A 57,671-nucleotide genomic window follows, 5' to 3' on the forward strand; every position below is an offset into this window, starting at 1 on the left:
ATGCCGTTTTCTCCCGACTCCCGTCTGAATATTCTTGTGCATTTGCTTAAAAATGTGACCTTACCCGCAACTTCAATAGGTGCTTTCGCTCTTTGGGCATTTGCATAATGTGTCGGGGTAAGCCGCTGAGTATGCTGTTCTGACAACGATAAAACAGGCAAGGCAGGGGATCATGTCAGCGTATCATCTCGATGCAAAGCTGGCGCAACAGATTGTTGCCCGAACAATGCAAATCATTGATAGTAATGTGAATGTCATGGATGGACGGGGAAGAATAATTGGCAGCGGAGACGATCAGCGTCTTGGGGAATTGCACGAAGGTGCTCTGTTGTCCATTTCGCAGGAACGTATTGTTGATATTGATGAAGGTGTTGCACGGCATTTGCACGGTGTGCGTCCGGGAATAAACCTGCCGCTGCGCATTGATGGCCAGATTGTCGGCGTGATTGGCCTGACGGGCAATCCGTCGCAGTTACGCCAGTACGGCGAGCTGGTCTGCATGACCGCCGAAATGATGCTTGAGCAGGCGCGTTTACTGCATATGCTCGCGCAGGACAGCCGTTTGCGCGAAGAACTGGTGCTGAACCTGATCCGCGTAGACGAACTTTCCCCGGCATTAATGGAATGGGCGCAGCGTCTGGGCATTGACCTGAACCGCCCGCGCGTGGCGGCGGTGGTCGAAGTAGACAGCGGTCAGCTTGGCGTGGATTCCGCGATGGCGGAGCTGCAACAGCTGCAAACCTTACTGACCACGCCGGAGCGAGATAACCTGATCGCGATTGTTTCGCTCACCGAAATGGTGGTGCTGAAACCGGCGCTGAACAGTTACGATCGCTGGGATCCCGATGGTCACCGGCAGCGAATCGATCATCTGCTTTCGCGCATGACCGAAACCGGTCGTCTGCGTGTCCGGATTTCCCTCGGTAACTTCTTCAGCGGCCCAGGCAGTATTGCCCGCTCGTATCGCACTGCTCGAACCACCATGACCGTCGGCAAACAGCGCATGCCCGAACAGCGCTGTTATTTCTATCAGGATCTGATTTTGCCGGTGCTGCTGGACAGCCTTCGTGGCGGCTGGCAGGCCGATGAACTGGTGCGGCCGCTGGCGCGTCTGAAAGCCACCGACGGCAACGGATTACTCCGGCGTACATTAGCAGCATGGTTCCATAATAATGTGCAACCGACCGCAACGTCCAAAGCGCTTTATATTCACCGTAATACGCTGGAATATCGTTTAAACCGTATTTCGGAATTAACCGGGCTGGATCTGGGAAATTTTGACGATCGTCTGTTGTTGTATGTCGCACTTCAATTAGATAACGATCAGGTTTAATTAATCTTCCCGTCCTGAAAGTATTTCTGTACCGGATATTTTCAGGACGAAATCGCCGTATTTAATTTAACGTGACGCCAATCACAAGCCTTTCTCTTTTCGTGAACTGACTCGCAGAGTACTGGGCATTCGCCTCAAGATAAATGCAAAGCGCTTTCCATGCTTGTCACTTTGCCTAATGAGTTGGTATCCGGTTGTTCTTATACTGGCATTCTTCCTTCCTCTCTGAACCCTACAGTTCTGTGGCTGGCTGGAATGTCTTATACCTTCGGGTATTTGCATCACTCTCAATTCCGGAGAACATCATGGAAACAATCGTTTCATCAGCCAGTGCCGTGAAAAAAAGAACAAATGCGCGCTACTGGATAGTGGTGATGTTATTTATCGTCACATCATTTAATTACGGCGACCGCGCGACGTTATCTATTGCCGGGTCGGCAATGGCGAAAGATATCGGTCTCGATTCTGTTGGGATGGGGTATATATTTTCGGCATTTTCCTGGGCCTACGTTATCGGACAAATACCCGGTGGCTGGTTACTGGATAAATTCGGTTCCAAAAAAGTTTACTTCTACAGTATTTTCATCTGGTCATTATTCACATTGCTGCAAGGGTTTGTCGATATATTCAGTGGCTTCGGCATCGTAGTTTCCCTCTTTGTATTACGTTTCCTCGTCGGGCTGGCTGAAGCGCCTTCTTTCCCGGGCAACAGCAGGATTGTTGCTGCATGGTTCCCGGCACAGGAACGTGGCACCGCAGTCTCAATTTTTAACTCCGCACAGTATTTCGCTACCGTAATTTTTGCCCCGATTATGGGCTGGCTGACACAGGCCGTGGGCTGGTCACACGTCTTCTTCTTTATGGGCGGGCTGGGGATCATCCTGAGCTTCATCTGGCTGAAAGTGATCCACGATCCAAAAGATCATCCGGGCGTCAATCAGGCCGAACTCGACTACATGGAAGCCGGTGGCGCGCTGATCAACATGGATCAGAAAACCACCAAAAAGGCGAAAGTCAAAGGCGAGAAAGCTTCACAGCTCAAACAGTTAATGAAATCGCGCATGATGATCGGCATCTATATCGGCCAGTACTGCATCAATGCGCTAACCTACTTCTTCATCACCTGGTTCCCGGTTTATCTGGTTCAGGCTCGCGGCATGTCCATTCTAAAAGCGGGCATGGTGGCGTCGGTTCCGGCCATTTGTGGCTTCCTCGGCGGCGTGCTGGGCGGGATTATTTCCGACTGGCTGATGCGCAGAACCAACAACCTGACGCTGTCACGCAAAGCGCCGATCGTTATCGGTATGCTGCTGTCAATGTCGATGATTGCCTGTAACTACGTCGATACCGAATGGATGGTCGTCGGGATTATGGCGTTCGCCTTCTTCGGCAAAGGGCTGGGTGCATTGGGCTGGGCGGTCATGGCTGACACCGCGCCGAAAGAAATCAGCGGGCTGAGCGGCGGGCTGTTCAACATGTTCGGTAACGTTTCCGGCATCATCACCCCGATTGCAGTCGGCTACATTATCGGTACCACCGGTTCCTTTAATGGCGCACTGATTTTCGTCGGGATCCACGCTCTGCTCGCCGTTATCAGCTATGTCTTTATCGTCGGCAAAATTGAACGCATCCAGTTACAACCTTTCGGATCCGCAAGTGCAGGAAAAGGAGTATCACGATGAGTACGCAATCTTCCCCGGTCATTACCGACATGCAGGTCATTCCTGTGGCCGGGCACGACAGCATGCTGATGAATATCGGTGGTGCGCACGGTGCTTACTTCACCCGCAACATCGTGATTCTGACCGACAGCGCCGGGAATACCGGCGTGGGCGAAGCGCCGGGTGGCGAAGTAATTTACAACACGCTGGTTGAAGCCATCGCGCAGGTCAAAGGCCAGGAAGTAGCGCGGATGAACCGGCTGGTGCATCAGATTCACGTGGGTAATCAGTCGTCGGATTTTGATTCGTTTGGTAAAGGCGCGTGGACGTTCGAGTTGCGAGTGAACGCGGTCGCGGCGCTGGAAGCCGCGCTGCTGGATCTGATGGGTAAATTCCTCGGCGTGCCGGTGTGCGAGCTGCTCGGGCCGGGCAAACAGCGCGACGAAGTGACCGTGCTCGGTTATCTCTTCTATATCGGTGACCGGCAGAAAACAGATTTACCGTATCAGGAAGGGGCGCGCGGCATTCACGACTGGTATCACCTGCGTCATCAGAAAGCGATGAACAGCGACGCCGTGTTGCAGCTGGCGGAGGCCGCACAGGATCGATACGGCTTTAAAGATTTCAAACTTAAGGGCGGCGTGTTGCCGGGTGAGCAGGAAATCGACGCGGTAAAAGCGCTGGCAAAACGTTTCCCGGATGCGCGGATCACCGTTGATCCTAACGGCGCGTGGCTGCTCGATGAAGCGATAGATTTGTGTAAAAACCTGCACGGGATCCTCAGCTATGCCGAAGATCCGTGCGGCGCGGAGCAGGGCTTTTCTGGCCGTGAAGTGATGGCTGAGTTCCGCCGTGCCACCGGTTTGCCGGTCGCCACCAACATGATTGCCACCAACTGGCGCGAGATGCAGCACGCCGTGATGTTGCAGTCCGTCGATATTCCGCTGGCTGATCCGCATTTCTGGACCATGCATGGCGCGGTACGCGTGGCGCAACTGTGCGATGAGTGGGGCCTGACCTGGGGCTGCCATTCCAACAACCATTTCGATATTTCTCTGGCGATGTTCACCCACGTTGGCGCGGCTGTGCCGGGTAAACCGACGGCGATTGATACGCACTGGATCTGGCAGGAAGGCAATCAGCGCCTGACCAAAGAGCCGCTGCAAATCGTGAACGGGAAAATCAAAGTGCCTGAGAAACCGGGCTTAGGGATTGAGATCGACATGGATCAGATCCACCGCGCCCACGAACTGCACAGAAAACTGCCGACCGGCGCACGCAACGATGCGGCGGCGATGCAGTACCTGATCCCCGGCTGGAAATTTGATCGCAAGCGCCCGGCGATGGGCCGCTGATTACGGAATCCGAATTCACTAAGGAGTTAGCATGACCTCTTCATCTACACCAAAAATTGTTTCCATGCAGGTGATCCCGGTGGCCGGGCACGACAGCATGTTGCTTAACCTCAGCGGAGCGCATGCGCCGTTTTTCACCCGTAACATCCTGCTCCTCAAAGACAGCAGCGGGAATACCGGCGTGGGCGAAGTCCCGGGCGGCGAGAAAATCCGTCAGACGCTGGATGATTCCGCGTTGCTGGTGATCGGCAAAACGCTGGGCGAATACAAAAATGTCATGACCGCCGTGCGCGAAAAATTTGCCGACCGCGATGCCTCTGGCCGCGGGCTGCAAACTTTCGATTTACGTACCACGATCCACGTCGTCACCGCGATTGAAGCGGCGATGCTGGATCTGCTCGGTAAACATCTGGGCGTTACCGTCGCGTCTCTGCTCGGCGACGGTCAGCAGCGCGATGAAGTCGAAATGCTCGGTTATCTGTTCTACGTCGGCGACCGCAACAAAACGTCGCTCGGCTATCAGAGCCAGCCCGGCGACAACTGCGACTGGTATCGTCTGCGCCACGAAGAAGCCCTGACGCCTGCCGCCGTGGTACGTCTGGCCGAAGCCGCGTATGAAAAATACGGCTTCAATGATTTCAAACTGAAAGGCGGCGTGCTGGCAGGCAGTGAAGAAGCCGAAGCTGTGACCGCATTGGCGCAACGCTTCCCGCAGGCGCGGATCACGCTGGATCCGAACGGCGCGTGGTCGCTGAATGAGGCCATCGCGCTCGGCAAACAACTGCGTGGCGTGCTGGCTTATGCGGAAGATCCGTGCGGTGCAGAGCAGGGCTTCTCGGGGCGTGAAGTTATGGCGGAATTCCGTCAGGCGACCGGCTTACCGACTGCGACCAATATGATCGCCACCGACTGGCGTCAGATGGGTCATACCATCCAGCTGAAATCCGTGGATATTCCGCTGGCGGATCCACATTTCTGGACCATGCAGGGTTCGGTGCGCGTGGCGCAGATGTGTCACGAATGGGGCCTGACGTGGGGTTCTCACTCCAATAACCACTTTGATATCTCGCTGGCGATGTTCACACAGGTTGCCGCCGCCGCGCCGGGCAAAATCACCGCCATCGATACGCACTGGATCTGGCAGGAAGGCAATCAGCGACTGACTAAAGAACCGCTGCAAATCAAAGGCGGTAAAGTGCGCGTGCCGGAACAACCGGGGCTGGGCGTTGAGCTGGATATGGATCAGGTGATGAAAGCTCATGAACTCTACAAAGGGATGGGGCTGGGCGCGCGCGATGACGCGCAGGGCATGCAGTTCCTGGTGCCGGACTGGAAGTTTGATCCGAAGAAACCCTGTCTGGTTCGGTAGCCGTCTGATTCAAAAAAATTGGTGCAGTAATGACCACAGCCCTGACGTTGCCGTCAGGGCTTTTTTGTTTTCTTACTTCAGAAATTTCACGGCAATCAGCTTTTTTTCCCCGCCATCTCGAAGCGTGGCGACACCATTCCGTACAGCGTCCAGCCCAGGAATGTGGCGATCGCGCCCCACATCATGGCTTCTTCACCCGAACTGTACAGCGCGTAGAAGCTGTATAGCGCACCGATTCCTGCAATCACATTGGCGATTTTAGCCTTGCCTTCAGGCACTTTAGCCACCTTCTGAATAATCACCAGCGCCGCCATCGATAGAATATACGGAATGATATTGGTTACGACGGCCAGATTCACCAGCGTATCAAACTGCTTGCTCAGCGACGGGCTGATGGTCATCAGCGACAGCGCACTTTGGAAAATGACGATAGTCAGCATCCCTTTTACCGGCGCATCGGCTTTATTGAGTTTTGAGAAAATTTTCGGGAAGAAGCCGCTGTCCGCCGAAGATTTAAAGACCTGCGCGATAGTAAATTGCCAGCCCAGCAGTGAACCGACGCAGGACATGATCATCAGCGCCATAATGATTTTTCCGACTGTTGGATTAAACATATGCGAGAACGCCAGCCCGAAAGGCGCGGTGGAATTCGCCAGATCCATATTCGGCACAATCCCGGCGATCACGTTGGTCGAAACCACATAAATCACCGCCGCGCCCAGCGTGCCGCCGAGTACGGCAATCGGGACATTGCGCTCCGGATTTTCCACGACATCAGTATTTGCACACGCGGATTCCAGACCCAGAAATGCCCACAACGTCATTGAGATAGAGGCACCGATGGCTTTGAACGTCGGTTCTGCATGCGGATTCCACGCGGCCATGTACGCCTCGCCGCTGAACCAGTACCAGCCAATGACCGAGATGCCGACCACCGGAATGATCACGCCCCAGACAGTCACTGAACTGATTTGACCGGTGATGCGCGCGCCGCCAAAATTGGCGACCGTTGCCAGCCAGAGAACGGCAATGGTCGCGATGCAAATCCCCAGCGGAGGCAGTGCCACGCCAAACAATTCGGTGCCATAGCCGACGGCGGAAATCGCAATCGCAATATTGGCAATCAGCAGCGAAACGCCGTAGGTGTAATTCGCCATAAAATTGCCGGATTTGCCGAAAGCATATTCCGCATAGCCGCCCATCCCGCCTGATTTACGACTGAACATCCCGCATTTTGCGAACGCAAAAGCCAACGCCATGGAACCGACCGCCGTGACCAGCCAGGACACAATGGATATTGTGCCGACTTCGGCCAGTTTAGTCGGCAGCATAATAATGCCTGACCCCATCATATTAACGGCCGTGAGAATGGTTAACTGAACCACCCCCATTTTATTATTGGATTTACTCATGATTTTAACTCTCTTTTATTATTCATTTTCGCGAGGCGGAAATAATCCGCAGCGTCTGACTGAGTTTATTTTCTAATCACGTACCCGTAGGCCCGGTTCCAGCCATCAGGATCTGACTGAATATAAACGCCCTGTAATTCAGGGGCGAAACCGGGTAATAAATTGATACCTTCTTCCAGTGCGAGGAAATAACGCTGCGCGGCACCACCCCATATTTCACCCGGCACGACACACAGCACACCCGGGGGATAAGGCAGTGCACCTTCGGCGGCAATCCGGCCTTCGGCTTTCACCAGCGGAATTAATTCCACGTTGCCCCGCACAAACTGCGTATTTGCATCCTGCGGATTCATCATCACCCGCGGGAAATTCACTTTGCGGAACATCGCTTTCTGCAACGTTTTGACGTCATAACTGACATACAGGTCGTGCATTTCCTGACACAGCTGGCGCAGCGTGTAATCACGGTAGCGTTGCTGGTGATTCTGATACACGTTCGGCAGGACATCGCAGAGCAGAGAATCCTGCTCGATGTGTTTCTCAAAGCGCGCAATCAGCGCCACCAGATGCTGCATTTTTGCCATATCTTCGGCAGGCGTCAGCAGAAACAGAATGGAATTCAGATCGCATTTCTCCGGCACGATGCCGTTTTCACGCAGATAATTCGCCAGTATGGTGGCCGGGATCCCGAAATCTGTGTATTCACCGGTTTCGGTATCAATCCCCTGCGTGGTCAGCAGCAGTTTGCAGGGATCGACAAAATATTGCGATTCGCCGTACCCTTCAAAGCCGTGCCATTTCTGCTCTGGGGCGAAATTAAAGAAGCGCAGATCTTCCGCCATTTCAGCGGTATTGAAGGATTGCCACGGTTTGCCGTCGACAACCGGCGGCACAAACGGCGTGATCAGCTGGCAGGTGGCCAGCAGCATTTTGCGGGCTTCGATCCCGACGCGGACACACTCTTTCCACAGGCGCTGACCGCTTTTCCCCTCATGCATTTTGGCGTTGACGTCGAGTGCGGCAAACAGCGGATAGAACGGGCTGGTGGAGGCGTGCAGCATAAAGGCATTGTTGAACCGTTTGTGGTTGCAATAACGGTCCTGACCTTTGATATGTTTATCTTTTTTATGGATTTGTGAAGTCTGGGAAAACCCTGCCTGCTGTTTATGGACCGACTGCGTGACGATAATGCCGGGGTCATTTTCAGTGAGTTCCAGCAGCAGTGGCGAGCACTCTTTCATCATCGGAATAAATTGCTCGTAACCGACCCACGCGGAGTCAAACAGGATGTAATCGCACAGATGACCGATTTTATCGACCACCTGGCGGGCGTTATAAATCGTGCCGTCGTAAGTCCCTAATTGAATGATCGCTAAACGGAAAGGGCGTGCCAGTGTGGCGCGTTCCGGCGAAACTTCGCGGATTTGCTGGCGCAGGGCACGTTCCTCAAAACAGGACGCATCAATGCCACCAATCAGCCCAAACGGATTACGCGCCGTTTGCAGATAAACCGGTGTGGCACCGGCCTGAATTAGCGCGCCATGATGGTTGGATTTGTGGTTATTGCGATCAAACAACACCAGATCGCCGCGGGTCAGCAGGGCATTGGTCACAACTTTATTGGAAGCCGACGTGCCGTTGAGTACGAAGTATGTCTTATCGGCATTGAACACGCGGGCGGCATGCTTTTGCGCCTCGCAGGGTGCGCCTTCGTGGATCAGCAAATCGCCCAGTTTGACGTCGGCGTTACACATGTCTGAACGAAACAGCGTTTCGCCAAAGAAATCGAAAAACTGTCTTCCTGCCGGATGCTTACGAAAGAATTCACCGCCCTGATGGCCCGGACAGGCGAAAGAAGCATTGCCCATTTCGACGTACTGCGTGAGCGTGTTAAAGAATGGCGGCAGCAATTCGCTTTCATATTTAACCGCTGCGGCTTCCAGTTGTTTACCATAAAACTGAGTGTTCTTTCCGCAGAGTTCAAATACGCCGTGCAGTGCGGGCAATATGTCATTATCCAGCTCTTCCTCACAGGCGATCGCGACGAACAGAGGAATATTCAGCCCGATATCACTCAGATGCGCCACCATGCCCTGCCGGACGTCTTCCACCGAAAGCACGGCGGCGGCAATATCGGTAAAATCGGTGTGATGGATATCCACAATTTCCCGCGTGGTGTCAAAACAGGTTTGTGTCGTGGTATTCGCCGCTATTTTTAGTGTTTTCATTTTTTCTCATTTTTCAGGCGAAATTATCCCGCAACAAATTCATTCATTTGCTGAAAATAATTTCCGCCAAAATAAAGGTGTGCGAATTCGCTGTAACAAAATTTGTCTGTTACAGAGAGTTATATTTATTTTGCGAAATATAGGAGGTCATTATTCGTTATTGCATTGCAGTCTTAAAATGTCTTTCATTAGGAAAGGCAAAAGTATGCCGTCGCCGTGTAGAGCGCAATTGAAATATTCTGGGCATAAGACGTTCTGCAATACGGAATAAGAACGTAGCGCGAAGGGTTATCGGAAGTTAAAAAATGCGAAGCTAAAACAACTGCGGTGAGCCATCATCATCAGATGCGTGGTTCGTCGTATATGTGCCATTTTTCGATTGTTATTTTCCATTTCTATCGACCTTGTTGGTTGAAATAGCGCGGCCATTCTAACGCCCACCATAAGCACTGTTGTGACCGGTATCGCATAAATTCTGCATAACAGAAATAATTATTCATTTTTTATGCATTTAGTGAGGCTGAAAATGCATAAAAACGGCACAAAAGCGCAATGCAAGATGTTAATGAACCCTTTAGCTGGTTTGCTATTTCTGGCGATAAATCGTGCGTAACCCCACGAGGTTTGTGACCGCGACAGGCAAAATAGCGGCAAGGTGTTGATGAAGTGTTATCAGACTGGTTCAGAACGGACACCGCAGAATGCATGCGTATGCATCTAACATCAGTGATTATGCATAATAGAAACGTGCGGAATAATTATCTGGAGTTGTGAAGTCCGGCAGTAGGACATAAACCCCTGTGAAACTTGACGGGGGTTTATGCTGGCATTGGTGTTAGCCCCGCGCGTGCGCCGCCGCTGCATCGATCAGTTCGTCGGACGGACGTTTGCCGGTGTACAGCACGAACTGTTCGACGGCCTGAAGTGCGGCGACTTCTGCGCCAGTGATGACTTTTTTGCCGTGCTCACGGCCGTAGCGGATAAGCGGAGTTTCGACCGGCAGGGCGACGACATCGAAAACGATGCGGGCGCGGTCGATGACGTCTGGCGCAAAGGCCAGAGAATCGGCTTCCGGGCCACCGGCCATACCGATTGGCGTGACGTTGACGACCATATCGACGGCTAAATCACCGACGTCGGCTCTCCATTCGTAGCCGTATTCTTCCGCCAGCGCGCGGCCATTGGCTTCATTGCGCGCAATGATATAACCGGTTTTGAAACCGGCATCCCGGATGGCGGCGACCACCGCTTTGCCCATTCCGCCGCTGCCGCGCAGCGCGAATACCGCATCACGCGGGACTTTATGGCTGTCGAGCAGTTTGGCGACAGCAATATAGTCGGTGTTGTAGGCGCGCAGGAAACCGCCATCATTGACGATCGTATTCACAGACTGAATGGCTGTGGCGGAAGGATCCAGTTCATCGAGGAACGGAATGCAGGCTTCCTTGAAAGGCATGGAAACCGCGCAGCCGCGAATACCCAGTGCGCGGACGCCTTTGACGGCAGCCTCGATATCCTGAGTGGTGAACGCCTTGTAGACGAAGTTCAGGTCTAACGCCTGATAAAGGTAGTTATGAAAACGGGTACCGAAATTTCCCGGACGACCGGAAAGGGACATGCAAAGCTGCGTGTCTTTGTTGATTTCCCGACTCATGATGCTCTCCTGATAGGGTAGGTTTGGCTTTGGTAAACCTTAGCTGAAACGATACAACCCTACAATCGTCCCGTTCCCTGGTAAGCCGTTCCCGTTTCCGCTTAATTTCCGTTATCGTATTGAATAATCGTGAAACCTTCTTCCGGCTGAGGTTCAGCAAAATATCGGGAGATCAGCTCAAACTGCGCATCGGTCACCGCAAAATCATGTGTGCCGGATTGATTGCGGATGTGCAGCCGGGAACGACACACATCGTCGGTGACGTTCAGAAAATGCAGGCGATGATCCGCGCCCGATTCACGGATGATGCTCATCATCCACTGGCGGTTGGCGACGGTATTCGCCGGGAAATCCAGCACCACGCAGACACCGGCGCTGAGCAACGAAATTACATGCGGTGCGATGGCGCTGCGCAGGTTTGCCGAGCATCGGACGTAATCCTCGATGGTGCGCATTTCCTCTTTAAACAGTGCGGATAACCAGCGATCTTCGCTGACCACCACCGTGACCGGCTGCTTTGCCAGTTCGCACGCCAGGGTGGATTTCCCGGAGGCAATTTTTCCGCACAAGATATGCAGCATTGCCTGATTTACAGTGTTCATTGTCTGCTTCTCCGGTTCGATATTTTTGCTATTCAGCTCGTTCAGCCGGTTAAAATAACATGTTGATCTCAGAATAAGGTGCTGCATTTTCCATCATCGGCGTCATCGCATTCTCCTGCAAAAAACCGCTGACCAGCCGTGCGTTCTGTGCCCACAAGGTTTGCGGCAGCCAGGAACCCGCGCTGAGGCGACGCACGCCCGCACGCGCCAGCTCTTCCACCGGCGCAAGCCCCGGCCAGACCGCAACATTGAGCAGCAGCGGGGTGCTTCCGGCGATGTCGCGCATTTCTTTCAGGTCGGCTAATCCGAGCACAAAAAGCCCGTCTGCGCCTGCGCGGTGATAGTTCTGCGCCCGCGCCATCACTTCGGCGGCACGGAATTCAGCGGACACCAGATTGCGGGCATAAACGTCGGTCCGCACATTGATGTACAACTCCATTCCGCGCCGGATGCACGCGTTGCGGATGGCCTCCACTTTGGCGCACAGGAGATCGGGATTGCCTGCGCCATCCTCGATATTGATGCCGGTGACGCCGACGTCGATAAGCCGCGAAACGTTAATGCCGACCTGAGTCGGGGAGTCGCTGTAACCGCCTTCGATATCCGCAGAAAGCGGAACTGAAATCACCCGGGCGATAGACGCCGCGCGCGCCACATACTCATCCACCGGCAGCGCATTGCCGTCGCGATACCCCAAAGACCAGGCGACGCCCGCGCTGGTGGTGGCAATGGCCGCCGCGCCGAGGTGCGCTATCTGTCGTGCGCTGCCTGCGTCCCAGGCGTTGGGTAATTTCAGCGGTTTATCCTGCAAATGCAGGGCATGAAAAGCGGAGAGAGAAGGCGTTTTCATAGAATATTCCTCGAAAAAGAATCATTCTAATCATGCTTAATTTTCTTGATAATAGCCGGAAATAACATTCATTGATTCTCTGAGAGCAATAATGAACGCGCCGTCGCTGCACTTAGTGCAAACCTTTGTTGCTGTGGTTGAACACAATAGCTTTGCCCGCGCCGCTGATTCGCTGGGGATCACGCCGTCGTCCGTCAGCCGCTTTATTAAAGCGCTGGAACAGCAACTGGGCACCCAGCTGCTGAACCGGACCACGCGGGCGATGTCGCTGACTGAATCCGGGAAACGCTATTTTTCCGAGTGTCATCAGGCGTTGCTGCAACTGCGAAACGCTGCCGAAACCGTGCGCGATGAACAGAAACTGCCGTATGGCGAACTGGTGGTCAGCGCGCCGGTGGCGTTTGGTCACACGCATATCGTGCCGTACCTGAGCACGTTTCTGGCGGCGCATCCGCGGGTGCAGCTGGATTTGCGCCTGACCGATGACTACGCTGATCTTGTTGCTGACGGCATCATGCTGGCATTTCGTATTGGCCGCATGAAGGATTCCTCGCTGATTGCCCACAAAATGCTGGAAAACCGGCGGATCCTGGTGGCCGCCCCGGCTTATCTGGCAAAACGCGGTGTGCCGCAGGCGCTGGAAGATCTCAATGGGCATGAATGTATCGTCTCTTCGGCCAGTCAGGACGGCCTGCTGTGGCGTCTGTTTTCGGGTGCAGAAGAACGCACGCTGGCACCGAAAGGATCGGTGAAAGTGGATAACGCGGATGCGGCGCGGCGGCTTTGTACCGACGCACACGGCATCGCTTTTCATTCGGCGGTGACGATGGCGGCAGCGATTGCTGCAGGGGATCTGGTGCAGGTTTTGCCGCAATGGACGGGGCGGGAAACCGGCGTCTATTGCGTGCGGCCTAACCGGCGTATCGGTCCGGCGGCGACGGTATTTCTTGAGTTTCTGGCTTCGCGCTGGCGTTGAAAATGACGGACTGATGCTCAAAAGGCGACATCCGTTATACTCAATGCATACGCAAACGCGGAGGCTGACATGAATTTAGATCTTTTTGATCATCCCGATTTTCACCCGCACTGGCGCGAAGATCTTTCCCCCGGCGCGGTGGTGCTGCGTGGCGCAGCGCGGGAAAACGACACGGCGCTGCTGGCAGAGATCGACCGGATCGCCGGGCAGGTGCCTTTTCAGTATCGCGCGACGCCAGGCGGTTATGCGATGTCCGTGGCGATGACAAACTGCGGTGATGTTGGCTGGGTGACGGACAAAGCCGGTTACCGGTATCAGACCACGTCGCCGGAAAGCCATCAGCAATGGCCGGCGATGCCTGAACTGTTTCGCGATATCGCGGTGAAAGCCGCAGAGCAGGCCGGTTTTCCCGGTTTTAATCCGGACGCCTGCCTGATTAACCGGTATCAGCCGGGCGCCAAAATGAGCCTGCATCAGGATAAAGACGAGCATGACTTCGGGCAGCCGATTGTCTCGATTTCTCTTGGATTACCGGCGGTGTTTCAGTTCGGCGGGCTGGAACGCAGCGACAAAACGCAGCGCATCACACTGACCCACGGCGATATCGTGGTGTGGGGCGGCCCGTCGCGGTTGCGTTATCACGGCGTTTTGCCGCTGAAAGCGGGCGAACATCCGCTCACAGGTTCGTACCGGTTTAACCTGACTTTCCGTAAAGCGGTATAACACGGCAGGCCGGGCTGTAAAGCACAGGACTTTATCCTCATTCTGCTTTACACTTCCGCCCTGCAAAAACTGACATGTTGAACGAATAATTACTTAGGCGGTAAGCGATGAACGGCGTAATCACAACCTGGTTTGAAGATAAAGGTTTCGGTTTTATCAAAGATGAAAACGGCGATAACCGTTATTTCCACGTGATTAAAGTCGCAAACCCTGAGCTGATTAAGAAAGATGCGGTGGTCACTTTTGAGCCGACGACCAACAACAAAGGCCTTTCCGCCTTTGCGGTCAAAGTGGAACCCGAAAGCAAATACATCTTTATTGCCGGTGAGCGCATCAAAATCACCAGTATCAAATCCTTTCTGGCCTTCAATGAAGAAGTCCCGGCAGAAACCAAAGTCGACAAAGAAAATGCCGTGCTTTCCGTTGGCCTGCTGATGAACCGTATCCGGCCGCAGGAAGAAGAGAAAAAAGCCGCGACACGGACCATGAAAAAACTGCTGATCACCACCTTCCAGAACAGTACCTACGTGTTTACGGAAGATGAAATTGACGTGGATGCCACCGTCAAAACGTTGAAAGCACTGTAATACTTTAAGATTCTCAAACCGGTGCGCATTCGCTGCACCGGTTCTGTTTTATTCCTTCTGGTTTCCCCCATTTAGTACGTCACCGTCACTAACACCGTATCGCTGTAACTGCCGGCTGGCACGTTCGCCTGAGAGGCATTGACCGTCGCGGTATACGGAATACTTTGCGATAAACCGGTGCCCGTTGCGGAGGCATTGGTGGCGGCTGTCCACACCGTCGCATCGGATTTAAACAGCTGATATTGCAGGTAATTGACGACGGAGTTGACCGTCGCGGACATCTGCCGGTATTGGCCGCTGCCGGGGTTGCTGCTGTTAAGATTGACGCTGTACGTCGCGCCCAGCGTGCAACGAACGCTGAGGGAGTTTGAGGTGACGGAGGAGAACCCGCCAGGGAAAGCCGCGGAACCGAAATTAACGTTGGGTGCGCTGTCGATATAGCAGAAATTGGTGACAATCAGCGTAACGGTGATGGCGGTAGTGGCTGTGCCGTCAGTGTAGGAACAGATCCCTAATACGCCGACGAAGCAGATATGGTAGGCCCAGTTGATGTTAATCGTGTCGGTGTACGTGCCTGCCTGCAAATTAGAGCCGGTGGAGGTTTTCAGGTACAGCGGCAGGCTGCCGTCGCTGGCATTAAATAATCCTAAAAGTCCGAGCAACGTGGTGCTGCTCCAGGTGGTTGATGTCCCCACGTTGACCGGCGTCGCGCAGCCGCTGTCCTGACAAATGATGTACGGCAGATACTGTTTGCTGGTGGCGTTGTAAAGCCGCGCTGATGTGCCGGTCGCATTGGCCGTGGAGGCAATGGTTGCCGTTACGGTGTTGGTGCTGAGTAGCGAAAGCGCGCTACCGGTACAGGTAAAGCCGCTGGTGGCCGTCACCTGTTCAGCGGTGGTGCCGACGGTAAACGAGTTATTGGAGGCAAACGTCCCTGCGCCGGACGAACTGGTACACGCCGCCTGCGCGGCCTGAACGCTGAAAAAGAGGGCGCAAACCATCAGCATTCTGACTGTCCATTTACGGATTTTCTTCATTGATCTCTCCTGATACCGGGGCGTTGCGGCATAGCAGCGGCCCGACCTGTTCGATGCTGTGACTGTTTACGTTGAGGTCAAAGCCGATCCGGCAAACTGAGCCATCTTCCTGACGTATGCTCAACATATTGTGAGGCGCAAGATTGCTGAAATAGGCCAGCCCGCCATAACCGACGACGGTGGTCTGGCGACTGTTTTGTTCGGTGACCACGGTGCCGATTTTCAGCGGCTGTCCCTGACTGTTTTGCAGTGTGATATTGGCGGACAGCACTTTCTCCACTTTAAACTCAACCACCACGCCGCTGCTCTGGCGCACGGAGACGTTGTCGGTCACGCGGGTTGCCACGACGTCAGCGGGCAGCGGCATCGTATCGATATCCACTTTCGCCGGATAATACGAACTGACAGTCGGGATCAGCAGATGGCCGTTTTTATCGGTATTGCCCTGTTTCTGGTTCTCATACATCACCGGCACTCCGGCGTAATTGCCGGTATCGACGACAATAAAAGCATCGTTAATTTTGTCCGACAGGAAGAAATCATTGGCCATAAACACCACCGAACCGCTGAGATCGGCCCAGTTGGTGTATTTTCCGGTTTCGCCATACAGGCCGCCTTCAAGCGTGGCATAGCGCGTTTTCCAGGTCGCATCGGCCTGCTGGTAAGGATCCTTCCCGCCGGTATACGCCAGGTTCCAGCCCAGCCCGCCGTCGGTTGGCGCGGTTTTACTGGCGCTTAGTTGCTCCTGATAATTCCCTGCGCTGTCGCGTTGCAGACCGGCCGTCACGCTGGCCCCGGAATCGAGTGGCACGATAAACTGCAACTGTGCGCTGTAACCGCTGTCACTGAGCGTTTTGTTAAGCGACAGGAACATACTGCTTTGCCCCCACAGCGAGCGGCTGTAGGAGAAATTAAGCAGCCGAGTATGGCTGCGGTCATAGGCTTCGACGTCGTAATATCCGATGCCGACTGTGCCGTTGGACGGGCCAAAAGGCGAGGTACTGAACGTCACCTGATCGGCCTGACGGCTGAGGCGGGTGTCGCCGGTATACGACGTCAGATCCTGAAAGCCGGGGCTGCGGGAAGAACGCAAGGCCGAAAGGCTGAAGCGGTTGGAGTAGTAGGAATAACCGACCGTGTACTGATTGCCGCTTTTTTCATGGGTGTCGCCGTCAGAATTGGGCGATGAGCTGATCATCCCGTTGTTGTTCGGTGTACCGTTAACGTTGAGATTCGTATTCGCACTGCTGTTATCAGCATCGATTTCGCCACTGGTGACCGGCGCACGGCTGGCGCGGCTTTGGCTGGCGGAGACGCTGAACGTGCCCCAGTTCCCGACCGCCACATCGGCTCCCAGTCCGCCAAGTGCCAGCCCTTGAGTGGCTTCGCCGTGCGAGGAAAGCGTGAGGAAATTGCTGATACCGTACCGGTAAATCCCGCTGAAAGCGGCATCCGAATAATCCCCGCTGGTGATGCCGTAATTTTTTCGCACGGCACCGAGTGACAGGTCGAAATCACTCAGTCCTTTGCGCAGTAATGTGTTCGACACATAAAACGGGACGCTGGTGGAAACCTGACGTCCGAGGGCGTCGGTGGTGACGACCGTTGCTTCACCGGCTCCGTTGATGTACGGCACATTGGTGAGCGTAAACGGCCCGGAGTTCAGATTGTTGGTGCTGGCCTTGTAGCCGTTAAGGAACAAATCTACGGTGGTCGGCACCGCCGCCGTGCCGCTGTATTGCAGCAGCGGATACGTCACCAGATCCGGCCGCACGCTGAAATTACGGCTGATGCGCAAACCCGCCATGCGCGCTGAATTGCTCCAGGTCAGCGAATTGCTGACAAAATCCCCGACCTGATAACTGACCAGCCGTTGTTCGTCGTTGTAGCGCCAGAACGTGTCGTAACGCAGATAGCCGTTTTGCACGTTGCCGTTGTCGCTTCCATTACTCCCCAGACTCTCGCGGAAGGTGCCGGTATTGGTCAGAATGCCGACGCTGCTGAACAGCCGCTGTTCCAGTAATGTGGCGACTGAGCGTGGCCCGTCGTGCGGATCGGTGTAATAGGCGTCGTAATTGAGCAGCAAACCGTTGCTGCTTTGCGCAGGCGTATAGCCGATCAGGTTATCGCTGCTGACATCCTGTTTCGGCAGCCAGTCGTCCGGCACCTGAATCACCATCTGCTGAACGGCGGCGTTGTACGTCGCTTTCACGCCGGGCAGGGCGGAGATATTCACCAGCCCGTCCTGCTGTCCGTGGGTGTGCACATGGTTTTTCGCCAGCACGCCGGACTCCACAAAGTAAGCGTTATTGCGATATACCACCGGCACGACTTGATTATCGGTCTGGCCGTTTACAACCAGCGTCAGGTAATAGGTCGCGTCCATGACTACCGGCGCAACGCGGGGCGCATCCGGTAACGCGCCGTATTCATCCGCCTGCGCAAACAGCGGAACGACAGACAAGGTGGTACTGCCCGCGCAAATCAGGCCAAGCCGGAAGGATCGTCTGCAATAACATCTCAGCCGTCGTAATGACATGTCCCGTGCCCCGGCCTTATTCGCCGCGCGGGATCACGATGGGCTGCGTATTATCCGCAATTTGTGCATTGAGCTGACCGCCAGGGATCACGCCTGCGGGCACCGGCCAGCGCATTTCCTGGCCCGGCAACACGTATCCCATAAAGCCGCTGACCATGGTTTTGACACCCTGTTTGTTGTTGCCGTTAGCGGACCAGAACACGTTGCTCAGGCGGGCGTGAACGGTGCCGGTATTCCTGACTTTCAGCAGCATTTTTCCGCCTTCGGTATCCACGCTCCACTTCAGCACCGGCTTGGTGGCGGACGCGGGATCCCGTTTGATATCGGTACGTTCGTTGGTCCAGAGCCCTTCGCCATCGAGAAATAACGGCAACAGATAACGCATTTGTAATTGCAGGCCGACGACGGCTTTTGCCTGGCCTTGCGGCGAGGCATTCAGCGGAGAAGGAATTTCATCAATAATGATACGGAAGGCTTTTTCGGTTTTCGGCGGCACCGGCGTATTGCGGATCAGTCGGATCAGCTGGCGCTGGCCGGGGGCGACGGTGGCGAACGGCGGGCTGGCGACGACGGCGGTCTGATCGGCGTAACGCTCATTAAAATTCTCCTGTTTCCACGCCATGACCCGAATCTGTAACGAAACCGGATCGGCTCCGCGATTTTCCAGCCACAGCGCGGAGCCGTTCTGGTCAGCCTCAATAATCTGATAAACCGGCCAGACCAGTACCGAACTGGCCGCAAAAACGTGCCCGGATAAGCACAGCGCAGAAATGGCAATCAGACGGGAAATACAGCGTAAAAAAGTCAATTTCATGGTTCACATCCTGATGATTCAATACGTTAAAGTCACGGTTACCGTGTCGGTGTAAGTGCCTGCAGTCGGTGACGTCGTGAATGAAAGCAACCGGGCATAGACCGGATAAGTTTGTGTTGTGGCGGGGAAGCTGCTGACGGTCATCGCCTGCGCACCGGTTCCCCATACTTTGGTGTGTGCTGAATCCTGATAAAGCTGATAAGCCAGCGTGGCGGTCGCGCCGCTGTTGGTCATATAACGCTGCGTCACGGAACCCCCGTGTAAGCCGTAATCCATGGCGATTGCCACCGTCGCGCCGGGTGTACAGGTCACGACGACCGAACCCGCACCCGACGTACTGACCACATCCACATTGGTCGGGACGGATGCAAACGATCCAAAGTTGATCGTGCCAAGGCTGGAGACGGAAGTACTGAGGGAATTGCCGAAGGCGCAGCCATTGGTGATGGTGGCGTTGACGGTAAAGCTGGTGGTGGTTGTCGCAGCCCGCAGAACAGGCGAAAAGAGGAGTGAGAGGGAAGCCAGCAGGATGAGGGTGCGTTCAGGCATAATATCGCCCCGCTACCAGCTGACAGTGACATTGACCGTGTCCGAATAAATACCGGCCGCGGGCGTGGTCTGGGCAGGAACACGGCCATACACCGGATACCACTGGTCGGCGCCGGATCCTGTGCCGCTTACGCCGGTGGTATTGTCCCAAATCGTGGTGCGCGGGGCGGTGGTATACAGGTTATAGGCCACGGTCAGTGCGCTGTTGGTGGTGTTGGCCATTTTGCGGGCCGTCACGCTGCCTGCTGTACCGCCATCCATCAGGATTTTGTAGCTCAGCCCGTTGACGCAGTTCACGCGAATAGAACCCGCCAGTTGCGCGCTGGTAACATTAATGGCGCTGGTCAGCGTGGCATAATTGCCGAAATTGAGGGTGCCGAAAGTCGTGCTGCCGGACGACGATGTGCCCGCCGTACAGGCAGGCAGCAACGTGGCGGTGATCCCAAGCGTGGCAGAATTTGCCGACGGGACAGCCGCCTGACATAACAGCGCAATCAGGGCTGGCAACAGCGGTACCTTGATGTCCATGACCATTCCTTCCTTGACCCTCTTTCTGACATTACAGGGCTGTCTTAGCCCTGAAATGTCAGCGAACTACCAGGAAAGTGTGGCGACGACCGTATCGTTGTAAGTCCCCGCGGCCGGTGTGGTACTGGTCTGGTCAGCAGGCAATACGCGGCCATAAATCGGAATATTTTGCGGCGTCGTCCCGGTGGTCAGGGTGACGGGCGTATTAATCGCGATTTCGGTGGTACGTGCGGTATCAGAATAGAGGCGATAAGGAATGCTGTTGCCGCTGGAGGTCATGGTACGTAACCCGCCTGCCGCTGCCAGCCCGCCATTGAGTGAAAGCGTCGGGCTCAGCCCGGTGCTACAGGTGATGGTGACCGCGCTGGTGCCATTAGCGCCGAGAACGGTGCCGTTGATCACGCTGGTCAGATCGGCGTAATTACCGAAGTTTAAGGTACCCCACTGGTTGGTGCCGCCGGTGGCGGTGCCGTTACCGACGGTACACCCGGTGCTGATGGTCAGCTGAACACCCACTTGCCCTGTTAAGGTACCGGCTGCCTGCGCGCCAGCGGCGAATGTCAGGGTTGCCGCGGCCAGAATAGCCAGTAATAAAGTATTTTTTTCGCCCATGATGACTCCCAATAACTGCTTACACGGATGTGTATTCATGCAACGGTGTTGCATGTGGAAATCCTCTGGTGGTCTGTAATTAACGCTAAAGACAGCCAAAAAACGGACAAGAAACGACGTACAGGCCGGGCTTTGTTTTTTCAGCGATCACTGATGAAATCCCTGACCTTAACCTCATGATGAAAAACGTCGTTACGGTTAAATATAAGTTAATAAATTTACCTTAAGGGGATATTTTTTTCATTTTTGATAATAAGGATAAAAATTCTATAAATGTAAAATTGATAGTTTTTTATCCCGATAATGGATTTATAACAGGTCTCATTAATTAATTTTTGCGACTAAAAGATGAATTTTATTAACCATTCTTTGTGTATTGTTAAAGGGTTATGATGCTTGTCCAACCCAATGGAGACTGTGATGTTTTCTGATCCCGTTATTGCTGATATGAACCGTCTGGCGCGTTTTTTATCTTTTGACCAAACCGCCGGAAAGGGGCCGTCAGGCACTTCACCGCTGCTTATCCTGCTGGGCAACGCGATTTTATCGACCACAGAAACGGCGTTTCAGGCGCTGGCGCAGGGTCGCGTTACGCGGTTGCTGATTGCCGGTGGTATCGGGCATTCGACCCGTTTGCTATATGACGCGGTGCAGCAACATCCGGTTTACCGGAATATCGCCACCGAAGGTCGCAGTGAAGCGGAGGTGTTGTACGACATTGGCTTAGAGCATTTCGGGTTGTCTCCGGAAAATATCCTGCGGGAAACGGCGTCGACCAACTGCGGCGATAACGCATTACAGGCGCGGCGCGTGCTCGACGAAGCCGCGGACCGGAATAAGGACATTATTCTGACGCAGGATCCGCTGATGCAGCTGCGCACCGACGCCAGTTTCCGCCACGTATGGCGCGATCGTCCGGATGTCCACTTCACCAGCTGGCCGGTTCTGGTGCCGGAGCTGGTGCGCGAAGGCGAAAGTGTGAAATTTGCCGGAACCGCGCAGGCGGGTTTGTGGACGTTGCCGCGTTTTATCTCCCTGCTGCTGGGTGAAATCCCGCGTCTGCGTAATGCGCCGGGTGGCTACGGCCCGCGCGGGGCGGGCTTTATTGCCGAAGTTGAAATACCGGCAGAGATTGAAGACATTTATGCACGGCTGCGCCCGGTTCTTGAAGCCGGTTACGGCGACAGATCCTTCTGACAGACGGCGGCGGTTTCTGTCGTTTGCTGATGATTTCCGCGCAACGCCAGTAAAACCACTAGCGCGGAAAACAGCGTAATACCCGTCAGACACAGTAACAGCGGGTGCAACGAGGCGGCATAAAGCGCCTGAAGCTGCGCTGTGCTGGCCTGCGGAATGAGTTGCTGCGCGACCGCCAGATTGCCGGTCGCCAGCCGCTGCGCCGCCTGACTGATTTCCCCGCCGGTAAATTGTGCCGCCAGTGCGTTATGGGTGAGTGCTGAGAGAATGGCGCCGACAATCGCCAGTGAAACCCCTTCACCGGCCACGCGCGTGGTGCTGAAAATCCCGGTCGCCATGCCCGCCCGTTCTTTCGGTACAACGCTGACCGAAAGCCCGTCCATCAAACCCCAGGGTAAACCCGTACCAACGCCAATCATCAGCATCGGCGCGATCATGCCGGTCAGTTCCTGCGCCAGCACCGCGCGGCTCAGCCAGCCCAGACCGGCGGCGGCAATTAACAGCCCGGAGGTACACAACACGCCCGCCGATATCCAGCGCGTCAGCCACGCGGCCAGCAGCGGCACGACCAGCATCGGCACCGATAACGCCATCATCATCAGCCCGGCGCGCTCTTCGCTCAGCCCTGCGACGCCGATAAACAGCATCGGCAGCACCACCAGCAGCACCACAAAACAGAAACCGGTCGCCAGCGGCAGCGCCTGCACACCGATAAAGCGCACGTAGCGGAACAGCGATAAATCCAGCATCGGGTTTTTCACGCGAAGCTCAACCGCCACGAAAATCCCCAGTAACACCGCCGCACCCGCCAGCATCGCCAGCACCTGCGGGCTGTTCAGGCCGGATTGCGGAATGTCCATCAGCGCCCAGGTCAGCAGCGCCAGCATGGCGGTAAACGACACCGTGCCAGGCCAGTCGATACCGGCGGCCTGCGGATTCCGCGTCTCACGCATTTTCGACGTGCCGCTCAGCAGTGAAATCAGCGCGATGGCGGCGGCGGTGAAAAAGACCGAACGCCAGCCGAAATGCGCGATAAGCAATCCGGCCAGAAACGGCCCGAATGCCAGACCGACACCAAAACTGCTGCCCATCAGGCTGAACGCACGGGTTCGCGCTGCGCCGTCAAATTCCTGCGCCAGAGCCGCCGCACCGCCCGCCAGCGCACCGGCGGCGGCAATCCCCTGCGCGCCGCGCAGTAAATCGGTCCACAATAAACTGGTGCTGAAGCTCTGTAACAGCGAGAGCAGGGCAAACAGCGAAACGCCGCTGATAAACACTTTTTTGCGGCCGATTTCATCCGCCAGCGCACCGGCGGCCATCAGAAAACAGCCAAACGTCAGCATGAAAGAATTGGTTATCCAGCTCAGCGCCTGTGCGCTGCCGCCGAGTTCGCGGGCGATGGCGGGCGTGGCGACCGCGCCGCTGACGAAATTGAGCGGCAGGATCACCGCTGCCAGGCAAACGGTGAACAGAACCCGCAGGCTGCCGGTGTCGTGCGTGGATGAGGTATTCATTGGTTTTCCCCCAACGGAAAGAGTCGTGACATGGATGATAAAATGTCAGTAATCTTGCGGAAACGGGCTCCAAGTCCGATGATTAAGGACTAAAACGCTCGAATGGCGGGAAGGGTAAAGTGGAAAATCTGAAGGGTTTGCTGGCGTTTGTCCGCGCGGCGCAAAGTCAGAGTTTTGCGGCGGCAGCAGAACGCATGGGTATTTCGGCGTCGGCGGTGGGGAAAAGCGTGGCGCGCCTGGAGGAAAAGCTCAACGTGCGGCTGTTTAACCGCAGCACGCGGCGCATCAGCCTGACCGATGAAGGGCAGCTTTTTTTCGAACGCTGCCAGAATATCGTCACGCAGCTGGAAGAAGCCGAGCAGGAGCTGGTGCGGATTTCCGCCGTGCCGCGCGGCAAATTGCGCATCACCGCGCCAGCCATCGGTTACCGCATGTTGTTGCCGCATTTACCGGAATTTCGCGCACGTTATCCTGACGTTGAACTGGATCTGGATTTCAGCGACCGCATGGTGGACGTTATTGATGAGGGGTTTGATATCGCCATCCGCAGCGGTGAACTGAACAGTTCGCAGATGATGTCGCGCCGTCTGGGGCCGTTCCGCTTTGCCATCGTCGGTAGCCCCGGCTATTTCGCGCAAAACCCAGCGCCACAAACGCCGGACGATTTGCGCCATCACGCCTGCCTGCGTTACCGGTTTCCGGGTAACGGACAATGGCAGGAGTGGGAACTGAGCGAAATGCCGGAGGAACTGCCACTGGCGCTGAGCAGCAATAATCTGGAGTCGATTTTACAGGCCACGGTTCAGGGGCTGGGAATGGCGTATGTGCCGGAGTTTATCGTGCGCAACTCTCTGGCTTCCGGCGAGCTGGTTTCGGTGCTGGAGAACTTTCTGAAAGAGGGCGGCAAGTTCTCGGTGGTCTGGCCGAGTAGCCGCCATATGCTGCCCAAAGTGCGGGTGTTTATTGATTTTCTGACCAGCAAAAAAGTACTGGGCTGATCACCGGCGATCCAGCCATTTGCTCATTTCCGCCAGCGCCTGCTCCAGATTTTCACGGCCAAAGCCAATACGCAGAAAATCTTCTGAAACCGGCGTCAGTTCAGAGGCGTAAGTCACAGACGGAATGACCATCACCCCGGTTTCTTCCACCAGCCGGGTGGCGAACGCTTCCGCGCCTTCTGCACCCAGATAACGCGGAAATGCCAGCACACCGGCCTTCGGCACGGAAAGCTGGAACAGATGCGGATAGCGCGTCAGAAACGCCGTCAGTGCGGCAAGCTGGCGACGCGAACGCGCCATGACGCGCTCAAGGATCGGCGCGCGGGCGTTGAGCGCAATCGTCGTCAGAAATTCGCCGGGCATGGAATTGCAGATCGACAGATACTGCTTCATGCGTTCGAGTTTCAGCATCCACGCGTCATCCTGACAGGCCACCCAGCCGATACGCAGGCCGGGCAATCCGTAGGCTTTTGACGTCACATTCAGCGAGATCCCGCGTTCGTAAATATCGGCCAGCTGCGGCAGACGATCCGCCGGATCAAACTCTGTCAGCCGGTACACTTCATCGGAAAAAATCCAGATCCCACGCGCACGGCACATGTCCACCAGATCCGTGAGTTGCTGTTGGGAAATCAGCGCACCGGTCGGGTTATGCGGGAAGTTTATCGCCAGCACTTTGGTGTTTTCACGTAGCGCAGCCCGTACTTTTTCCACGTCCAGCGCCCAGTCGTTGTTTTCATCCAGCGCCACGCCGGTGACGGAACAGCGAGACAGCGGCACGCTTTCCAGCGACTGATAATTGGGCGTGATGACCACCGCATGATCGCCAGGCTCGAGCAGCATCTGAAAACTGGCATAAATCGCTTCGTCTGCACCGGCAAAACTGATGACCTGCTGCGGCGTAATGTGCCGGTACGTCGATGCGATGGCCTCGAGAAGTTCAGGCGTTCCGCGCAGCGGTGGGTAATCCAGTACGGTTTGCAGGAAAGGCGCGCGGTGCTCTTTTCCCGCCAGTTCAAACAGCGTATCGATGCTCATCGATTCCGGATAAGACGACGACAGCGGAAAACGGACGGCGTGTTCCAGTCGCGAGAGGTAGCTGATTAAACGAAAATCTTCTGGAAAGGACATGACGTACCCGTTAATAAAATTTGAACATCAGCGGCGCTGGCCCTGCGCAAAACGGCGCTCGAGGCGGCTTTGCAGCAGCTCTAAAACAATCGACATAATCCAGTATATCGCAGCCGCCGTCGCCAGCATTTCCATATAGCGATAGGTGCTGCGCCCGTAGGATTGCGCGAGGAAATTCAGCTCCCACAGCCCCATCAGCGAAACCAGAGAAGAGTCTTTCAGCATCGAAATAAACATCGATCCGGCGGGCGGAATAATAATGCGCAGCGCCTGCGGTGCCGTAACGTGTACCGCCACCGTCCAGCGCGAAACGCCAAGCGCCAGCGCGGCTTCCTGCTGGCCGCGCGGCACGGAAAGCACGCCGCTGCGGATGGTTTCCGCCAGATACGCGCCGTAGTTCATCGACAGCGCGATAATGCCGGAGCTGAGCGCGCCGAGCACGATCCCGACCTGCGGGAGCGCCAGATAAATGATTAATACCTGAACCAGCAGCGGCGTACCGCGAAACAGTGAGGCGTAAAACGTCGCGCAACCAAAGGCCAGCGCATTTTTGGACATCCGCCCGAGCGCGGTGAGCAGGCCAATCAGCAGGCAGAAAAACATGGAGCAGGCGGTGATCATAATGGTCAGTGCCGCGCCTTGAATAAAGCCGTCCGGCGACAGACGCAGCCCGAGCAGGAATGGCAATTTCTGGCTGATCAGGCTCCAGTCCAGCCCCATTTTGCTGAAAGTGCCGAGCAGCAGGCTGAGCAGAATAAGCCAAGTCAGCCCGGTTTTGAATTTAAACGCGTGCGCGCGGTGCCAGCGTTCCGGCGTTTCCACCTTCGGCTGGCTGTCCGGGATTTGTGGCATCACGGTACCTCGTGCGTAATATCTTCACCCAGCCAGTGCTGGGAAATTTTGGCCAGCGTGCCGTCGTCGCGCAGCGATTTAATCGTGTCTGCGACTTTCTTATCCCATTCGGCGTCACCTTTGTCCGTCGCCACCCAGTTCGGTTCGGCGTACAGTTCGGTGACAATTTTAAACACCGGCGCACGCTTGATGCGGGCATTGGCGGTGGCTAAATCAGACACCACGCCGTCCAGACGCACGCCCGGCCCCAACGCCAGATTCTGGAACGCGACTTCTTCGTCACTCGGGATGACCTGCACGTTATCGAACGGGAAGTTCAGCGGCTTCGCGCCCGGAATAACCAGCGCTTTTTGCAGGTACGTTTCATAGGTCGAGCCGATGCCGACACCGATTTTTTTATTGCTCAGATCCGCAGCGGATTTGATGCGGTCGTCTTTCTTATTGACCACTAAAACCGCAGGAGAGTTGTAGTAAGGCGTCGGGAAATCCAGCACTTTGGCGCGCTCGGTGTTTGGCGTCATCGAGCAGATACAGGTATCCCAGCGCCCCTGCCATTTACCGCCGACAATCGTTTCCCAGCCCGGCGCGATAATTTCCAGCTTCACACCCATGCGCTGTGCCACGGCTTTGGCAACATCCACGTCAAAACCCGCCAGCTGATTATTGTCATCAATAAAGCCGAAAGGCGGATAGTCATTGACGATGGCATTGCGTAAAACGCCGGTTTTGGTCACGCGATCCAGCGTCTTCCCGGCAAAAGAGGTGGCAGAAAACAGCGTGGTGGCCAGCAGGGTCAGGGCAACGAACGAAGTGCGCATAAGCAAAGTTTCCTTAAACGTAACCAAATTGGGAGAATATTGTGAAAACCTACACTAAGTTTTAGACGTATAGAAGTCCAAAATTCGCCTTTTTAGACTTACAGTGAACTCTGCCGAAAATCCCCCGAAATACAGCGTATTACTTCAATCGTTAAGTCAGTAATTAGCTTAGCAATCCCGCGCCGACGTTAATGGAAAACCCGAGAATGGCCAGATTGAAGACGAACGAAATCACTGACTGCAACAGCGCAATCTGCCGCATATCGGTGGTGCCGGTCGCCACGTCGGCGGTTTGCGACGCTACGGCAATGGTGAAAGAGAAATAGAGAAAATCCCAGTAACCGGGTTCGTCGGGCTTTTCCGGGAAAATCATCGGCGTGCAGTCTTTGCTACGCCGCAGGTAGTGATGATGCGCGTAATGCATGGCGAACGACGTGGGCAGCAGCGCCCACGAAGCAATCAGCGTGGTGGCGGTCAGCAGAATGTGCAGCGCCCGCGCGGTGCCGGTGAGATCTTTGAGCGACCCCAGCTCCATCAGGATCGCCAGAATGCTCACCAGACAGGTCAGCGTCACCAGCGTCAGCACGATGCTGGCGCTTTCATCCTGCGTTTTGGCGATGTGCGGAATGTCTTTCGACTCGGTGCGCAACATCCGAAACCACAGGAAAAACAGGTACAGCCACGCCAGCACATTCCAGCCGATCATCAGGCGCTGCAACGTCCCCAGATGCGCAGGAAGGGCGAAAAAACAAATCAGCCCGGCAACGATTGAAATCACCAGCCGGGAACGGGCGTGCAGGTAATGACGAAGGGAAAGACTCATGATGTTAGGCGCTTAGCGAAAAAGGGATGGATACGTTAAGGGTAGACGCAGATGGCAGGCTTGTATTGGTGGCGGTTTTCACTTCCTGGCGTCTGCGCAATTTCTTCCAATACCCGGTTTCGCGGGAGTGATTTAGTAGATTGTCTCCATTGCGCTTAAGGGTTTGAAATCATGTTTACAACCTCATTTTGGCCAGCCGCGGCGGCATATCAGGTTTCAATGATGGATCTGGATGCACCGGAAAATTTAAGTCCTAAAGCTCTGCAAACTATTCACTACTGCCTGCGTCTCACGGAAGCGATTAATCAGCTGGAAGCCGCCTGCGAAAGCCGTTTGCTGGATGCACTGCGCGAGGAAATGTCGATCCAGTGTTTCCGTCTTGCGCCGATGTTTGATGACCCGGATACCCGCCGCGGGCTGTTTTTGCGCGCGGAAGTGCTGGCGGACGACAGTTGCGGGAAAACCGTGCTGCCGCAAATCGCCGGGCTGAATGAACAGCAGCTGGTGCTGGGCATCGGCAATACCTCGACGTGGGTCGGGAAATCCAAACAGAGTTTTTATTCATCGTGGTTTGGCGAACCCGCGCCGATGTTGCAGGAAATCTCCGACGTGATGGACGATTTATTCCCGGTAAGCTTGCTGTATCTGCAAAAGGAAATTGCCGGTGATTTGCTGGCGATGCCCGGCTGCGCGTACAAAATTATCAACCTGTTTGGCATTGCCGGTGAAGCCAATACCTATCCGAAACATTTCGCCTATTTCTTCCCGGAAGATGAAGGGCTGAAGTATTCGCCGGTCAAACGCACCGTAGTTTTCGCCAACACTTACCTGCAATTGTTCGAACTGTTTTCGCGCACCGAAGCGGCGAAGATGGGCTGGCCGGAAGACCGGTTGCCGGACAGCCGCGTGTGCCAGCGTTATCTGATTGCGTGGTTTCGCGGGCACGATCTCGGGCATTCGCTGGTGCGTAACGAAAACGTCTTCCCGAAACTCAGCAGGATTGATCGCTGGGGATCGATGATGGTGCAGGAAGCGCTGGCCGATCAGTTTGGCCTGCTGATGTGTCTGACGCCTCAGGTGGCCGACGGTCTGCAACTCGACCGCACCGTGCTTGCGCGGATCTACTTCCTCGAAATGCTTCGCTATCTGCGTCGCGGGCCGTCGAGCTATCCCGACGCCGGTGCGGCCTGGATCCAGTTCAACTATTTGCGCGAACACGGCTGCATTGAACTGAGCGCGGATTCTATCGAATTCCACCCGGAACTGTTCTACCCCCAGATGGCGGATCTCACCCGTCTGATGAGCGAAGAACTGCTGGGCGGCGATTCGGAACGGGCGAAAAATTTCATGCTGGAGCGTTGTCCGCACAGCAATCCTGAAGATGTCGATATCCTGATGGCGCGTCTCGGCACCACCAATGACATGATTGAATACAACCAGTTAATTAAGAGAGTTCCGTTATGATGCCGTTTTCAAATGGATTTTTGCTCAGCCTGTCGCTGTGTCTGGACATCGGGATCGCCAATATCGCCATGATTACGCTTGCGATGCAACGCGGCTATTTTCACGGATTCTGGCTGGGCATTGGCACCTGCATCGGTGACCTGATTTACGCCATGCTGGCGCTGGCAGGGATGACGCTGTTGCTGCAATACCAGAGCGTCCGCTGGGTATTGTGGGTCGGCGGCTCGCTGATGCTGATGTGGTTTACCTACAAAATGATCCGCGCGGCGCTGGCTCCGGCGGGCGATCTGAACTCCGGCGACAACGGGCAGCCGCGCTCGGTTGTCCGCAACTTCGGTCGTGGCGTGTTGCTGGCGATGTCCTCTCCGACGGCGATCCTGTGGTTTGCCGCCGTCGGCGGGGCGCTGATTTCCCGCATGGGGCAGGGCGGCACCGTGGAGGCGTCGTGGTTCCTGACCGGCTTCTTCATCGCCGGTGTATTCTGGACGATCGTGCTGTGCTGCGTCGGCAGTTGGGGCGGAAAAATGCTCGGCACCAAAATGCTGAAATACTCTTACGTGGCGTCGGCGGCGATATTCTCGTACTTCGCGCTGTACGTGGTGATCACCGGTTACCGCGAATTTATCGTGTAACCGGGTGACCTTGCGAGGCGTTTAGCGACAGCGAATAATGATGGGGCGTGATCCCCATCATTTTGCGGAACGTATTGATGAAGTGACTTTGATCGTAAAAGCCCAGGCGGATCGCCACGTCCAGCGCGTTATTGTTTTTACGCAGCTGGTTGCGGGCTTCGAGCAGCCGCAGTTGCATATGGTATTGCAGCGGCGGCATGCCGATATGCTGGCGGAAAAGCCGCACAAAATGGAATTTACTCAGCCCGCTGATTTGCGCCAGCGTATCGAGGTGTATTTTCCGCGTCAGATGGTCGCGCATAAAATCCAGCGCCAGCGTGATCGGGCGCAGCGACTGTTCCTGCTCCTTCGCCGGTTCTTCCAGCAGCGCGCCCAGTAGCCACAGCAGATTCTGCTCCTGATCTTCATCATTGAGCGTGCGTTTGTAATGGCACAGTGCGGAAAACAGCGCGGGATTACTTAGAACGCCTTCGGTCAGCACTGGCGCGTGGTGGTCTGAGCGCAGATTGTGATCGACCGACACCTGACGCAGCAACGTTTGCGGAATATGCACGCTGATGAATTCGACTTTTTGATCGCCAAACAGCGATGACTGGACCGTGGACGGGTTATAAATTGTGATATCGCCGCCACGCACCAGCGCGGTTTTACCGTGTAGCCAGATTTCTTCCGTGCCAGTGAGGTTGGCGCTGATGACGTATTCGTCGTGGGTGTGACGCGGAAATGACGAATTGCTCGCAGTCAGATGCGAGCATTCAATGTCGTTAGCCATCGTCCATTCAGAAATAGAAAGAGACACATCGCACCCCGTAACTCGTTGCTGTAGCCCAAAAGATGACAATAAAAACGTTTTTGTTATGTGAAATTTATAGCATAGGACCCGGAATCTGAAGGTTTACGCCAGAAGGCGAACCGGCTCCGTACCCAGCATGACGCCGTTTTTCCCATGATGTTTTATGGCATACATCGCCTGATCGGCGCGCAGTAAGGCTTCGCTGAAATCATCGCTGAGGCTCACCTGCGCAATGCCAATCGACGCGCCAATCTGCGCCGTGCCGTTATCCAGTTCGAACGGGATTACCGCTGCATTCAGACATGCCTGCGCCACGCTTTTAATCACCGGATTATTCAGTGAATACGGAAGGAGCAGCACAAATTCATCGCCGCCCAGCCGTCCCGGGATCACCCCCGGCGGACACATTTCCTGAAAACGCTGACTCAGCCGCATCAGAACGTCATCGCCGCTGCGGTGCCCGAGCGTGTCATTCACATGCTTAAAATCGTCCAGATCGATAAACGCCACGCATAAAGCGCCGGCATTTTTCAGTGCTGAAAACTGCTGTTGTAACGCATGGCGGTTTGCCAGCCCGGTCAGCGGATCGTGGTTCGCCAGTGTTGCCAGTTGCTGCTCGTAATTCTTTTCTTTGGTCATATCGATGTGGGTGCCCGTCACTTTCAGCGGGCGCCCGGCGTCGTCCCGTTCGGTGACGCGGCCACGGTCGAGCACCCAGGTAATGGTGCCATTTTTCGCCTGCATCCGGTGCAGCGCCTCATAAAACGGCGTCTTGCCTTCCAGATGATTGTAAAAAGCCGACAACACATCTTCTTTGTCGTCCGGGTGTAAATGCTCCCGCCAGACTTCAAAACGCGCACTCAGCTCTTTGGGCTGATAGCCCAGCATGGATCCCCACCGGCGGTTGTAAATCACCAGTTTTCCGCTGGGCACGTCGAGCTGCCACAAACACAAACCGGTTCCATCCAGCGCGGCACTCAGCTTGTTGCGGGCGTCGTGCGCGATGCGTTTTAGCCGGGCATTGTGCTTCTTCAGGTTCTGGAGTTGTTGTAAAAGTGAGGAATCAGACATTTCTTATTTTATGAGTAAATAATCTTCATTCTTGCCACGGACCCTGATTTTGTAAACATCAGGTGTGAAAAATACGTGAGAGGAGAGAATTTTAGGAATTTGCCCATAAGTACAATCACGGGGAAGGGCAGCATTGCTGGGGCTGGAAATGTTAAATCAGAGGCGCATTCGTTATTTTTAAACATGGGTTGTCGATATATCTCCGGATGCAATAACGGCGTGTTTAATTATTTTCACATTATAAAAACATTTCCTTCCACCTCTTCGAAAGCGCTTTGACAATACGTGCCGGTTTTCGCTGGTTATTTTATTTATTGCCTGTCTTTATCCTGAGCTGGCTTGTCAATCCAATACGGAATAAGGCAAAATATGCGACCCGCAAAACGGGGTGCTTCACTCTTTGTTCATTAACGAAATCATTCTTCGTACAAGAAAACATTCAAAAACCAGAGGCCGGGCTTAGTACCGGATAGATATTTACTTTCAGAAATCGACAGTCTTGTCGCAAGGAAACATAAATGGTGCACCACTCTTTTTATGTGACGTCATCCGTCATGGGAAATTCACATCATGTCGGATAACGTCGGTTCAGGTACCCCCTCCCGCGTGGAACTGCGTAAAAGCCTTACGCTGATTCCGGTTGTCATGATAGGCCTGGCCTATATGCAACCCATGACTCTGTTCGATACGTTCGGTATTGTCTCCGGCCTGACCGACGGCCATGTGCCGACGGCCTATGCCTTCGCGCTGATTGCTGTTTTATTTACGGCGCTGAGCTACGGCAAACTGGTGCGCCGCTATCCTTCTGCGGGCTCTGCTTATACTTACGCGCAAAAAGCGATTCATCCGGTGGTCGGCTTTATGGTCGGCTGGTCGTCGCTGCTCGATTATTTATTCGCACCGATGATTAATATCCTGTTGGCAAAAATCTATTTCGAAGCGCTGGTGCCCTCCGTGCCGTCGTGGATATTTGTTATCGTGCTGGTCGGCTTTATGACGCTGTCGAATTTACGCAGTATCAAAACTGTCGCCAATATTAATACGCTGGTCGTCGTCTTGCAGATTGTGCTGATTGTTGTGATTACCGGCATGGTGATTTACGGCGTTAACCACGGCTCAGGCTACGGCACGCTGGCCAGCTCGAAACCGTTCTGGGGCGAAAATACCCATACTGTGCCGCTGATTACCGGCGCAACCATTCTGTGCTTCTCGTTCACCGGCTTTGACGGCATCAGTAATTTGTCGGAAGAAACGAAGGACGCCGAACGGGTGATCCCACGGGCAATTTTCCTGACGGCGTTAATTGGCGGTGCCATCTTTATCGGCGCAACCTATTTCCTGCAACTGTATTTCCCGGACATCTCCAGCTTCAAAAACCCGGACGCTTCGCAGCCTGAAATCATGTTGCAGGTTGCCGGACGCGCCTTCCAGTTTGGCGCGCTGATTTTCTCAAGCATTACGGTTCTGGCTTCCGGCATGGCGGCGCATGCGGGCGTTTCGCGACTGATGTATGTCATGGGCCGCGACGGCGTATTCCCTAAACGCTTTTTCGGCTATATTCACCCGACATGGCGCACGCCGTCTTTCAACGTGTTGCTGGTTGGCGCAATTGCCCTGATGGCGATTAACTTCGATCTGGTGACCGCGACGGCGCTGATTAACTTCGGTGCGCTGGTGGCGTTTACCTTCGTGAATCTGTCTGTGATTTCGCAGTTCTGGATCCGCGAGAAGCGCAACAAAACCTTGCTGGATCACTTCCAGTATCTGTTTTTACCGATGTGCGGCGCACTGACGGTCGGTGCGTTGTGGGTGAATCTGGAAGAAGGTTCGATGGTGCTGGGGCTGATCTGGGGCGCAGTTGGCTTCATCTATCTGGCCTGTGTGACCAAAAGCTTCCGCAACCCGGTACCGCAGTACGAAGACGTGGCGTAGCCGGTTTATAAACAGCGATAGCGCCTTCGGGAATAAAGCCCGTCAGTGAATTCACTGACGGGCTTTATTATTGCGCTTTTGGGGACTTCTGGGGTTTTATTTACCTCTTCCGTAAAGCCATTCCAAAAAAGCGACGAGGGCGGTTTTTTTCAGACAAATTTAGCCAGCGGATCCGCAGCGGCAAAGGCAACTTCCCTTTCAGCTTTTGGCGGATAAATCAGTTCGTTGGTAATGGCGATTTTGATTTTTTTCGCTTCTTCACGAACTGACTGTACTTTCTGATCCCAACCTTCGGTATAAACCGCCCCCCAGCTCCCCAAATCAAGGCAGGTCACGTAGTTCACCTGACGGTAAGGAAGTGAGGGGAGATCCAGAACGCTTGCCGCAACATTATTCCCTGCGAATTTGCCCAACTGAATCGCGTGCTGACAGGTCATCAGCGCCGTATTACCGACATCATCGGTAGCAGCATTGGCGACATCGCCGGTAGCGTACACACCGGGCACGCCACGAATTTGCAGATTTTCATCGACATATAAGCGCCCCTGGTTGTCACGTTCAGCCGCAAACTGTTCAGTCAACGCATTGGCCTGCACACCGGCGGTCCATACCACGGTAGAGGAAGCAATGTGGCTTCCGTCTTTTAACGTGACGCCATTTTCATCGATGGCGGTAATTTCGGCATTCAGACGCCATTCGATTTCAAGTGTTTCAGAAGCCTGTTCGATGACGCTACGCAGTGCTTCACTGTAGCGGCCGCCGATCACAGCGCCGCGCTCAACTACGATAACTTTGGCCTGGATTTCGGAGCCAAACAAATCGCGAAGTCGTGCCGGTAATTCGGTTGCCAGCTCAATCCCGGTAAAACCGCCGCCGCATACTACGACGGTATTACGCGCTGGCGTCGGAGCCTGACTGACCAGTGAGGCCAGGTGTTTTTCAAACACCTGAGCAGACTCAAGTTGATCAATATCGAATGTATATTTATCCACACCCGGAACCGGTGCCCGTTTTGTTTTGCTGCCGGTTGCCAGAACCAGCCGGTCATAACTGGCGAAAACAGTCCCGCCCTGAGCATCCTTGTACCAGACAATTTTTTCTTTGGTATCAATGCGCTCTACGTTGCCAGCGATGAATTTTACGCCTGTCGCCGTGAACAATGGCATCAATGGAGAAACCAGTGATGCCACATTATTTTCGTAAAAACGCGGACGCACCCGCAATTCAGGCTGCGGTGCTAACACGGTTATGTCGATGTCATTTCGATCATTTATATGAGCCAGACGCGCTGCGCTGATTGCGGCCCACATACCTGCGAAACCGCTGCCGAGAATAAGAATTTGCTTTTTCATGTGTCCTACCTTTGATTGTCAGGTCATATCCCTGGAGTGACTACGACTATACATGTCGTAGATAACTGCGACAATAGTTTTCGGAGTTGATGTTTGGGTTTAATGTGGTTTGGATGTAGGTGATTGATTATTTGAATTTAATTATGAACCTGAAGATTTCACATCAAACGTTTACTTTCCGCAATAAACAACTTATGTATAATGACTAAGATAAAATTTAACGGAGTTGGTTATGGCGTTTTACAGTTCTGGCGTTGAATATGGCATTCACAGCCTTGTTTGCATGGTCGATGTCAATGGTGACGATCGGGAAATGAATGTCCGTGAAATCGCCGAATTGCAGGGCGTTCCTTATGATTATCTCGCAAAAATTTTCACCCGACTTTCACATAGCGGGCTGGTCGTTAGCAGCGAGGGAAAGGGCGGCGGTTTCAGGCTGGCCCGTCCTTCAGCGCTGATCACTATGCTGGATGTTGTTCAGGCTATAGACGGAGCAAAAGGCATTTTCGAATGCAAAGAGATCCGCCAGCGACTGGCCGTCTTTGAAGAGAAACCGCCTGCCTGGGCGTGCGAAGGACCGTGTGGGATCCGCGCGGTGATGGATAACGCGCAACAACGCATGGAAGAAGAACTTTCGCGGCATACGATTTTAGATCTGGCACGGAAGACCTTCCGTAAAGCGCCAGATACCTTTGCCATTGAAGTGCAGGAATGGATTTCTGAACGACGTAAATTAAGCCGATAAAAGGCAAAACTGCGTGAAAGACCTTTTATGCCATTCCCGCCCAGCGCATCAGCGCTGTCACGACTGCCGCCGCGATAATAATGACGATCAGCGGTGCCTTTCGCCACGCTAAAAATCCCGCCACGCCGACGCCCGCTACCCGGGCAAATCCGCCAAAATGGTGGCCTTCAAACAATGCTGACGTGGCGGCGACGGCGAGTAATAAAATCGTGGCGGAATCTGACAACATCGTCTGTGTTGCCGGTGAAAAATTCAGGCGCGAGCCTAGCCGGTAACCGGCCACACGCATTGCAAAAGTGCCAACTGCCAGAACGAGGATCCCGGCTATCCAAAGCGTGTGTTGTGTCATTTTTTATTTCTCCAGGCCAGCAATCCCAGTAGTGAAAACAGCACCGGCATTCCGGCGGGTACAAAGGGTACGGCAGCAACGGAAATCAGCGCGCCGGACGCCGCCGGGATCAACGTTCTGCGCTTTCTCAGCGCCGGGAAAATCAGCGCCAGTAAAATGGCCGGGAACACGGCATCCAGCCCTATTGCTTTGATATCCGGAATGAACTGCCCGATATAGGCTCCGGCAATCACGCTCACCGGCCAGAACAGCGCAATGCCCGCGCCGCACAGCCAGTAGGCTTTTTTGCGCTTTTCATGGGTGGGCTGCGAGATGCCAAACACCACGCTTTCATCGTTCATGATGTGGCATCCGAGCCAGCTGCGGGATTGACTGCCCACCAGATCTTTCACCGCAATACCGAACGGCAAATGGCGGGCATTCACCAGTAAACCGGCGGCGGCGGCGGCAAACGGGCTACCGCCGCCACCGACGATGGCGATAAATAAAAACTCCGAGGCTCCGGCGAGTACCAGCAAAGAAAGCATCAGTGGCACCCACAGCGGAAAGCCTCCGGCGACCGCCAGTGAACCGTAAGAAATCCCTACCAAACCGTCGGCGAGGCAGACCAGAAAGATAGCTTTCACCACATCCTTTCCCAGTGGTGAAAAGACACGCGCTTGCATAATTCAATCCCATAACGAACGAGTATCCATTATAATGAACGTATCTGCATCGTTCTTCAAGTCGAACGATCGTTCATTATACTGATCACGGAACTCTTATGTCTCAACCTATCAGCGTTATTTCCAAAGGTCTGGTGCGTGAACGTCAGCGCGCGGGACTGTCTCTGGCGGAAGTCGCCCGCCGCGCCGGTGTGGCTAAATCAACGCTTTCACAGCTCGAAGCTGGCAACGGAAATCCGAGTCTGGAAACGCTGTGGGCACTGTGTGTGGCGCTGAATATTCCTTTTGCGCGGCTGATGGAGCCTGAAGTGAATAAAATGCAGGTGATCCGGCGTGGCGAAGGGCCGTCGGTGGTCGCGGAGCTGGCGGATTACAAAGCGGTGCTTCTGGCGACCTGTCCGCCGGGCGCGCGGCGCGATGTCTATCTGCTGACCACGCAACCGGGCAGCGACCGTATTTCCAGCCCGCACCCGCAGGGTTCGGTGGAACACATCATCATCACACAGGGGCGTGCGCTGGTCGGTCTTGTGGATTCACCGGTAGAACTCAACGCCGGTGACTACATTTCGTATCCCGCAGACGTTGAGCATATTTTCAGGGCGCTGGAGCCCGACACGATGGCGGTACTGGTGTCAGAGCAAAACTAATCAAAACGTAATCAACTTTTTCGTCAGATGACTTTTAAGCAGCAACAGGGACGACACCACAGAGAGCAGGAATGTCATCAGAATCACCAGCAGTTTGGCAGTCAGGGAATTGATTGGGATCCACTCAATGAGCAGATTGAAGAAGGTGTAGTGAAGGATATAAACGCCGGTCATGGTTTTACCGAGCGAGCTGACCATTTCACTGACCGGCAGCCGCGTGGCATCCGGTTTTACGCCGTTCGCGGCAATGATAATAAGCAACACCAGGATGTAGACCTGCGAGCCGGTCAGAATAAAGCTATTGCGCTCAACGTTGAATATCGAGAAGAAAAAGTGCTTCTCATAAAACCACGTAAAGGTATACACAAACGGAATGGCGATGGCGGCGTATTTAGCAATGCGCGGGCGGCTGTAGAGCGAGGAAACCACCGGATCGTAAAGCAGCTGGCCGGTCAGATAATAAAGGACCCACGTCCAGATGCGGAACTGCGCGGGCGCGGAGAAGCTCTTACTTTCCGTGAAATAGATCGCCAGCAGATCATAGGCGAAAGAGAAAATCAGCAGCGCCAGAACCAGCGAGGCCAGGATCACCCGGCGTTTCGCCAGCCATTCCACGACCGGATGAAAGGTGTAAATGATCACCAGCGAAAAGATAAACCACGGCTGGATCAGATAGCCTTTCTGATACGGTCCCCACAGGTAATAAATCGAAAACCAGAAGATAAAAATCGTCAGGATCCCGCGTATCTTTTTCATCTGCCATTCCGGCGTGTGCTGGGAATCGGCGTCCATATAACCGGTCACGACAAAAAACAGCGGTGTGGCAATGGTGGAAATAAAAGTCAGAAATGCCAGGATCTGATCGTAGTTATAATTGTAATTATCGTACGTGTTATAGACGGTGAAAAAGGTCACGGCGGTCAGGCAGCCGAGCGTTTTAATAATGTTCAGTCCCGTTGTGTTCATTGTTGAATTCGTTGTCCTTCACGATGGAAACAGTTGTAAATCACCGGCAGAACCAGAAGCGTCAGCACGGTCGCAAACCCCAGACCGAACATGATAACAACTGCCATGCTCTGGAAAAATACATCAAGTAACAACGGCGCGAGCCCGAGCACGGTGGTAAAGGCCGTCAGCAGGATAGGGCGCAGGCGCGACGTGGCCGCGTAGATAATCGCTTCCGTCTGGGTTTTCTCTTTCTTCTGCTGGCCGATTTCTTCGACCAGCACAATACCGTTGCGGATCAGCATGCCGCTCAGGCTGAGCAGGCCAATCAGCGCCATAAACCCGAACGGAATGCCGGTCAGCAGGAAACCAAACGTCACGCCAATCAGCGCCAGCGGTACGGTGAGCCAGATGGCAATCGCATTTTTCACCGAACTGAACATCAGCACCGTAATGATAAACATCATCAGGAATCCAATCGGCAGCGTGGTAAACAGGCCTTCTTGCGCCTCGGCGGAATTCTCCGCATCGCCTCCCCATTCAATGCTGTAACCGTGCGGCAAGGTCAGCGCCTCAACCTGTGGTTTTATCCGCGCGAGCATATCGCCAGACGTTTCGCCGGTGGCCGCATCGGGGTCGGTCTGCACCGTGAGCATGCGGATACGGTCGCGACGCATAATCAGCGGATCTTCCCATTCCACTTTGAAATCACCGACCACGTTGCTCAGCGGAATAAACTGCTGGCGCGTCTGGCTCCAGACCATGATGTTCGCCATGTGATCGACATCGAGCCTTTCCGCCGCAGGCGGGCGCAACACAATGGGCATCAGCGTGGATCCATCGCGGTAAATCCCGACCGTGCTGCCGCTGAAGTTCATTTGTAATGCGTTGTCGACTTCGCCTTTATCCACGCCCAGTTCACGGCCCAGATACGGGGAAAATACCGGCCTGACCATTTTGCTGCGATCCTGCCAGTCGTTGCGTACGCCGTCGGCCGCGCCGTCGTCGAGGATGATTTTATCCACCCGGCTGGCGATGCTGCGCAGCGTATCCGGGTCGGAGCCTTTAATGCGTACTTCAATGGCGCTGTCGCCGGACGGCCCGAACATGATGCGTTTGAGCCGCGCATTCACCTCGGGGTAATTTTTCTGGATGTCCTGCTCGGTGTGGCGAACCAGACCGGCGATTTTCCGCTGGTCGTCCATCCGCACCATAATCTGCGCGTAGTTGGAATACTGGCGCTGGCCGTTATAGGTCAGAATGAAGCGCATGCCGCCCTGACCGACGGTGGTGACGGTATTTTCTACGCCGTCCTGCTTACTGATGTTTTGTTCAATTTCGCGGGCGACGCGGGCGGTGTAGTTGATATCGGTGCCGTAAGGCAGCCAGAGATCGACGAAGAAAATCGGCGTGTTGGAAGACGGGAAAAAGTTCTGCCGCACAAAGCCGAATCCCCAGACGGACGCCGCGAGCAGCGCTGCGAGGATCACCAGCGTAACCGCCTGTCGCACCAGCAGCGCCGACAGCAAGCGCCGGTAGACGCGGAAAATCCAGCCGCCATAAGGGTCGGCCTGTTCATCCGGTTTTTTCTCCGGCAACGGCATATTGGCAAACGCCCATTTAACCAGTACCGGCGTGAGCGTCAGTGCTGTCACCCAACTGAGCATCAGCGAAATCAGCAGCACCTGGAACAGTGATTTACAGTATTCACCGGTCGAATCCTGCGACAGCCCGATAGGCGCAAACGCCAGAATGGCGATAACCGTCGCGCCGAGCAACGGCAGGGCGGAGCGTTTAATAATGCGTGAAATTGCACTCATCAGTGGATTGCCCTGCTGGCGGGAAATCAGCACGCCTTCCACCACCACAATTGCGTTATCCACCAGCATACTCAGCGCGATGATCAGCGCGCCGAGCGAAATGCGCTGAAGCTCGATCCCGAATAAATACATGATCAGTAACGTGCCGAGTACGTTCAGCGCCAGCGATACGGCGATGATAATCCCGCTGCGTAAGCCCATGAAAATCAGCAAGACGCCGACCACAATCGCCAGCGCCATCAGGAAGTTAATGATAAAACCATCGACGGATTTTTTGACTTCGGCGGCCTGATCGTAGAAGACTTTCAGCGCGATCCCGGCCGGTTTATCGGCGCTGAGCTGCTTCATTCTGGCTTCGATGGCGTGGCCGATATTCATGACATTCACGCCGGGAATATAGGAGACACCGAGGGTCAGCGCATCGCGGCCATTCGCGTGGTAAATATTGCCGGGATGATCGGTCACGCCCTGCGAAACCGTGGCGATGTCGCGCAGATAAATACTGTGCGTGGAACCGGCAGGACTGATGAGGACATTATTGAGCTCATCGATATTCTGGAAACCGCCGGTCGGATGCAGACGGATGGATTCACTGCCTACCGTCATACTGCCGGCGTCGGAAACCATGTTTTGCCGGTTCAGCACATCGGCCAGGCGCGCCAGCGTGACGCCGTAAGCGGCCATTTTCGCCCGCGAAATCTCGATGTAAACCTGCTCAGGAATGATGCCGCCAATCGCGACCTTGCCTACGCCAGGCACCAGAACCAGTTGCCTGCGAAGCTGTTCGGCATACGCGCGCAGTTCAGTGTTGGTAAAACTGTCACCGTAAATAGAGAAAAAATACCCGTACACGTCGCCGAAATCATCGTTTACGAACGGCGGACTGACGCCGGGCGGAAATTGCAGCGTTGCGTCATTCACCCGGCGGCGCAGTTCATCCCAGATTTGCGGCAGTTCGGAAGAGTGATAGCGGGCATCGATATTCACGGTGATTTGCGATAAACCGACGGCAGAAATCGACGTGATGTTATCGACGTAAGGCAGGCGCTGAAGGGCGTTTTCCAGCGGCAGCGTGACTTCTTCTTCCACCTGTTGTGAGGATGCGCCTGGATACTGAACGGAAACCACTGCCGTTTTGATGGTAAACGCCGGATCTTCCAGCCGCCCGATGTTGAACAACGCAATTAATCCGCCCACGCCGAGCAGCAGGATCACCAGCCATACGCGCGTCGGATTGCTGATAAAACTCTCGTTGATCCCCATATTACAGGCCCCGTTCCCGTGTCCAGATGCGAACCGGTTGCTGCGCATGTAATTCACCGACGCCGGCGGCGACAACGCGGTCGCCCTGTTTCAAACCGGCCGTAATTTCAATCCCCTGCGAGGTGATTTTGCCGACGGTGACCTTGCGATTTTCAACGTGCAGAGTGTCGCCTTCTCCGGCGATCACCCAGACGTGCGGGTCGTTGCGCTGCGTGTTGTCCGGGTTAAATACGGCTTCAACGGGGATCACCAGCGTGGAGTCCGGCGTGGCCGTGGCGAGATTGGCCGGATTCACCGTGACAGTGCCGCTCAGTCCGGCCACCGCCGGGAAGTTTTCCGGGCGTGGCATAGTCAGCGTCACCTGCCAGGTCAGCGTGTTGGCTTCGCTGCTGGCGGTATGTTCTTTATAAGTTGCGGTGAATTCGCGGTCGGGAAGCTGGTTGATGCGCACCCTCGGTCGGTAATCCGCGTTACGTATATCAAGGCTGGTGAAGAGGTTTTCCGGCACGCTGAAAATAACGTCCAGCACATCGGAACGGCTGAGTGTCGCCACCGGTTGCCCGGCGGCAATCACCTGATGATTCCGCACATTCAGCCGGGCAATAACGCCACTAAACGGGGCCACCAGATTGAGATCATTGAGTTCTTCCTGCGCGATTTTCAGCGCGGCCGCCGCGGAATCCCGGCTGGCTTTATGGACTTCGAGTTCGGCCTGAGAAACGACATGGCGGCGGGCGAGGGTCTGATAACGTTCGAACTGGCGCTGGGCGAGTGTCGCGGCGCTGCGGCGGTCGTTGAGACGCTGGCGCGCGTCGTTGTTAGTGAGGCGGGCGAGAACTTGCCCCTGTTTCACGGCTTCACCTTCGCGCACGTCAAGCGTCTGCAATTGGCCTGCGCGCTTAAAAGCGATTTCTGTGTTATCACCTGCAAGAATACGAGCCGGGAAAATGCGGGTGCTTAACGGGCTGGCGGCTTCTGCCGTGGCTATTTTGACCTGACGTGGCGGCGCGGGCGCATCTGCCGTTTTCTGGTCGCAGGCGCTTAACGCTAAAGCGAGAGCCAGTACGAGAGAAAAACGAATCTTCAAAATACTTCCCCTCATGAAACAACACGCGAAATGATAAATTCCGGCGGAATATATAAGGGCTCTTAAGAAACAGGCGCATCCATATTCTGCCTTAGACGTATTTTCAGTGAGACTATTAGTGACTTATTGTTTTTCTTTGTTTAATTGTTTTTTCAGGCAACCCGTTAACACTATTTAACACGGTATATTATAGTTTATACAGCTTTAGGTATCTTGCCAGAATCAACACGATAATTAATTCATTATCCGCTTCATTCATGAACCATTTCAGGGGTCAAGGAGTCAGGCATTATGAATAATCCAGCACCACTTTCCGGGGAGAAAACAACGGAAAAACTGTGGTATCAGCATACCGTAGAAGAGAGCCTTTCCGGGCTGCAATCGGGTCCGGCGGGGCTGACACCCGAAGAGGCCAAAAATAAACTACAGCATTACGGCCCCAATGTGCTGCCGCAAAAAGAAGGTAAGTCTTTATTTATTAAGTTTATCTCCCACTTTAAAGATATTCTGATTTATATATTACTGGCCGCTGGCGTGGTCACCGCAATAATGGGGCACTGGGTCGATACGCTGGTGATATTAGCCGTTGCGGTGATCAATGCTTTAATCGGGTTTATCCAGGAAAATAATGCTGAAAAATCATTGAAGAGCATTCAGAATATGCTCTCCAGCGAAGCGCTGGTTTTACGCGGCGGACAACAGGTTACCGTAGGCACGGATGAAATTGTCCCGGGGGATATTGTGTTGCTGCGCCCCGGCGACAAAATTCCTGCCGATTTACGCCTGATTGACGTACACAACCTGCGCGTTGAAGAGGCGATTCTGACCGGCGAATCCACCGTTGTGTCGAAAAAAACCGATTCGCTGGAAGGCGAGAAATCCATCGGTGACCGCAAAAACCTCGCATTTTCGGGCACCACCGTCAGTTCCGGTACCGCCAGCGGGGTCGTATTTGCCACCGGTGGCCAGACGGAACTCGGCCACATCAATGAAATGCTTTCCTCGATTGAAGACAACAAAACGCCGCTTCTGGTACAGATAGATAAACTGGGTAAATCCATTTTTATCATCATTCTGTTCATGATGGTGGCGCTGCTGATCTTTGGTTTCCTGCTGCGCGATATTCCGTTTGGTGAACTGCTGCTCTCGGTCATCAGCCTGGCCGTGGCCGCCGTCCCTGAAGGGCTGCCGGCGATTATCTCGATCATCTTGTCGCTCGGTGTGCAGGCGATGGCGCGTTCGAAAGCCATTATCCGCAAGCTGCCGACGGTCGAAACCCTCGGCGCGATGTCAGTGATTTGTTCGGATAAAACCGGCACGCTGACTATGAATGAAATGACCGTGAAAGCGGTGATTCTGGCGGATAACGTCTGGAGCGTCGAAGGCAACAGCTACGAGCCGATGGGCAGTTTTTCTCTTGCCGGTTCCGCGGCGCAGGTGCCGCCGGATTCGTCACCGCTACTGACGCAGTTTCTGCGCACGGTCGATATCTGTAATGACAGTACGTTAAAACAGGACGCGCAGGGTCACTGGGGCATTACCGGCGGGCCGACGGAAGGCGCGCTTAAAGTGCTGGCCGCGAAGGCGCATTTGCCGGAATTGCCGTTTAACCTGAGCAGCAAAATTCCATTTGATTCGCTCTACAAATACATGGCGGTGGCGGGCGATAAAAACGGTGAGGCGCAGATTATGCTTACCGGTGCACCGGACGTTTTGCTGAAACTTTGTCAGTTCCAGCAGACACCGGAAGGTGCCGTTCCGTTAGATCACGCTTACTGGGAATCGGCGATTACGCGATATGCCAGCGAAGGTTTGCGCATGGTGGCGGCGGCCTGGAAGCCTGTTGATCAGCCGGTGACGGCGCTCGACCATCCGGAACTCAGCCACGGCATGGTGCTGATTGGTATTGCAGGCATGATGGATCCGCCGCGTCCGGAAGCGATTGTGGCGATTGGCGAATGTCAGCAGGCGGGGATCCGCGTCAAGATGATCACCGGTGACCATCAGGAAACCGCGATGGCGATCGGTAAAATGCTCGGGATTGGCAACAGCGAGAATTCCATCACCGGGTATGAACTGGAGCATATGAATGACGATCAGCTGCGGGTTGCTGCGACGCAGTTTGATATCTTCGCCCGCACCAGCCCGGAGCATAAACTGCGGCTGGTAAAAGCGTTGCAGGAAACTGGTGAAATCGTCGGAATGACCGGCGACGGCGTGAACGATGCGCCTGCGCTGAAACAGGCGAACGTCGGTATCGCAATGGGGATCAAAGGGACGGAAGTGACCAAGGAGTCGGCGGATATGATCCTGGTGGATGACAACTTTGCCACCATTGCCAACGCGGTCAGGGAAGGGCGCCGGGTTTATGACAACCTGAAAAAAACCATTCTCTTTATTATGCCGACCAACCTGGCGCAAGGGTTGCTGATTATTATCGCCATTCTGATGGGAAATTTTCTGCCGTTAACGCCGGTACAAATTCTCTGGATGAACATGGCAACCTCGGCCACGCTGTCATTTGGGCTGGCGTTTGAAGAAGCGGAAAGCCGCGTGATGCGTCGTCCGCCGCGTAACGTCAGCGCACACGTGATGGACAAATACGCCATCTGGCGCGTGGCGTTCGTCGGTTTGCTGATTTCCGTCAGCGCCTTCATGCTCGAAGCCTGGCTGCAACCGCGCGGATATGAACCGGAGTTTATCCGTACCGTGCTGTTGCAGACGCTGGTGACCGCGCAGTGGGTTTACATGATCAACTGTCGCGATTCGGATAACTTCTCGCTCAGCCGTGGCCTGCTGGAAAATAAAGGCATCTGGATTGTCACCGTTGTGCTGTTCGCGCTTCAGGCAATCATTATCTATGTGCCGCTGATGAACACGCTGTTCGGCACACGCCCGCTGCCGTTTATCTACTGGATCATCGGGCTGCTGATCGGTGTCGCACTGTTCGTGATTGTCGAGATAGAGAAAGTGCTGACGCGCAGCTGGCGTAAGAGTTAGAGAGAAACCCGCATCCTGAACGGCGAAGGTAGCCGTTCAGGTTTGGGTTTGCAACGGTAAAGAGGCATTATCCGGCGCGCTTTGCCATGACTATGACGTGGTGTTGTTAGATCTCGGTTTACCCGGGCAGGACGGATTTTCAGTCCTGTCCGCCATCCGCAGAAAAGGGCTGACAACGCCGGTTCTGATCCTGACGGCCCGCGATGCGCTTGAAGACCGGCTGAAAGGGCTGGACGGCGGTGCGGATGATTACATTCTTAAACCTTTTGAGATGAGCGAAGTGATGGCCCGCGTCCGGGCCGTTTTACGTCGTCAGGGGGGCAGCGGGGATCCGGTTCTGAGCAATGGCGTTATCACGCTGGATCCGGCCACGCATGAAGCCGGGCTGGCGGGAAAACCGGCGACGTTTCTGCTCTCAAATCGTGAATTCGCCTTACTGCATGCCCTGATGATTCGCCCCGGCAGTATTCTTTCCCGGCACGATCTGGAAGGCAGGATCTACGGCTGGGGAGAAGAAGTGGAAAGTAACGCGGTGGAATTTCTCATTCACGGGTTGCGGAAAAAATTAGGCAGTGATGCCATCAGAAATATCAGGGGCGCGGGATGGCTGGTTTTAAAGAACGGATAAAAAACTCCCTCCGGTTCCGTTTATCGATGGTGCTTTGTTCCGCCATCGTGATCGTCGCACTGGCCTCAGGTGGCTTCACTTTTTTTTCTGCGCTGGATGAAGCGCATGAATTGCAGGATTCAACGCTGATACAAATTACCCAGGTCCTGAAGAAAACCACGCACTCCTCCGCCGACAGCAGTTATGTCAGCCCGGCAATGGCCGGAGAGGACGACGCCAATGTGATCGTCCAGTTTATCGACCGCAACGCCGCTCAGGCTTCCTCCTCATTTTTACATGTTCCCTTATCACAGTCTTTGTCCGAAGGCTTTCAGATGTTGCCCTCCGCGCAGGGCGATTACCGCGTTCTGGTCACGGCGTTATCGCCCGATTTGCAGGTCGCTGTCGGACAGAAAGCCTCCGCGCGTGATGAAGTGGCTTTCGACAGCGCGATGCGCACGTTAATGCCTTTTCTGATTTTGCTGTTGATCCTGCTGCTGGTGGTTGCCGATCTTGTCCGTAAGGTTTTTCAGCCACTTTCACGGCTGGCCAAAAATGTTGACCAGCGTGATGAGCAGGATCTGACGCCATTGGCACCGGAAGGGATCCCCAGCGAGGTTCAGCCGTTTGTGGCGGGCATAAACCGCCTGCTGGAAAAAGTCGAAGGGGCGATGGAAACTCAGCGGCGCTTTGTTGCCGATGCCGCGCATGAGTTGCGTTCGCCCCTGACGGCGCTCTCTTTGCAGGCGGAACGGTTGTGTCATTCGCCAATGTCTGAAGAGGCGCAGACGCGGCTTGCCACCTTGCAGACGGGCATCAGCCGGGCCAAAAATCTGCTGGAACAACTTCTTTCATTCGCCCGTGCCCAGCAACTGACGCCGTCGAAAGCGGTGCTGACAGATGTTTCTGTCCAGTCTGTTTTCCGGCGTGTCATCGAAGTGCTCTGGCCGCTGGCGGCGGAGAAAGATATCGATCTGGGGGTAAGCGGTACGCAGGATGCCCGGTTTTATACCGACGAAATGGGGCTGTTCATGTTGATAAAAAATCTGGTAGAGAATGCGGTGCGCTATACCCCGCCAGGCGGGCGCGTTGATATGCGGCTTTGTACGCAAAACGGACAGGTGATTATTGAGGTTGAAGATAATGGTCCCGGTATCGCGGAGGATAAACGGGAACGGGTATTTGATGCTTTTTACCGGATAGAAGGCTCTGGTCAGGAAGGTTCGGGTCTTGGCCTATCCATTGTGAAGTCGTCGGTCATCAGGTTGGGTGGGGAAGTGAGCCTGCACGCTGCGAGCCATTTCCCCACCGGATTACGGGTCAGATTACAATTTAAAGATCGTCACCGTCTGGCGTAGCTGATGCGCCTGCTGATCCAGAGACGCGGCAGCCGCCGCGGCCTGTTCCACCAGCGCAGCGTTTTGTTGCGTCACGCCATCCATCTGCGTCACTGCCTGATTGACCTGTTCAATACCGATGCTTTGCTCGGACGACGCGGACGCAATCTCATCCATAATGTCGTTCACCTGCTTAATGGATTGCACGATTTCATTCATGCGCTCCCCAACCAGCGTCACCTGACTGGAACCTGCTGTGATCCGCGTGACCGATTCACCAATCAGGTTTTTGATGTCTTTCGCCGCCGTCGCACTGCGCTGTGCCAGTGTACGCACTTCACTCGCCACTACCGCAAAACCCCGTCCGGCTTCCCCTGCGCGGGCGGCTTCAACGGCAGCATTCAATGCAAGAATGTTAGTCTGGAATGCAATGCCTTCAATCACGCCGACGATCTGCACGATATCTTGCGATTCCGTGGAAATGCGTTGCATGGTGTTCGTCAGTTGCCCCATTGCTTCGCCGCCGTGTTGGGTGGCGGATGTGGCTTTGACGGCCAGCTGGCTGGCCTGACGAGCATTTTCGGCGTTCATTTTGACCGTTGCGGTGATCTCTTCCATGCTGGCGGCGGTTTCCTGAAGTGATGCGGCCTGCTCTTCGGTGCGCTGCGACAAGTCGGTATTTCCCATTGAGATTTCACTGGAGCCGGTAGCAATCGCATCGCTCGATAGCTGAATTTCCTGCACCAGTTCGCGCAGCTTTTGTTTCATCTCGTTGAGCGTGTACATCAGGCTGGAGCGGTCGTTATCCGCGATTTTCACGTCAATGTTCAGATTACCGGCGGCAATCTGCGCGGCGATATTGGCCGCGATATCCGGTTCACCGCCCAGCGTACGGCGGATACTGCGAGTCATGACCCCGGCAGTAACCCCCACCACCACAAAAATCGCCAGAGAGATCGCCAGCAGTTCCCAGGCCATTTTCCAGAAACTGGCGTTAATGTCGTCATAGAAAAAGCCGGTGCCAAGCATCCAGTTCCATTCAGGGATCTGAACCACGCCCTGCAATTTGGGCTGCAACGGTTCACTGGCGCTGCGTTTAACCAGCACATCGACCAACCCGAAGTGATTTTCTTTTACCGCCTGTTTATAAGCTTCATTATCCACCATGCCAGATGGCGTATGGTTTCCGCCGGAACGTTTTCCAATAAGATCCGGATTCGGGTGAACAATCGTTAAATCTTTATCATCGTTCGCCCAGTAGTAACTTTTAGATTCACTGTTCAGTTCGGAAAGCATTTTCTTGGCGCCTTCCTGTGCCTGAACCTGATTTAATTTCCCGGAGTTTTGCTGCTGAACATAATAACGGGAGATATGTTCGGCCTTCGTCAGTAAGTTGACGATTTCGGTTTTCCGGCTCTCTATCAGAGAATAATTCAATGAATACAATGCAGAACCCACAACGCAGGAAACGCCAAGAAGCGCAGAGCCAACAAGTACAAATAATCTTGTGGAGATTTTCATAGTGATCCTTTTATTTTATGAGTCATAGCACGAGATTATTATCGGCACAGTTTTATTATTGCTTTAATAAGGAATTGTAAAATTGCAATTGAGTGATTTTTAATTTGGTTTAAAGTTCGAAACAGATTTGAAAGAAGGGGGATATCAATGATTAATATTATTGAATAGTTAAGATAATGCGGGGATTTCAGGAAAAATATATCCGCTTTATTTACAGGGGATAACCTGACGCATTCGTTATACGCGATTCACCCTGTTACGCCGCTGGCGGAAAGCCGCGTAAGCGGGGGATAGAACTGGCCGTGGTGGCACAGATTTTCCGCCATAAAGGGCGTGTCCCGTTTATCAATTTCTTCGGGGGCTTTCCGCACCTAGAACGAAATCCAGAAAATCGAGATACCGGATGATGACGAACCCGGCGACGGGAAATTGCCGGGCATTGAATCCGGTATCGAATACGACACCTGGCTGGAGTTTGCGGGCGTGCTAACCCGTGCTGACCTGGGTGACAAAAAATGGCGCAGATGGCGGGTTGGAAAAAATACAACGGGTTGTGCTTTAGCATTGTGAAGCCCTTTGATTAGCCCGTAAACGACCTGCCGTCAGGCGGGTTTTTTTATGTCTGCCGTTGCAGTGCCATTGCTTTTGAACCGGCAGTATGAGGTAAAACGGTCAATTCCGGTCGTATCTTTCAAGATCCCGAACCTGGAGTTAACAATAAATGCTACGCAACCTAGGAATTATCTTGGGTGTGAAATTTAAATCGAGTAATAAAAATCCTATAGCAGCCTGAAATTATAGCGGTAAGGGTGTTTTATAGTCGATTTAAGATAACTCCTAGGTAAATATCTTAATTATTAAAAACGTAATTTTTTGCCATAACGCTGTTAAGAATTCAAATGGTTTAGATTTTTAACAGAGTTTTTCAGAAAACATCCCAATTTTGAAATATGAATGTTTATTTTTCGTGAAGATTAAAACTAAAATTTACGCTAAAAAAGAATAATGCTCTGTTCTATTGTAAATAATCAGGCTGATTTGGGTGTTGTTGAATCACTGACAATGCGAATTATTCTTAATGAGATAGTTCTTAGATTTTCACGGACACATCAGTCAAAAGCGTCGTATAGCTCACATTTCTTCGAGTCATTAGGGAGATAAGTAAGAACTCGCCTAGTAAAGAGGCAGGTTTATAACGATAAGAATGTGTAAATCGATCGATCAAACCTATTGTTGATTGTGATTATGAGCGAGAAAAACGATTTGAAGAGTTTCCGCTGCGTATTACTCTACATACAGTCTCAGGAAAGGAATAAATATGAATTAAAACGCAGGTAAACTTCGTTTTCTTTATATCGTTCTGAAAGTGCTTTATTCTCCCCCGGTATCTCGGAGTAGAGTTTGAGCGTTTTTAAAACCACAAAATTAGGCGGCCCAATGCCTCGGGTAATTATCTGGAGTGAGTGCCAGTTTACGAAATTGGCGTTGAAAGAAATAATCTCCAAGAAGGTGCCTTACGTGAACGGTGTCATTTCCTTTGACCAGAGCGAACAGGTGCAATTGTATACAAAGGATTATCTGATCATCGACCCATCCGCGGGTGGCTTCCACAAGTGCTACGAGTTTTTGAGAGAGAACCTGAATGTTTTAGACCCGGAACGAATACTTATTGTGTCTTCTGCGGTTGATGTCCTGATGCTTGAACTTCTCCTCAAAAAAGAATTCAAGTTTCTGAAGAAGAAAAAAGACTTATCCGGCGTGGTAAATGCCGTTGAACAGTTTATACAGCTGCGCGGTACCCCGATTAACAAGGAGGCGTTTAACTACAATATTACGCGGATGGAAGAGAAAGTTTTAGTGATGATGATGTCTGGCCTGTCCGTCACCAGCATTTCGAATATCCTGAAACTGAGTGTGAAAACGATTAGCGTCCATAAATGCAACTCTTTAAGAAAGATTGGCGTGGATGCAAGCAGCAGCTCTGCATTGTTCTTTTTGCACAGGCATGCTGTAGGAAATTGAGTTAACCGATAAATATAATGAGCATTAAACAGACATTTCATCTTTTTAAGTGTTTTTTTTCGGCTATTGCTGTTTATCTCAGGGGACGATATGCAATCGGTCACAAGAGGTTATCCGGGACATATTTTTGAACCTATCGTCACTGCAGCAGGTGGTCTGCTGGGTTTCGAATTGGCAATGAAAATAAAAAAAAGAGAAAGTCAAATAGATTCAGTCGGTTATGAATATAATTTATCTCCAGAAGATAAAGTAAAAATATTTTTCAACCAGGTCACGCTTGCCTGCGTCAACGCCAACATATTTACCGACAATGATTTTATGTTGTCGATCAATATCGATTATGACATCGCCTGTCATATCGTTAGTAACACCGCTATGCGCAATGTATTACTGCAACATCGTTTTATCCGGTTGGCTCTGGATCAGAATTTTCCCGAATTTTTCGGGGAAGGTTCGCGTACAGTCATCCGGTCTTTATCAGAATGCTGTGCTCTTTGGTTAGATAATTTTGGGGCCGGGAACACCAGCCTTTCACTGGTTATGAACGAATCGTTTGAATATATAAAGATCGACGAAAGTTTTTTTTGGCAACACCAGGGAACCCAATCTTTTAGAAAAGTGATTGAACACCTCACGCCTTATTGTCAGGGCGTTATTGTAAAAGGTGTCGAAAATGCCCAGCATGTAGACTATTTAAACGGCAGCAATATTCAGGCTATGCAGGGAATATTGTGGTCTTCCTATAACCTGGAAGAGTTGATTCAGTCTTTCTTCACGAACAGCTGAATAAAGTAGCCGTAAAGTAATAAAGCATCTGTTATCTCTGTAAACGTTGAGAAAGTTTCGCCTGATATTTAATGGTGAGACTTTCTTGCGCAGAAAACGATTGAAAAAATATTCTGGCAAATTGGTGGCCGTAAACCAGGGGCGGTAGCATAGCCAAAAAATGGGTGTCACTTCACCTTTTTACTCCTGGCTGAACACTGAAATTAAATCCTGCAAAATATTATAAAAACGGATGCTGACGGTCTGACTTTCAGCATTTAATTAATCATCATGAAAATGACTTTTCCGGACACGGGGGAAGTAATTTTTATCACACATTGTTGTGAGGGGTATATGACATATCTCACCAGAAACCTTTGGTCGAGTTTATTACTCGCCTTATCCGACTTCCTCAGTTTTACACTCTCTCTGTATCTGGCTAAATGGATCCTCAGCCATGTGATGACGCATTTTGAACTGCGTATTCCTGATGCTCAGACATCGGGATGGATTGCGTTGCACAGCGTACTGGCAATTTGTTGCGTCGGGTGGTTTCACCTGCGGTTACGACATTATTATTACCGGAAAACATTCTGGTTTGAGCTTAAAGAAATTCTTCGCACGTTACTGATCTTCGCATTAATTGAAATTGCCGTGATTGCTTTCGCTAAATGGTATTTTTCACGCTATCTCTTTGTATTGACCTGGATGCTCGTTTTGGTTCTCGTTCCCGTGGCGAGAATGATGACCAAACGGACGCTTGATAAATTGGGCTTCTGGCAGCGCGACGCCATTATTATTGGCAGCGGGACGAATGCCCGGGAAGCGTATAGCGCAATTAAAGCTGACAGAAATCTCGGCCTGCGTGTAACGCGGTTTATATCGAGTGAGGCGCAGGACAAGCCGGGTGATAAGGTCGACAACGTTGCCATCCTGCCTTCGGACGAAAAATGGGTGCTGGCGAACATCGACAAGAAAACGCAATTCATCGTGGCCGTAGAGTCGCATCAGAGCGGCATACGTAATGCCTGGCTGCGCACTTTCATGATCAACGGCTTCCGTTCGGTGTCCGTCATTCCGACGCTGCGCGGTATGCCGCTGGATAACACCGATATGTCATTTATCTTCAGCCATGAAGTGATGATATTCCGGGTACATCAGAACCTGGCCAAATGGTCTTCGCGTGTGACTAAGCGCGCTTTCGATATCGCCGCCTCTCTGGCCATTATCGCGTTGCTCTCGCCACTGCTGATTTACATCAGCCGTAAGGTAAGAAAAGACGGCGGCCCGGCGATTTACGGGCATGAACGGATCGGACAATCCGGCAAACCGTTTAAATGTCTTAAGTTTCGTTCGATGGTCATCAATTCTAAAGAAGTGCTGGAAACGTTATTAGAAACCGATCCGCAGGCGCGTGAGGAATGGGACCTGACATTCAAGCTCAGGAATGATCCTCGTATTACTGCTATCGGACAGTTCCTGCGGCGCACCAGCCTGGATGAATTACCGCAGTTATTTAACGTGCTGAAAGGAGAAATGAGTCTGGTAGGGCCGCGGCCGATTATTACTGCTGAGCTGGGGCGTTATTACGATGAAGTGGAATATTACCTGCTGAGTAAACCGGGGATGACGGGGCTCTGGCAGGTGAGTGGCCGCAGTGAAGTGGATTATTCCACCCGCGTTTATCTTGACGCGTGGTATGTAAAGAACTGGTCTATGTGGAATGATATTGCCATTTTGTTTAAAACCGTAGGTGTTGTTCTTCGTAAAGAAGGAGCTTATTAATTTTTATAATAACCGGCGGTAATGCCGCTGGTTTATTTTTATGTTAATGGTGTTTATGTAAATTTATTAGAAAGACCTCACGGAATAAATCTTCATTTTTTTAATTTTACTTTTTATTCAATGCGTTGAATCCACGCCATCAGCCAGCGTGCGAATGCATTGATATAAAAGTATTTTTATCTTTTTTTAATATCTATGCACAGTAATGAGCAATCGACATTGCCCGATTGGAATAGGAAGTCTCGTTGAGAGGCAGATATTAAACCTGAACTACAGATGATGTGAGATAATGAAAAATAGCTTTTTTAATATTTCGATAATGATATCTACGTTCGGCTTGCTAAGCGGTTGTACTGTGATTCCGGGACAGCATTTGAACACAGTGGGAAAGAACGTCGTTGAACAGCCGGACAGTAATTACAATATTGACAAACTCGTCAATATTTATCCTCTGACACCAACACTGGTAGACAATTTACGCCCTGCATCGGTCATGGCGCGGCCTAATCCGCAACTAGACCAGCAGTTAAAAAAATATGAATACCATATCGGCGTCGGCGACGTCTTAATGGTCACCGTCTGGGATCACCCGGAGCTGACGACACCTGCAGGGCAATACCGCAGCGCGAGTGACACAGGTAACTGGGTCAATTCCGATGGCACGATTTTCTATCCGTATATTGGCAAATTAAAGGTCACCGGGAAGACGGTCAGCCAGGTGCGGCAGGACATCAGCAGCAAGCTGGCGACCTATATTGAGAGCCCGCAGGTTGACGTCAGCATCGCCGCTTTCCGTTCCCAGAAAGTGTATACAACCGGCGAAGTGATCAAGTCCGGCCAGCAGCCGATTACCAATATTCCTCTCACCATTATTGATGCGATCAATGCTGCAGGCGGATTAGCGCCGGACGCCGACTGGCGTAACGTGGTGCTGAACCATAACGGGCAGGACACCTCAATTTCATTACATGCGCTGATGCAGAAGGGCGACCTGACGCAGAACCGGTTGCTGTACCCGGGCGATATCCTTTTTGTGCCGCGCAACGATGACCTGAAAGTCTTTGTGATGGGCGAAGTCGGGAAACAAAGCACGCTCAAAATGGACCGAAGCGGCATGACGCTGGCCGAGGCTTTGGGTAACTCCGAGGGCATTTCGCAAAACATGGCCGACGCCTCCGGGATTTTCGTTATCCGCTCTCTGAAAGGCAACAACCAGGGGAAAATCGCCAACATTTACCAGCTGAACGCGAAAGATGCGTCATCGATGGTGATGAGCACCGAATTCCAGTTGCAGCCCTACGATATTGTCTACGTGACGACCGCGCCGATTGCACGCTGGAACCGTGTGATTTCGCAGATCGTGCCGACGATTACGGGTGTACACGATTTGATTGAATCCGGCCGGTATTTACGTCAGTGGAATCCGTAATGTTTGATTCTATTTTGATCGTCTGCACGGGCAATATCTGCCGTTCACCAATTGCGGAGAGATTATTAAGGCAGATATTACCTGACAGGAAAATTGATTCGGCAGGTGTGTCGGCATTGGTGGATAACGCCGCTGACCCGTCTGCCGCTGCCGTGGCTAAAAAGCACAATCTGGCGCTTGATGGCCATCGGGCTACGCAATTTACCTCTGCGCTAGGGCGTCAATATGACCTCATTCTGGTGATGGAAAAATCTCATCAGGAGCAGATAACCCGTGTCTCACCGGAGGCACGCGGCAAAATCATCTTGCTAGGTCATTGGCTCGGGGACAGAGAAATTCCCGATCCCTACCGTAAAAGTCAGGAAGCCTTTGAATCTGTTTACCGGTTAATTGATCAGGCCTGCCAGTCCTGGTTACTGAAACTGAACGGATAAACCATCAGGGAAACCATCGCATGTCACCAGTAATTTCTAAAACCCCCTCTTCGCCAGATTCAGATGAAATAGATTTAGGTCGCTTAATCGGTGAGCTTATCGACCATCGCAAATTCATTATCAGCTTAACGGCTTTTTTCACCGTGCTCGCCGTCGTCTATGCACTGTTTGCGACGCCGATTTATCAGGCTGATGCATTAATTCAGGTAGAACAAAAACAAGGCAATGCCATTTTAGAAAGCCTCAGCCAGGTCTTGCCGGATGCTCAACCGCAGTCTGCCCCAGAAATCGCACTTTTACAGTCGCGGATGATTTTGGGCAAAACGGTCGAGGACCTGAACTTACAGGCCGTCGTGCAGCAGAAATACTTCCCGATTTTTGGCCGCGGATGGGCAAGACTGACCGGTGAAGTGCCGGGCAACCTGACTGTCACACGTTTATATCTGCCGCAGGATGGCGGCGATGTGCCGAAAATAGTGGTTAAAGTGGTGGATAAAAATCACTTTGTGGTCGAAGGGGATGACTTCGAGCTGAAAGGCGTTGTCGGTGAGTTGCTTAATGATAAGGGCATCTCCCTGATGATCAATGATATTCAGGCACAACCAGGAACGCAGTTCTACGTTTACTATCTGACGAAGCTGAATGCAATCAATAACCTGCTGGATGCATTCAATGTCACCGATCAGGGAAAAGACACTGGGATCCTGACACTGACACTGAACGGTGATAACGGAGATCTTACAGCCGCTATTTTGAATAGCATCAGCCAGAATTATCTGGATCAAAATATTGCACGGCAGGCAGCTCAGGACGCCAAAAGTCTCGATTTCCTCGGCCAGCAACTGCCGCAGGTGCGGGCAGACTTGAATACATCAGAAGATGCATTGAATACTTACCGCCGGCAAAAAGACTCTGTCGATCTTTCGCTTGAAGCTAAATCTGTACTGGATCAAATCGTGAACGTTGAAAGCCAGCTGAACGAGCTGACCTTCCGTGAGGCTGAGATTTCTCAGCTGTATACAAAAGACCATCCGACCTACAAAGCGTTGCTGGAAAAGCGCCAAACGCTGCTTAAAGAAAGGGACCGGTTGAATAAGAGCGTTTCAGCCATGCCGGGAACGCAGCAGGAAGTGGCCAGGCTTAGCCGTGATGCGGAATCCAACCGCGCTATTTATATGCAGTTACTTAACCGGCAGCAGGAACTGAGCATCGCGAAATCCAGCGCCATTGGTAATGTTCGTATAATTGATCCGGCGGTAACGGAACCTAAAGCCGTCAAACCTAAAAAAGTCCTGGTTGTTCTGGTGGGGCTAATTCTGGGGGCGTTTATTTCTATCGGGATCGCTCTGCTGCGTGTGTTCTTGCGCAATGGGATCGATTCTCCGGAGCAACTGGAAGAACGGGGGATCAATGTTTACGCCAGCATTCCACTGTCTGAATGGCTAAGCAAGAAAAGTAAGCCAGGTAAAAACAAGGCGACGAATAAAAAGCGCAAAGGTGCCGAGACAAACTTTCTTGCGGTTGAAAACTCAGCAGACCTGGCAATTGAAGCCATTCGCAGTCTTCGCACAAGTCTTCATTTCGCCATGATGGAAGCTAAAAATAATGTGCTTATGATTTCAGGTCCCAGTCAGAATGCAGGGAAAACGTTTATCAGCAGTAATCTTGCCGCTGTTATTTCACAAACGAATAAACGGGTGCTTTTCATTGATGCTGATATGCGTAAGGGATATTCGCATAAATTATTTAAAACGGGGCTGGAGAACGGACTGTCAGACATATTATCAGGCAAGGTTGAACCTGAAGACGCTGTCAAAAATATATCATCAGTAAGTATTGATTTT

General features: G+C 53.2%; 49 protein-coding genes and 1 pseudogene (1 of these 50 running past the window's edge). 24 read left to right on the forward strand and 26 right to left on the reverse strand.

What is annotated here, in order from left to right; all coding sequences use genetic code 11:
* Positions 1-172: 172 nt before the first annotated feature.
* The 4 genes from ACLBVC_RS18270 to gudD all read left to right on the forward strand — a co-directional run bounded on the left by ACLBVC_RS18270 (position 173) and on the right by gudD (position 5,718).
* Complete coding sequence (locus ACLBVC_RS18270) at positions 173-1,333, forward strand: CdaR family transcriptional regulator (RefSeq protein WP_410150792.1); 1,161 nt, start codon at positions 173-175, stop codon at positions 1,331-1,333.
* Between the two features lie 305 nt (positions 1,334-1,638).
* Positions 1,639-3,015, forward strand: a complete 1,377-nt coding sequence (locus ACLBVC_RS18275; RefSeq protein WP_410150793.1) for an MFS transporter — start codon at positions 1,639-1,641, stop codon at positions 3,013-3,015.
* On the forward strand, positions 3,012-4,349 hold the full coding sequence (locus tag ACLBVC_RS18280) for an enolase C-terminal domain-like protein (RefSeq protein WP_410150794.1): 1,338 nt from the start codon (positions 3,012-3,014) through the stop codon (positions 4,347-4,349). The genes ACLBVC_RS18275 and ACLBVC_RS18280 overlap by 4 nt, the downstream gene beginning before the upstream one ends.
* 31 nt (positions 4,350-4,380) lie before the next feature.
* Positions 4,381-5,718 (forward strand): glucarate dehydratase, encoded by a 1,338-nt coding sequence (gudD, locus tag ACLBVC_RS18285; RefSeq protein WP_410150795.1) that lies wholly within the window; start codon positions 4,381-4,383, stop codon positions 5,716-5,718.
* Between the two features lie 95 nt (positions 5,719-5,813).
* Here the strand turns inward: gudD and potE are convergent, their stop codons facing one another.
* From potE to ACLBVC_RS18315, 6 genes are all read right to left on the reverse strand, one after another.
* Complete coding sequence (gene potE, locus ACLBVC_RS18290) at positions 5,814-7,130, reverse strand: putrescine-ornithine antiporter (RefSeq protein ID WP_410150796.1); 1,317 nt, start codon at positions 7,128-7,130, stop codon at positions 5,814-5,816.
* A 65-nt stretch (positions 7,131-7,195) separates the two neighbouring features.
* A complete protein-coding gene (speF, locus tag ACLBVC_RS18295; RefSeq protein WP_410150797.1) occupies positions 7,196-9,358 on the reverse strand; it encodes an ornithine decarboxylase SpeF in 2,163 nt (720 codons plus the stop codon).
* Between the two features lie 288 nt (positions 9,359-9,646).
* The gene (speFL, locus tag ACLBVC_RS18300) at positions 9,647-9,802 is read right to left on the reverse strand and encodes a leader peptide SpeFL (protein ID WP_410150918.1); all 156 of its coding nucleotides are present in this window, start codon (positions 9,800-9,802) and stop codon (positions 9,647-9,649) included.
* 391 nt (positions 9,803-10,193) lie between these two features.
* Positions 10,194-11,012 carry a shikimate 5-dehydrogenase gene (locus tag ACLBVC_RS18305; protein ID WP_410150798.1) on the reverse strand — a complete coding sequence of 273 codons (819 nt, stop codon included), beginning with the start codon at positions 11,010-11,012 and terminating at the stop codon, positions 10,194-10,196.
* 101 nt (positions 11,013-11,113) lie between these two features.
* Entirely contained in the window at positions 11,114-11,614 is a 501-nt protein-coding gene (locus ACLBVC_RS18310; protein ID WP_410150799.1) for an AAA family ATPase, read from the reverse strand.
* A 49-nt stretch (positions 11,615-11,663) separates the two neighbouring features.
* Complete coding sequence (locus tag ACLBVC_RS18315; protein ID WP_410150800.1) at positions 11,664-12,464, reverse strand: isocitrate lyase/PEP mutase family protein; 801 nt, start codon at positions 12,462-12,464, stop codon at positions 11,664-11,666.
* 91 nt (positions 12,465-12,555) lie between these two features.
* Between ACLBVC_RS18315 and ACLBVC_RS18320 the strand changes: the two genes are divergently transcribed.
* The 3 genes from ACLBVC_RS18320 (at position 12,556) to ACLBVC_RS18330 (ending at position 14,750) form a co-directional block, all read left to right on the forward strand.
* Positions 12,556-13,440 (forward strand): LysR family transcriptional regulator, encoded by an 885-nt coding sequence (locus ACLBVC_RS18320; protein WP_410150801.1) that lies wholly within the window; start codon positions 12,556-12,558, stop codon positions 13,438-13,440.
* 69 nt (positions 13,441-13,509) lie between these two features.
* A complete protein-coding gene (gene alkB, locus ACLBVC_RS18325; protein ID WP_410150802.1) occupies positions 13,510-14,163 on the forward strand; it encodes a DNA oxidative demethylase AlkB in 654 nt (217 codons plus the stop codon).
* A gap of 107 nt (positions 14,164-14,270) precedes the next feature.
* Complete coding sequence (locus ACLBVC_RS18330) at positions 14,271-14,750, forward strand: cold shock domain-containing protein (RefSeq protein ID WP_195813779.1); 480 nt, start codon at positions 14,271-14,273, stop codon at positions 14,748-14,750.
* Between the two features lie 71 nt (positions 14,751-14,821).
* Here ACLBVC_RS18330 and ACLBVC_RS18335 read toward each other — a convergent pair whose 3' ends face one another.
* The 6 genes from ACLBVC_RS18335 to ACLBVC_RS18360 form a co-directional block, all read right to left on the reverse strand.
* Complete coding sequence (locus tag ACLBVC_RS18335) at positions 14,822-15,787, reverse strand: Csu type fimbrial protein (protein ID WP_410150803.1); 966 nt, start codon at positions 15,785-15,787, stop codon at positions 14,822-14,824.
* Entirely contained in the window at positions 15,771-18,326 is a 2,556-nt protein-coding gene (locus tag ACLBVC_RS18340) for a fimbria/pilus outer membrane usher protein (RefSeq protein WP_410150804.1), read from the reverse strand. Before ACLBVC_RS18340 ends, ACLBVC_RS18335 begins: the two co-directional genes overlap by 17 nt.
* Positions 18,327-18,342: 16 nt before the next feature.
* The gene (locus tag ACLBVC_RS18345; RefSeq protein ID WP_410150805.1) at positions 18,343-19,140 is read right to left on the reverse strand and encodes a fimbrial biogenesis chaperone; all 798 of its coding nucleotides are present in this window, start codon (positions 19,138-19,140) and stop codon (positions 18,343-18,345) included.
* An 18-nt stretch (positions 19,141-19,158) separates the two neighbouring features.
* Positions 19,159-19,689, reverse strand: a complete 531-nt coding sequence (locus ACLBVC_RS18350; RefSeq protein WP_410150806.1) for a Csu type fimbrial protein — start codon at positions 19,687-19,689, stop codon at positions 19,159-19,161.
* Positions 19,690-19,701: 12 nt separating this feature from the next.
* Complete coding sequence (locus ACLBVC_RS18355; protein ID WP_410150807.1) at positions 19,702-20,217, reverse strand: Csu type fimbrial protein; 516 nt, start codon at positions 20,215-20,217, stop codon at positions 19,702-19,704.
* 66 nt (positions 20,218-20,283) lie between these two features.
* Entirely contained in the window at positions 20,284-20,829 is a 546-nt protein-coding gene (locus ACLBVC_RS18360; protein ID WP_410150808.1) for a Csu type fimbrial protein, read from the reverse strand.
* A gap of 420 nt (positions 20,830-21,249) precedes the next feature.
* Between ACLBVC_RS18360 and ACLBVC_RS18365 the strand changes: the two genes are divergently transcribed.
* Positions 21,250-22,026 (forward strand): YdcF family protein, encoded by a 777-nt coding sequence (locus ACLBVC_RS18365; RefSeq protein ID WP_410150809.1) that lies wholly within the window; start codon positions 21,250-21,252, stop codon positions 22,024-22,026.
* Here the strand turns inward: ACLBVC_RS18365 and ACLBVC_RS18370 are convergent.
* Positions 22,005-23,540, reverse strand: a complete 1,536-nt coding sequence (locus ACLBVC_RS18370) for an MFS transporter (protein ID WP_410150810.1) — start codon at positions 23,538-23,540, stop codon at positions 22,005-22,007. The genes ACLBVC_RS18365 and ACLBVC_RS18370 overlap by 22 nt on opposite strands.
* A gap of 119 nt (positions 23,541-23,659) precedes the next feature.
* Here ACLBVC_RS18370 and ACLBVC_RS18375 point away from each other — a divergent pair, with 119 nt between their 5' ends.
* A complete protein-coding gene (locus ACLBVC_RS18375; RefSeq protein ID WP_410150811.1) occupies positions 23,660-24,538 on the forward strand; it encodes a LysR substrate-binding domain-containing protein in 879 nt (292 codons plus the stop codon).
* On the opposite strand, the gene ACLBVC_RS18380 is transcribed toward ACLBVC_RS18375, so the two are convergent.
* The 4 genes from ACLBVC_RS18380 to ACLBVC_RS18395 form a co-directional block, all read right to left on the reverse strand.
* Positions 24,539-25,669 (reverse strand): aminotransferase class I/II-fold pyridoxal phosphate-dependent enzyme, encoded by a 1,131-nt coding sequence (locus ACLBVC_RS18380; protein WP_410150812.1) that lies wholly within the window; start codon positions 25,667-25,669, stop codon positions 24,539-24,541.
* 27 nt (positions 25,670-25,696) lie between these two features.
* A complete protein-coding gene (locus ACLBVC_RS18385) occupies positions 25,697-26,521 on the reverse strand; it encodes an amino acid ABC transporter permease (protein WP_410150813.1) in 825 nt (274 codons plus the stop codon).
* The gene (locus ACLBVC_RS18390; RefSeq protein ID WP_410150814.1) at positions 26,521-27,339 is read right to left on the reverse strand and encodes a transporter substrate-binding domain-containing protein; all 819 of its coding nucleotides are present in this window, start codon (positions 27,337-27,339) and stop codon (positions 26,521-26,523) included. Before ACLBVC_RS18390 ends, ACLBVC_RS18385 begins: the two co-directional genes overlap by 1 nt.
* A gap of 163 nt (positions 27,340-27,502) precedes the next feature.
* Complete coding sequence (locus tag ACLBVC_RS18395) at positions 27,503-28,162, reverse strand: DUF1345 domain-containing protein (RefSeq protein ID WP_410150815.1); 660 nt, start codon at positions 28,160-28,162, stop codon at positions 27,503-27,505.
* Positions 28,163-28,333: 171 nt separating this feature from the next.
* Between ACLBVC_RS18395 and ACLBVC_RS18400 the strand changes: the two genes are divergently transcribed.
* Positions 28,334-29,626: a hypothetical protein gene (locus ACLBVC_RS18400; protein WP_410150816.1), complete on the forward strand. Its 1,293-nt coding sequence runs from the start codon at positions 28,334-28,336 to the stop codon at positions 29,624-29,626.
* Positions 29,623-30,258, forward strand: a complete 636-nt coding sequence (locus ACLBVC_RS18405) for a LysE family transporter (RefSeq protein WP_410150817.1) — start codon at positions 29,623-29,625, stop codon at positions 30,256-30,258. Before ACLBVC_RS18400 ends, ACLBVC_RS18405 begins: the two co-directional genes overlap by 4 nt.
* On the opposite strand, the gene ACLBVC_RS18410 is transcribed toward ACLBVC_RS18405, so the two are convergent.
* Complete coding sequence (locus tag ACLBVC_RS18410; RefSeq protein WP_410150818.1) at positions 30,248-31,057, reverse strand: helix-turn-helix transcriptional regulator; 810 nt, start codon at positions 31,055-31,057, stop codon at positions 30,248-30,250. The two genes, ACLBVC_RS18405 and ACLBVC_RS18410, sit on opposite strands and share 11 nt — an antisense overlap.
* A 96-nt stretch (positions 31,058-31,153) precedes the next feature.
* Positions 31,154-32,122: a GGDEF domain-containing protein gene (locus tag ACLBVC_RS18415; RefSeq protein ID WP_410150819.1), complete on the reverse strand. Its 969-nt coding sequence runs from the start codon at positions 32,120-32,122 to the stop codon at positions 31,154-31,156.
* Between the two features lie 570 nt (positions 32,123-32,692).
* Between ACLBVC_RS18415 and ACLBVC_RS18420 the strand changes: the two genes are divergently transcribed.
* Positions 32,693-34,054, forward strand: coding sequence for an APC family permease (locus tag ACLBVC_RS18420; protein ID WP_410150820.1), 1,362 nt, complete (start codon positions 32,693-32,695; stop codon positions 34,052-34,054).
* Between the two features lie 149 nt (positions 34,055-34,203).
* On the opposite strand, the gene ACLBVC_RS18425 is transcribed toward ACLBVC_RS18420, so the two are convergent.
* Entirely contained in the window at positions 34,204-35,406 is a 1,203-nt protein-coding gene (locus tag ACLBVC_RS18425; RefSeq protein ID WP_410150821.1) for an NAD(P)/FAD-dependent oxidoreductase, read from the reverse strand.
* Positions 35,407-35,638: 232 nt separating this feature from the next.
* Here ACLBVC_RS18425 and ACLBVC_RS18430 point away from each other — a divergent pair, with 232 nt between their 5' ends.
* A complete protein-coding gene (locus ACLBVC_RS18430) occupies positions 35,639-36,151 on the forward strand; it encodes an RrF2 family transcriptional regulator (protein WP_410150822.1) in 513 nt (170 codons plus the stop codon).
* Between the two features lie 25 nt (positions 36,152-36,176).
* Here the strand turns inward: ACLBVC_RS18430 and ACLBVC_RS18435 are convergent, their stop codons facing one another.
* Positions 36,177-36,500, reverse strand: coding sequence for an AzlD domain-containing protein (locus ACLBVC_RS18435; RefSeq protein WP_410150823.1), 324 nt, complete (start codon positions 36,498-36,500; stop codon positions 36,177-36,179).
* The gene (locus ACLBVC_RS18440) at positions 36,497-37,165 is read right to left on the reverse strand and encodes an AzlC family ABC transporter permease (RefSeq protein ID WP_410150824.1); all 669 of its coding nucleotides are present in this window, start codon (positions 37,163-37,165) and stop codon (positions 36,497-36,499) included. Before ACLBVC_RS18440 ends, ACLBVC_RS18435 begins: the two co-directional genes overlap by 4 nt.
* A gap of 98 nt (positions 37,166-37,263) precedes the next feature.
* Here ACLBVC_RS18440 and ACLBVC_RS18445 point away from each other — a divergent pair, with 98 nt between their 5' ends.
* Positions 37,264-37,812, forward strand: a complete 549-nt coding sequence (locus ACLBVC_RS18445; protein ID WP_410150825.1) for a helix-turn-helix domain-containing protein — start codon at positions 37,264-37,266, stop codon at positions 37,810-37,812.
* Here the strand turns inward: ACLBVC_RS18445 and ACLBVC_RS18450 are convergent, their stop codons facing one another.
* The 3 genes from ACLBVC_RS18450 to ACLBVC_RS18460 are packed head-to-tail and all read right to left on the reverse strand — an operon-like array spanning position 37,813 to position 42,942.
* Complete coding sequence (locus tag ACLBVC_RS18450; protein WP_410150826.1) at positions 37,813-38,778, reverse strand: acyltransferase family protein; 966 nt, start codon at positions 38,776-38,778, stop codon at positions 37,813-37,815.
* Positions 38,775-41,840, reverse strand: coding sequence for an efflux RND transporter permease subunit (locus ACLBVC_RS18455; RefSeq protein ID WP_410150827.1), 3,066 nt, complete (start codon positions 41,838-41,840; stop codon positions 38,775-38,777). Before ACLBVC_RS18455 ends, ACLBVC_RS18450 begins: the two co-directional genes overlap by 4 nt.
* A 1-nt stretch (position 41,841) precedes the next feature.
* Positions 41,842-42,942 carry an efflux RND transporter periplasmic adaptor subunit gene (locus ACLBVC_RS18460; protein ID WP_410150828.1) on the reverse strand — a complete coding sequence of 367 codons (1,101 nt, stop codon included), beginning with the start codon at positions 42,940-42,942 and terminating at the stop codon, positions 41,842-41,844.
* Positions 42,943-43,218: 276 nt separating this feature from the next.
* On the opposite strand from ACLBVC_RS18460, the gene ACLBVC_RS18465 reads away from it, so the two are divergent.
* The 4 genes and pseudogenes from ACLBVC_RS18465 to ACLBVC_RS18480 all read left to right on the forward strand — a co-directional run bounded on the left by ACLBVC_RS18465 (position 43,219) and on the right by ACLBVC_RS18480 (position 47,892).
* Positions 43,219-45,927, forward strand: coding sequence for a cation-transporting P-type ATPase (locus ACLBVC_RS18465; RefSeq protein ID WP_410150829.1), 2,709 nt, complete (start codon positions 43,219-43,221; stop codon positions 45,925-45,927).
* A 55-nt stretch (positions 45,928-45,982) separates the two neighbouring features.
* Positions 45,983-46,213, forward strand: a pseudogene (locus ACLBVC_RS18470) (response regulator); the annotation flags it as partial.
* A gap of 162 nt (positions 46,214-46,375) precedes the next feature.
* Positions 46,376-46,555, forward strand: coding sequence for a winged helix-turn-helix domain-containing protein (locus tag ACLBVC_RS18475; RefSeq protein ID WP_410150919.1), 180 nt, complete (start codon positions 46,376-46,378; stop codon positions 46,553-46,555).
* Positions 46,531-47,892: a sensor histidine kinase gene (locus tag ACLBVC_RS18480; RefSeq protein ID WP_410150830.1), complete on the forward strand. Its 1,362-nt coding sequence runs from the start codon at positions 46,531-46,533 to the stop codon at positions 47,890-47,892. Before ACLBVC_RS18475 ends, ACLBVC_RS18480 begins: the two co-directional genes overlap by 25 nt.
* Here ACLBVC_RS18480 and ACLBVC_RS18485 read toward each other — a convergent pair.
* Entirely contained in the window at positions 47,860-49,392 is a 1,533-nt protein-coding gene (locus ACLBVC_RS18485) for a methyl-accepting chemotaxis protein (protein ID WP_410150831.1), read from the reverse strand. The genes ACLBVC_RS18480 and ACLBVC_RS18485 overlap by 33 nt on opposite strands.
* A gap of 1,518 nt (positions 49,393-50,910) precedes the next feature.
* Between ACLBVC_RS18485 and ACLBVC_RS18490 the strand changes: the two genes are divergently transcribed.
* From ACLBVC_RS18490 to ACLBVC_RS18515, 6 genes are all read left to right on the forward strand, one after another.
* A complete protein-coding gene (locus ACLBVC_RS18490) occupies positions 50,911-51,414 on the forward strand; it encodes a helix-turn-helix transcriptional regulator (RefSeq protein ID WP_410150832.1) in 504 nt (167 codons plus the stop codon).
* A gap of 90 nt (positions 51,415-51,504) precedes the next feature.
* Complete coding sequence (locus tag ACLBVC_RS18495) at positions 51,505-52,200, forward strand: EAL domain-containing protein (RefSeq protein ID WP_410150833.1); 696 nt, start codon at positions 51,505-51,507, stop codon at positions 52,198-52,200.
* A 333-nt stretch (positions 52,201-52,533) separates the two neighbouring features.
* Positions 52,534-53,964, forward strand: a complete 1,431-nt coding sequence (gene wbaP, locus ACLBVC_RS18500) for an undecaprenyl-phosphate galactose phosphotransferase WbaP (RefSeq protein WP_410150834.1) — start codon at positions 52,534-52,536, stop codon at positions 53,962-53,964.
* A gap of 289 nt (positions 53,965-54,253) precedes the next feature.
* Positions 54,254-55,393 (forward strand): polysaccharide export protein, encoded by a 1,140-nt coding sequence (locus ACLBVC_RS18505; protein WP_410150835.1) that lies wholly within the window; start codon positions 54,254-54,256, stop codon positions 55,391-55,393.
* Entirely contained in the window at positions 55,393-55,827 is a 435-nt protein-coding gene (locus ACLBVC_RS18510) for an arsenate reductase/protein-tyrosine-phosphatase family protein (protein ID WP_410150836.1), read from the forward strand. The genes ACLBVC_RS18505 and ACLBVC_RS18510 overlap by 1 nt, the downstream gene beginning before the upstream one ends.
* A gap of 20 nt (positions 55,828-55,847) precedes the next feature.
* Positions 55,848-57,671, forward strand: partial view of a polysaccharide biosynthesis tyrosine autokinase gene (locus ACLBVC_RS18515; protein WP_410150837.1) — the 5' portion only. The gene runs 348 nt beyond the window's last position; 1,824 of the gene's 2,172 nt are visible here — the first part of the coding sequence; the start codon lies at positions 55,848-55,850; its stop codon lies off the right edge, out of view.

Source organism: Rahnella selenatireducens (assembly GCF_046449555.1).
Classification (GTDB): domain Bacteria; phylum Pseudomonadota; class Gammaproteobacteria; order Enterobacterales; family Enterobacteriaceae; genus Rahnella; species Rahnella selenatireducens.

Excerpts from the sequence above, each read along its gene's own strand:
- ACLBVC_RS18270 (WP_410150792.1), top strand. The coding sequence starts at position 173 with ATGTCAGCGTATCATCTCGATGCAAAGCTGGCGCAACAGATTGTTGCC.
- ACLBVC_RS18275 (WP_410150793.1), top strand. The coding sequence starts at position 1,639 with ATGGAAACAATCGTTTCATCAGCCAGTGCCGTGAAAAAAAGAACAAAT.
- ACLBVC_RS18280 (WP_410150794.1), top strand. The coding sequence starts at position 3,012 with ATGAGTACGCAATCTTCCCCGGTCATTACCGACATGCAGGTCATTCCT.
- gudD (WP_410150795.1), top strand. The coding sequence starts at position 4,381 with ATGACCTCTTCATCTACACCAAAAATTGTTTCCATGCAGGTGATCCCG.
- potE (WP_410150796.1), bottom strand. The coding sequence starts at position 7,130 with ATGAGTAAATCCAATAATAAAATGGGGGTGGTTCAGTTAACCATTCTC.
- speF (WP_410150797.1), bottom strand. The coding sequence starts at position 9,358 with ATGAAAACACTAAAAATAGCGGCGAATACCACGACACAAACCTGTTTT.
- speFL (WP_410150918.1), bottom strand. The coding sequence starts at position 9,802 with ATGGTGGGCGTTAGAATGGCCGCGCTATTTCAACCAACAAGGTCGATA.
- ACLBVC_RS18305 (WP_410150798.1), bottom strand. The coding sequence starts at position 11,012 with ATGAGTCGGGAAATCAACAAAGACACGCAGCTTTGCATGTCCCTTTCC.
- ACLBVC_RS18310 (WP_410150799.1), bottom strand. The coding sequence starts at position 11,614 with ATGAACACTGTAAATCAGGCAATGCTGCATATCTTGTGCGGAAAAATT.
- ACLBVC_RS18315 (WP_410150800.1), bottom strand. The coding sequence starts at position 12,464 with ATGAAAACGCCTTCTCTCTCCGCTTTTCATGCCCTGCATTTGCAGGAT.
- ACLBVC_RS18320 (WP_410150801.1), top strand. The coding sequence starts at position 12,556 with ATGAACGCGCCGTCGCTGCACTTAGTGCAAACCTTTGTTGCTGTGGTT.
- alkB (WP_410150802.1), top strand. The coding sequence starts at position 13,510 with ATGAATTTAGATCTTTTTGATCATCCCGATTTTCACCCGCACTGGCGC.
- ACLBVC_RS18330 (WP_195813779.1), top strand. The coding sequence starts at position 14,271 with ATGAACGGCGTAATCACAACCTGGTTTGAAGATAAAGGTTTCGGTTTT.
- ACLBVC_RS18335 (WP_410150803.1), bottom strand. The coding sequence starts at position 15,787 with ATGAAGAAAATCCGTAAATGGACAGTCAGAATGCTGATGGTTTGCGCC.
- ACLBVC_RS18340 (WP_410150804.1), bottom strand. The coding sequence starts at position 18,326 with ATGTCATTACGACGGCTGAGATGTTATTGCAGACGATCCTTCCGGCTT.
- ACLBVC_RS18345 (WP_410150805.1), bottom strand. The coding sequence starts at position 19,140 with ATGAAATTGACTTTTTTACGCTGTATTTCCCGTCTGATTGCCATTTCT.
- ACLBVC_RS18350 (WP_410150806.1), bottom strand. The coding sequence starts at position 19,689 with ATGCCTGAACGCACCCTCATCCTGCTGGCTTCCCTCTCACTCCTCTTT.
- ACLBVC_RS18355 (WP_410150807.1), bottom strand. The coding sequence starts at position 20,217 with ATGGACATCAAGGTACCGCTGTTGCCAGCCCTGATTGCGCTGTTATGT.
- ACLBVC_RS18360 (WP_410150808.1), bottom strand. The coding sequence starts at position 20,829 with ATGGGCGAAAAAAATACTTTATTACTGGCTATTCTGGCCGCGGCAACC.
- ACLBVC_RS18365 (WP_410150809.1), top strand. The coding sequence starts at position 21,250 with ATGTTTTCTGATCCCGTTATTGCTGATATGAACCGTCTGGCGCGTTTT.
- ACLBVC_RS18370 (WP_410150810.1), bottom strand. The coding sequence starts at position 23,540 with ATGAATACCTCATCCACGCACGACACCGGCAGCCTGCGGGTTCTGTTC.
- ACLBVC_RS18380 (WP_410150812.1), bottom strand. The coding sequence starts at position 25,669 with ATGTCCTTTCCAGAAGATTTTCGTTTAATCAGCTACCTCTCGCGACTG.
- ACLBVC_RS18385 (WP_410150813.1), bottom strand. The coding sequence starts at position 26,521 with ATGCCACAAATCCCGGACAGCCAGCCGAAGGTGGAAACGCCGGAACGC.
- ACLBVC_RS18390 (WP_410150814.1), bottom strand. The coding sequence starts at position 27,339 with ATGCGCACTTCGTTCGTTGCCCTGACCCTGCTGGCCACCACGCTGTTT.
- ACLBVC_RS18395 (WP_410150815.1), bottom strand. The coding sequence starts at position 28,162 with ATGAGTCTTTCCCTTCGTCATTACCTGCACGCCCGTTCCCGGCTGGTG.
- ACLBVC_RS18400 (WP_410150816.1), top strand. The coding sequence starts at position 28,334 with ATGTTTACAACCTCATTTTGGCCAGCCGCGGCGGCATATCAGGTTTCA.
- ACLBVC_RS18405 (WP_410150817.1), top strand. The coding sequence starts at position 29,623 with ATGATGCCGTTTTCAAATGGATTTTTGCTCAGCCTGTCGCTGTGTCTG.
- ACLBVC_RS18415 (WP_410150819.1), bottom strand. The coding sequence starts at position 32,122 with ATGTCTGATTCCTCACTTTTACAACAACTCCAGAACCTGAAGAAGCAC.
- ACLBVC_RS18420 (WP_410150820.1), top strand. The coding sequence starts at position 32,693 with ATGTCGGATAACGTCGGTTCAGGTACCCCCTCCCGCGTGGAACTGCGT.
- ACLBVC_RS18425 (WP_410150821.1), bottom strand. The coding sequence starts at position 35,406 with ATGAAAAAGCAAATTCTTATTCTCGGCAGCGGTTTCGCAGGTATGTGG.
- ACLBVC_RS18430 (WP_410150822.1), top strand. The coding sequence starts at position 35,639 with ATGGCGTTTTACAGTTCTGGCGTTGAATATGGCATTCACAGCCTTGTT.
- ACLBVC_RS18435 (WP_410150823.1), bottom strand. The coding sequence starts at position 36,500 with ATGACACAACACACGCTTTGGATAGCCGGGATCCTCGTTCTGGCAGTT.
- ACLBVC_RS18440 (WP_410150824.1), bottom strand. The coding sequence starts at position 37,165 with ATGCAAGCGCGTGTCTTTTCACCACTGGGAAAGGATGTGGTGAAAGCT.
- ACLBVC_RS18445 (WP_410150825.1), top strand. The coding sequence starts at position 37,264 with ATGTCTCAACCTATCAGCGTTATTTCCAAAGGTCTGGTGCGTGAACGT.
- ACLBVC_RS18450 (WP_410150826.1), bottom strand. The coding sequence starts at position 38,778 with ATGAACACAACGGGACTGAACATTATTAAAACGCTCGGCTGCCTGACC.
- ACLBVC_RS18455 (WP_410150827.1), bottom strand. The coding sequence starts at position 41,840 with ATGGGGATCAACGAGAGTTTTATCAGCAATCCGACGCGCGTATGGCTG.
- ACLBVC_RS18460 (WP_410150828.1), bottom strand. The coding sequence starts at position 42,942 with ATGAGGGGAAGTATTTTGAAGATTCGTTTTTCTCTCGTACTGGCTCTC.
- ACLBVC_RS18465 (WP_410150829.1), top strand. The coding sequence starts at position 43,219 with ATGAATAATCCAGCACCACTTTCCGGGGAGAAAACAACGGAAAAACTG.
- ACLBVC_RS18475 (WP_410150919.1), top strand. The coding sequence starts at position 46,376 with ATGATTCGCCCCGGCAGTATTCTTTCCCGGCACGATCTGGAAGGCAGG.
- ACLBVC_RS18480 (WP_410150830.1), top strand. The coding sequence starts at position 46,531 with ATGGCTGGTTTTAAAGAACGGATAAAAAACTCCCTCCGGTTCCGTTTA.
- ACLBVC_RS18485 (WP_410150831.1), bottom strand. The coding sequence starts at position 49,392 with ATGAAAATCTCCACAAGATTATTTGTACTTGTTGGCTCTGCGCTTCTT.
- ACLBVC_RS18495 (WP_410150833.1), top strand. The coding sequence starts at position 51,505 with ATGCAATCGGTCACAAGAGGTTATCCGGGACATATTTTTGAACCTATC.
- wbaP (WP_410150834.1), top strand. The coding sequence starts at position 52,534 with ATGACATATCTCACCAGAAACCTTTGGTCGAGTTTATTACTCGCCTTA.
- ACLBVC_RS18505 (WP_410150835.1), top strand. The coding sequence starts at position 54,254 with ATGAAAAATAGCTTTTTTAATATTTCGATAATGATATCTACGTTCGGC.
- ACLBVC_RS18510 (WP_410150836.1), top strand. The coding sequence starts at position 55,393 with ATGTTTGATTCTATTTTGATCGTCTGCACGGGCAATATCTGCCGTTCA.